59 protein-coding genes and 2 tRNA genes are annotated in these 54152 nt (G+C 49.1%); 32 read left to right on the top strand and 29 right to left on the bottom strand.

The window, feature by feature from the left end:
• A partial coding sequence (locus U9S71_RS18525; RefSeq protein ID WP_326329217.1) for a cold-shock protein occupies positions 1-139 on the bottom strand: 139 nt, incomplete at its 3' end.
• A 279-nt stretch (positions 140-418) separates the two neighbouring features.
• Complete coding sequence (locus tag U9S71_RS18520; protein WP_326329213.1) at positions 419-1396, bottom strand: GlxA family transcriptional regulator; 978 nt, start codon at positions 1394-1396, stop codon at positions 419-421.
• A 156-nt stretch (positions 1397-1552) separates the two neighbouring features.
• On the opposite strand from U9S71_RS18520, the gene U9S71_RS18515 reads away from it, so the two are divergent.
• The 4 genes from U9S71_RS18515 to U9S71_RS18500 are packed head-to-tail and all read left to right on the top strand — an operon-like array spanning position 1553 to position 3275.
• On the top strand, positions 1553-1972 hold the full coding sequence (locus U9S71_RS18515; protein WP_326329211.1) for an SRPBCC family protein: 420 nt from the start codon (positions 1553-1555) through the stop codon (positions 1970-1972).
• A gap of 26 nt (positions 1973-1998) precedes the next feature.
• Positions 1999-2373, top strand: coding sequence for a DoxX family protein (locus tag U9S71_RS18510; RefSeq protein ID WP_326329209.1), 375 nt, complete (start codon positions 1999-2001; stop codon positions 2371-2373).
• Positions 2374-2412: 39 nt separating this feature from the next.
• Positions 2413-2862 carry an SRPBCC family protein gene (locus tag U9S71_RS18505; RefSeq protein WP_326329207.1) on the top strand — a complete coding sequence of 150 codons (450 nt, stop codon included), beginning with the start codon at positions 2413-2415 and terminating at the stop codon, positions 2860-2862.
• Positions 2863-2873: 11 nt separating this feature from the next.
• The gene (locus tag U9S71_RS18500; protein WP_326329206.1) at positions 2874-3275 is read left to right on the top strand and encodes a VOC family protein; all 402 of its coding nucleotides are present in this window, start codon (positions 2874-2876) and stop codon (positions 3273-3275) included.
• Between the two features lie 13 nt (positions 3276-3288).
• On the opposite strand, the gene U9S71_RS18495 is transcribed toward U9S71_RS18500, so the two are convergent.
• Both U9S71_RS18495 and U9S71_RS18490 read right to left on the bottom strand, forming a co-directional pair.
• Positions 3289-4116, bottom strand: a complete 828-nt coding sequence (locus tag U9S71_RS18495) for a ferritin-like domain-containing protein (RefSeq protein ID WP_326329204.1) — start codon at positions 4114-4116, stop codon at positions 3289-3291.
• A gap of 11 nt (positions 4117-4127) precedes the next feature.
• The gene (locus U9S71_RS18490) at positions 4128-4844 is read right to left on the bottom strand and encodes a ferritin-like domain-containing protein (protein WP_326329203.1); all 717 of its coding nucleotides are present in this window, start codon (positions 4842-4844) and stop codon (positions 4128-4130) included.
• A gap of 238 nt (positions 4845-5082) precedes the next feature.
• Here U9S71_RS18490 and U9S71_RS18485 point away from each other — a divergent pair, with 238 nt between their 5' ends.
• From U9S71_RS18485 to U9S71_RS18475, 3 genes are read left to right on the top strand one after another with little or no spacing between them, the layout of a single operon-like run.
• Positions 5083-5628 carry an RNA polymerase sigma factor gene (locus U9S71_RS18485; RefSeq protein WP_326329202.1) on the top strand — a complete coding sequence of 182 codons (546 nt, stop codon included), beginning with the start codon at positions 5083-5085 and terminating at the stop codon, positions 5626-5628.
• A 2-nt stretch (positions 5629-5630) separates the two neighbouring features.
• The gene (locus tag U9S71_RS18480) at positions 5631-6455 is read left to right on the top strand and encodes an anti-sigma factor (RefSeq protein ID WP_326329201.1); all 825 of its coding nucleotides are present in this window, start codon (positions 5631-5633) and stop codon (positions 6453-6455) included.
• Between the two features lie 17 nt (positions 6456-6472).
• Positions 6473-7393, top strand: coding sequence for a FecR family protein (locus U9S71_RS18475; protein ID WP_326329200.1), 921 nt, complete (start codon positions 6473-6475; stop codon positions 7391-7393).
• Positions 7394-7498: 105 nt separating this feature from the next.
• On the opposite strand, the gene U9S71_RS18470 is transcribed toward U9S71_RS18475, so the two are convergent.
• Positions 7499-7771 carry a hypothetical protein gene (locus tag U9S71_RS18470; RefSeq protein WP_326329199.1) on the bottom strand — a complete coding sequence of 91 codons (273 nt, stop codon included), beginning with the start codon at positions 7769-7771 and terminating at the stop codon, positions 7499-7501.
• 152 nt (positions 7772-7923) lie between these two features.
• Between U9S71_RS18470 and U9S71_RS18465 the strand changes: the two genes are divergently transcribed.
• The gene (locus tag U9S71_RS18465; protein ID WP_326329198.1) at positions 7924-8952 is read left to right on the top strand and encodes a TQO small subunit DoxD; all 1029 of its coding nucleotides are present in this window, start codon (positions 7924-7926) and stop codon (positions 8950-8952) included.
• A 324-nt stretch (positions 8953-9276) separates the two neighbouring features.
• Here the strand turns inward: U9S71_RS18465 and U9S71_RS18460 are convergent, their stop codons facing one another.
• The 3 genes from U9S71_RS18460 to U9S71_RS18450 form a co-directional block, all read right to left on the bottom strand.
• Positions 9277-9573 (bottom strand): DNA cytosine methyltransferase, encoded by a 297-nt coding sequence (locus U9S71_RS18460; protein WP_326329197.1) that lies wholly within the window; start codon positions 9571-9573, stop codon positions 9277-9279.
• Between the two features lie 158 nt (positions 9574-9731).
• A complete protein-coding gene (locus U9S71_RS18455; protein ID WP_326329196.1) occupies positions 9732-11864 on the bottom strand; it encodes an ATP-binding protein in 2133 nt (710 codons plus the stop codon).
• 11 nt (positions 11865-11875) lie between these two features.
• Entirely contained in the window at positions 11876-13159 is a 1284-nt protein-coding gene (locus tag U9S71_RS18450) for an SIR2 family protein (RefSeq protein ID WP_326329195.1), read from the bottom strand.
• 503 nt (positions 13160-13662) lie between these two features.
• Between U9S71_RS18450 and U9S71_RS18445 the strand changes: the two genes are divergently transcribed.
• Positions 13663-14064 (top strand): hypothetical protein, encoded by a 402-nt coding sequence (locus U9S71_RS18445; RefSeq protein WP_326329194.1) that lies wholly within the window; start codon positions 13663-13665, stop codon positions 14062-14064.
• On the opposite strand, the gene U9S71_RS18440 is transcribed toward U9S71_RS18445, so the two are convergent.
• The 7 genes from U9S71_RS18440 to U9S71_RS18410 all read right to left on the bottom strand — a co-directional run bounded on the left by U9S71_RS18440 (position 14061) and on the right by U9S71_RS18410 (position 17818).
• Positions 14061-14357 carry a hypothetical protein gene (locus U9S71_RS18440; protein WP_326329193.1) on the bottom strand — a complete coding sequence of 99 codons (297 nt, stop codon included), beginning with the start codon at positions 14355-14357 and terminating at the stop codon, positions 14061-14063. The genes U9S71_RS18445 and U9S71_RS18440 overlap by 4 nt on opposite strands.
• An 83-nt stretch (positions 14358-14440) precedes the next feature.
• A complete protein-coding gene (locus tag U9S71_RS18435) occupies positions 14441-14977 on the bottom strand; it encodes a YfiT family bacillithiol transferase (RefSeq protein ID WP_326329192.1) in 537 nt (178 codons plus the stop codon).
• Positions 14978-15167: 190 nt separating this feature from the next.
• Positions 15168-15542 (bottom strand): hypothetical protein, encoded by a 375-nt coding sequence (locus tag U9S71_RS18430; protein WP_326329191.1) that lies wholly within the window; start codon positions 15540-15542, stop codon positions 15168-15170.
• Between the two features lie 170 nt (positions 15543-15712).
• Positions 15713-16096: a hypothetical protein gene (locus U9S71_RS18425; RefSeq protein ID WP_326329190.1), complete on the bottom strand. Its 384-nt coding sequence runs from the start codon at positions 16094-16096 to the stop codon at positions 15713-15715.
• A 157-nt stretch (positions 16097-16253) separates the two neighbouring features.
• Entirely contained in the window at positions 16254-16550 is a 297-nt protein-coding gene (locus U9S71_RS18420) for a hypothetical protein (RefSeq protein WP_326329189.1), read from the bottom strand.
• 25 nt (positions 16551-16575) lie between these two features.
• A complete protein-coding gene (locus U9S71_RS18415; RefSeq protein WP_326329188.1) occupies positions 16576-17061 on the bottom strand; it encodes a DUF4943 family protein in 486 nt (161 codons plus the stop codon).
• 190 nt (positions 17062-17251) lie between these two features.
• Positions 17252-17818: a hypothetical protein gene (locus tag U9S71_RS18410; protein WP_326329187.1), complete on the bottom strand. Its 567-nt coding sequence runs from the start codon at positions 17816-17818 to the stop codon at positions 17252-17254.
• 798 nt (positions 17819-18616) lie between these two features.
• Here U9S71_RS18410 and U9S71_RS18405 point away from each other — a divergent pair.
• From U9S71_RS18405 to U9S71_RS18395, 3 genes are read left to right on the top strand one after another with little or no spacing between them, the layout of a single operon-like run.
• Positions 18617-20050, top strand: coding sequence for a TlpA family protein disulfide reductase (locus U9S71_RS18405; RefSeq protein ID WP_326329186.1), 1434 nt, complete (start codon positions 18617-18619; stop codon positions 20048-20050).
• 16 nt (positions 20051-20066) lie between these two features.
• Positions 20067-23264 carry a SusC/RagA family TonB-linked outer membrane protein gene (locus U9S71_RS18400; protein WP_326329185.1) on the top strand — a complete coding sequence of 1066 codons (3198 nt, stop codon included), beginning with the start codon at positions 20067-20069 and terminating at the stop codon, positions 23262-23264.
• A 20-nt stretch (positions 23265-23284) separates the two neighbouring features.
• Positions 23285-24670, top strand: a complete 1386-nt coding sequence (locus U9S71_RS18395) for a RagB/SusD family nutrient uptake outer membrane protein (protein ID WP_326329184.1) — start codon at positions 23285-23287, stop codon at positions 24668-24670.
• A 77-nt stretch (positions 24671-24747) separates the two neighbouring features.
• Here the strand turns inward: U9S71_RS18395 and U9S71_RS18390 are convergent, their stop codons facing one another.
• From U9S71_RS18390 to U9S71_RS18380, 3 genes are read right to left on the bottom strand one after another with little or no spacing between them, the layout of a single operon-like run.
• Positions 24748-25083 (bottom strand): hypothetical protein, encoded by a 336-nt coding sequence (locus U9S71_RS18390; protein WP_326329183.1) that lies wholly within the window; start codon positions 25081-25083, stop codon positions 24748-24750.
• Between the two features lie 4 nt (positions 25084-25087).
• On the bottom strand, positions 25088-25618 hold the full coding sequence (locus tag U9S71_RS18385; protein ID WP_326329182.1) for a MauE/DoxX family redox-associated membrane protein: 531 nt from the start codon (positions 25616-25618) through the stop codon (positions 25088-25090).
• On the bottom strand, positions 25615-26532 hold the full coding sequence (locus tag U9S71_RS18380; protein WP_326329181.1) for a hypothetical protein: 918 nt from the start codon (positions 26530-26532) through the stop codon (positions 25615-25617). The genes U9S71_RS18385 and U9S71_RS18380 overlap by 4 nt, the downstream gene beginning before the upstream one ends.
• A 149-nt stretch (positions 26533-26681) precedes the next feature.
• Here U9S71_RS18380 and U9S71_RS18375 point away from each other — a divergent pair, with 149 nt between their 5' ends.
• On the top strand, positions 26682-26909 hold the full coding sequence (locus U9S71_RS18375; protein ID WP_326329180.1) for an addiction module protein: 228 nt from the start codon (positions 26682-26684) through the stop codon (positions 26907-26909).
• Positions 26910-27090: 181 nt separating this feature from the next.
• Here the strand turns inward: U9S71_RS18375 and U9S71_RS18370 are convergent, their stop codons facing one another.
• Both U9S71_RS18370 and U9S71_RS18365 read right to left on the bottom strand, forming a co-directional pair.
• Positions 27091-28074: a helix-turn-helix transcriptional regulator gene (locus U9S71_RS18370; RefSeq protein WP_326329179.1), complete on the bottom strand. Its 984-nt coding sequence runs from the start codon at positions 28072-28074 to the stop codon at positions 27091-27093.
• An 8-nt stretch (positions 28075-28082) separates the two neighbouring features.
• On the bottom strand, positions 28083-30251 hold the full coding sequence (locus tag U9S71_RS18365) for a peptidase domain-containing ABC transporter (RefSeq protein WP_326329178.1): 2169 nt from the start codon (positions 30249-30251) through the stop codon (positions 28083-28085).
• A 108-nt stretch (positions 30252-30359) separates the two neighbouring features.
• Here U9S71_RS18365 and U9S71_RS18360 point away from each other — a divergent pair, with 108 nt between their 5' ends.
• The 8 genes from U9S71_RS18360 (at position 30360) to U9S71_RS18325 (ending at position 36240) form a co-directional block, all read left to right on the top strand.
• The gene (locus U9S71_RS18360) at positions 30360-31139 is read left to right on the top strand and encodes a rhomboid family intramembrane serine protease (RefSeq protein WP_326329176.1); all 780 of its coding nucleotides are present in this window, start codon (positions 30360-30362) and stop codon (positions 31137-31139) included.
• A gap of 172 nt (positions 31140-31311) precedes the next feature.
• Positions 31312-31635, top strand: coding sequence for a helix-turn-helix transcriptional regulator (locus U9S71_RS18355; RefSeq protein WP_326329174.1), 324 nt, complete (start codon positions 31312-31314; stop codon positions 31633-31635).
• Positions 31636-31777: 142 nt separating this feature from the next.
• On the top strand, positions 31778-32221 hold the full coding sequence (locus U9S71_RS18350; protein ID WP_326329172.1) for a MerR family transcriptional regulator: 444 nt from the start codon (positions 31778-31780) through the stop codon (positions 32219-32221).
• Between the two features lie 777 nt (positions 32222-32998).
• On the top strand, positions 32999-33634 hold the full coding sequence (locus tag U9S71_RS18345) for a fibronectin type III domain-containing protein (protein ID WP_326329170.1): 636 nt from the start codon (positions 32999-33001) through the stop codon (positions 33632-33634).
• 12 nt (positions 33635-33646) lie between these two features.
• A complete protein-coding gene (locus U9S71_RS18340) occupies positions 33647-34138 on the top strand; it encodes a DUF5675 family protein (RefSeq protein ID WP_326329169.1) in 492 nt (163 codons plus the stop codon).
• Positions 34139-34255: 117 nt separating this feature from the next.
• Complete coding sequence (locus tag U9S71_RS18335) at positions 34256-34486, top strand: hypothetical protein (RefSeq protein WP_326329168.1); 231 nt, start codon at positions 34256-34258, stop codon at positions 34484-34486.
• Positions 34479-34643, top strand: coding sequence for a hypothetical protein (locus U9S71_RS18330; protein WP_326329167.1), 165 nt, complete (start codon positions 34479-34481; stop codon positions 34641-34643). The genes U9S71_RS18335 and U9S71_RS18330 overlap by 8 nt, the downstream gene beginning before the upstream one ends.
• A gap of 181 nt (positions 34644-34824) precedes the next feature.
• Positions 34825-36240 carry a sensor histidine kinase gene (locus tag U9S71_RS18325; protein WP_326329166.1) on the top strand — a complete coding sequence of 472 codons (1416 nt, stop codon included), beginning with the start codon at positions 34825-34827 and terminating at the stop codon, positions 36238-36240.
• Positions 36241-36391: 151 nt separating this feature from the next.
• Here U9S71_RS18325 and U9S71_RS18320 read toward each other — a convergent pair whose 3' ends face one another.
• Positions 36392-36982 (bottom strand): helix-turn-helix transcriptional regulator, encoded by a 591-nt coding sequence (locus U9S71_RS18320; RefSeq protein ID WP_326329165.1) that lies wholly within the window; start codon positions 36980-36982, stop codon positions 36392-36394.
• A 606-nt stretch (positions 36983-37588) separates the two neighbouring features.
• Here U9S71_RS18320 and U9S71_RS18315 point away from each other — a divergent pair.
• From U9S71_RS18315 to U9S71_RS18305, 3 genes are read left to right on the top strand one after another with little or no spacing between them, the layout of a single operon-like run.
• Positions 37589-38002: a hypothetical protein gene (locus U9S71_RS18315; RefSeq protein ID WP_326329164.1), complete on the top strand. Its 414-nt coding sequence runs from the start codon at positions 37589-37591 to the stop codon at positions 38000-38002.
• A 12-nt stretch (positions 38003-38014) separates the two neighbouring features.
• Positions 38015-38989: a Gfo/Idh/MocA family protein gene (locus tag U9S71_RS18310; RefSeq protein ID WP_326329163.1), complete on the top strand. Its 975-nt coding sequence runs from the start codon at positions 38015-38017 to the stop codon at positions 38987-38989.
• Positions 38982-40208 carry a Tm-1-like ATP-binding domain-containing protein gene (locus U9S71_RS18305; RefSeq protein ID WP_326329162.1) on the top strand — a complete coding sequence of 409 codons (1227 nt, stop codon included), beginning with the start codon at positions 38982-38984 and terminating at the stop codon, positions 40206-40208. Before U9S71_RS18310 ends, U9S71_RS18305 begins: the two co-directional genes overlap by 8 nt.
• 228 nt (positions 40209-40436) lie before the next feature.
• On the opposite strand, the gene U9S71_RS18300 is transcribed toward U9S71_RS18305, so the two are convergent.
• On the bottom strand, positions 40437-40631 hold the full coding sequence (locus U9S71_RS18300; protein WP_326329161.1) for a hypothetical protein: 195 nt from the start codon (positions 40629-40631) through the stop codon (positions 40437-40439).
• A 282-nt stretch (positions 40632-40913) separates the two neighbouring features.
• Here U9S71_RS18300 and U9S71_RS18295 point away from each other — a divergent pair, with 282 nt between their 5' ends.
• Together U9S71_RS18295 and U9S71_RS18290 are read left to right on the top strand one after the other, a co-directional pair.
• Positions 40914-41219 carry a hypothetical protein gene (locus tag U9S71_RS18295; RefSeq protein WP_326329160.1) on the top strand — a complete coding sequence of 102 codons (306 nt, stop codon included), beginning with the start codon at positions 40914-40916 and terminating at the stop codon, positions 41217-41219.
• Positions 41191-42051, top strand: coding sequence for a phosphoenolpyruvate hydrolase family protein (locus U9S71_RS18290; RefSeq protein WP_326329158.1), 861 nt, complete (start codon positions 41191-41193; stop codon positions 42049-42051). Before U9S71_RS18295 ends, U9S71_RS18290 begins: the two co-directional genes overlap by 29 nt.
• 12 nt (positions 42052-42063) lie before the next feature.
• Here the strand turns inward: U9S71_RS18290 and U9S71_RS18285 are convergent, their stop codons facing one another.
• From U9S71_RS18285 to U9S71_RS18275, 3 genes are all read right to left on the bottom strand, one after another.
• Positions 42064-43071: an ATP-binding protein gene (locus tag U9S71_RS18285; protein ID WP_326329156.1), complete on the bottom strand. Its 1008-nt coding sequence runs from the start codon at positions 43069-43071 to the stop codon at positions 42064-42066.
• A 20-nt stretch (positions 43072-43091) separates the two neighbouring features.
• Positions 43092-43433, bottom strand: a complete 342-nt coding sequence (locus U9S71_RS18280; RefSeq protein WP_326329154.1) for a hypothetical protein — start codon at positions 43431-43433, stop codon at positions 43092-43094.
• A gap of 167 nt (positions 43434-43600) precedes the next feature.
• Positions 43601-44683, bottom strand: a complete 1083-nt coding sequence (locus U9S71_RS18275; protein WP_326329152.1) for an SMP-30/gluconolactonase/LRE family protein — start codon at positions 44681-44683, stop codon at positions 43601-43603.
• Between the two features lie 289 nt (positions 44684-44972).
• Here U9S71_RS18275 and thrA point away from each other — a divergent pair, with 289 nt between their 5' ends.
• The 3 genes from thrA to thrC are packed head-to-tail and all read left to right on the top strand — an operon-like array spanning position 44973 to position 49699.
• The gene (thrA, locus tag U9S71_RS18270) at positions 44973-47420 is read left to right on the top strand and encodes a bifunctional aspartate kinase/homoserine dehydrogenase I (RefSeq protein ID WP_326329150.1); all 2448 of its coding nucleotides are present in this window, start codon (positions 44973-44975) and stop codon (positions 47418-47420) included.
• A gap of 13 nt (positions 47421-47433) precedes the next feature.
• The gene (locus U9S71_RS18265; protein ID WP_326329148.1) at positions 47434-48375 is read left to right on the top strand and encodes a homoserine kinase; all 942 of its coding nucleotides are present in this window, start codon (positions 47434-47436) and stop codon (positions 48373-48375) included.
• Between the two features lie 16 nt (positions 48376-48391).
• Complete coding sequence (gene thrC / locus U9S71_RS18260; RefSeq protein ID WP_326329215.1) at positions 48392-49699, top strand: threonine synthase; 1308 nt, start codon at positions 48392-48394, stop codon at positions 49697-49699.
• Between the two features lies 1 nt (position 49700).
• Here thrC and U9S71_RS18255 read toward each other — a convergent pair whose 3' ends face one another.
• Positions 49701-50339: an ABC transporter substrate-binding protein gene (locus tag U9S71_RS18255; RefSeq protein WP_326329146.1), complete on the bottom strand. Its 639-nt coding sequence runs from the start codon at positions 50337-50339 to the stop codon at positions 49701-49703.
• A 30-nt stretch (positions 50340-50369) separates the two neighbouring features.
• A complete protein-coding gene (locus tag U9S71_RS18250) occupies positions 50370-50546 on the bottom strand; it encodes a hypothetical protein (RefSeq protein ID WP_326329145.1) in 177 nt (58 codons plus the stop codon).
• Positions 50547-50769: 223 nt separating this feature from the next.
• Between U9S71_RS18250 and U9S71_RS18245 the strand changes: the two genes are divergently transcribed.
• Both U9S71_RS18245 and U9S71_RS18240 read left to right on the top strand, forming a co-directional pair.
• Positions 50770-51786, top strand: coding sequence for a sensor histidine kinase (locus U9S71_RS18245; RefSeq protein ID WP_326329144.1), 1017 nt, complete (start codon positions 50770-50772; stop codon positions 51784-51786).
• Positions 51787-51803: 17 nt separating this feature from the next.
• Positions 51804-52523: a LytR/AlgR family response regulator transcription factor gene (locus U9S71_RS18240; protein WP_326329143.1), complete on the top strand. Its 720-nt coding sequence runs from the start codon at positions 51804-51806 to the stop codon at positions 52521-52523.
• Between the two features lie 89 nt (positions 52524-52612).
• Here the strand turns inward: U9S71_RS18240 and U9S71_RS18235 are convergent.
• Positions 52613-52686 (bottom strand) — tRNA-Pro (locus tag U9S71_RS18235).
• A 151-nt stretch (positions 52687-52837) separates the two neighbouring features.
• On the opposite strand from U9S71_RS18235, the gene U9S71_RS18230 reads away from it, so the two are divergent.
• Positions 52838-52911, top strand: a tRNA-Pro gene (locus U9S71_RS18230).
• Positions 52912-53093: 182 nt separating this feature from the next.
• Here U9S71_RS18230 and U9S71_RS18225 read toward each other — a convergent pair.
• Positions 53094-53933: a phage lytic cycle repressor MrpR family protein gene (locus tag U9S71_RS18225; protein ID WP_026357444.1), complete on the bottom strand. Its 840-nt coding sequence runs from the start codon at positions 53931-53933 to the stop codon at positions 53094-53096.
• Positions 53934-54152 lie beyond the last annotated feature (219 nt).

Genomic DNA, 54152 nt, shown 5'->3' with positions numbered 1-54152 from the left:
CAAAGGAAACCTCATCGTTTTCACGGATACGGTCCTTCAACCCCGAAGTATGAACAAATACGTCGTTTCCGCCGTCATTGGGGGTGATGAAACCGAATCCTTTGGTTTCATTGAAAAATTTTACTTTGCCTTCTTGCATGGCACTTTGAATAAAAAATGAATAAAATAATTAATTGCCTGTAAAGGTATGTATAATTTATTGATATTCAGTAAATTTTAATTTCGCTAAAATACCTATTTATAGGTATTGCGCCGTTATGGCCAGCTCCGTACCTTAGCTCTCGGTAAATGTTTAGTAAAGTAGTCCCCGCCGCCTTGACGGGGGCTGCTTTTCCAAAAATGTCTTTTCATACATAAGGTTTATAATTGGTTAGTTTTCGAAAGCCCCGATTCTCCCCGTTTCGGGGTTTTCTCTGTGTTAGACTTCGGTGGCCACCCTTGCAAATCTATTCCGGTATTCAATGGGCGTAACCCCGGTTATCTTTTTGAAGATGTCCCTGAATGCTTTCGTATCCGTATAGCCCACATCAAACATAATTTCAGTTACGTTCTTCCTTGCGGCCTCAAAGAACTTTTTGGCGGCTTCTATCCGTACCCGTTGTATATACGCAATGGGCGTGTTGTTGGTGGCCTCTTTAAAGCGTCGTTCAAATGTCCTGCGACCGGTGTTGATCAGCGTGGCTAACGTTTCAATGGATATCTTTTCACTGTAATTTTCTTCGATATAATCCTGTACCTTTTGGATGTCATCATCACTATGGTTCCGTTGGCCTTTGAAGATGGCGAATTGGGATTGGCTATCCCGTCCAATATCCAGCGCAAAATATTTTGAAATCATGACGGCGGTTTCCCGGTCCGCATACTTTTCAACCAGATACAGTATTAAATTCCATAAACTACTTGCGCCGCCGCTACTGTAGATGTTATCGTGCTCAGTGATGATGGTTCCATCTTCCACCGCTACCTTCGGGTATCGTTCTTTGAACTCGTTGACGTATGCCCAATGTGTAGAACACTTCCTGCCATCCAACAACCCCGTTTCGGCCAGAAGAAAGGCACCGATGCAAAGGCTGGCCAGGCTAGCCCCCTTTTCGTGCAATTGCTTGAAGTACGGTATCGCTGCGGCGTTGGCGGCAATTCCGCGCGCCGTATCGCCCAACGTGGGCGGGATGATCAGCAGGTCCGTTTCCGTTACCTCGTTGAGCAATCTGTCGGTCCGTATCGTACATTCCCCGTTATTCGCCTGCACGTACGGGTTGAGCCCCACATACTCCACCTCGAAAACAGGCTTTTTGCCAAATGTGGTCAGAAATTCGTTTGCGGTATGGAACGTTCTATAGGGCGCCGTGATGGCATCGATTACCCCGTACTCGGGTACAAAAACAGCGATTTGCATATCAATCAATTGGTTATTGCCCTGCAAGGTAAAAATAGTTTGTCATAATTCACCCCTAAGATTGTCATTTTCACAACAGCCGCCATTGTAGATCCTATCGTAATTTTGAACCGTAGCATTTGATTAATGCATTTAACGAACAAAAATTGACTAAAAATGGCACGAGCAACAAGAATTACGGTAGAAGCAACCGCCGATGCTCCCGTAGCAAAAGTTTGGGAGGCATGGAACACGCCCGCTGACATAACCCAGTGGAATACGCCTGACCCCAGTTGGCATAGCCCGACTAGTGAAAACGATCTACGGGTGGGAGGCAGGTTCAAAAACCGGATGGAAGCCAAAGACGGTAGCTTTGGCTTTGATTTCGAAGGCGTTTACGATAGGGTGGACGAACATGCAGCGATTGCCTACACCATGCCCGATGGACGAAAGGCGACCACTTTGTTTGCTGCACGCGACGGAAAGACGGATATCACAACCACCTTCGATGCAGAAACAGAAAACGACCCTGAATTTCAGAAACAAGGGTGGCAAGCCATCTTGGATAACTTTGTGAAGTATGTTGAATCAAAATAATTTATAAACCATTAATCGTTAATGAAATGAAAAAGAACAGGATTATCTTTTGGGTGGCAACCACCATCATTATTCTCTGGGAAGGCGTTATGCCCCTCAGTACCTTGCTTTTTGCACGCGACCAAGCAACGGTGGGGACAGCACCCCTCGGCTATCCCGATTACTTTGCCTACACACTGATTATCTGTAAGGTACTTGGCGTTTTGGCGATTTCCTTTCCCAACGTACCCGCTAAGCTACGGGAATGGGCTTATGCAGGGCTTACATTCAATTTGATCTTTGCTTTTATCAGCCATGCATGTGTGGATAAAAATATCGGGTTTATGATCATGCCACTGGTGGTGCTGGGTATCTTGGCCATTTCATATGTGTATGGTAATAAGATTCGGCCGGCCAACTAAGGCCACCTATTCATTCGTTGTACATTAAATTTCAATAAAATGGAGAATCAAACGGTTTCATTACATCGCGTTATCAAGGCGAGCCCCGAAAAGGTATTCCGGGCATTCGCTGACCCCTTGGCACATGCCACCTGGTTGCCGCCCTATGGCTTCATTTGCACCGTTGGGCATATGGACTTCCAGGTAGGGGGCACATATCACATGACGTTTACCAACTTCACCACGGGTAATGGGCATTCGTTCGGCGGCAAGTACCTGGAAATAAAGCCCAATGAGTTGATCAAATACAGCGATGCCTTCGACGACCCCAATATGCCGGGAGAAATGACAACCACGGTGTGGCTGAAAGCCGTTTTGTGCGGCACCGAGCTGAAGGTCCGGCAGGAAGGCATTCCCGCGGCCATACCGGCCGAAATGTGCTATTTAGGTTGGCAGGAATCGCTGGAGAAATTGATCAAGTTGGTAGAACCCGAAATCCCCGATGCCTAGTACACGCTGATATGGTTGAGCCTACTCATGGTCAATCGGTGAGTGCGATCTTCATTACCTTTTCCGGTAATTGTAAGAAAGCACTCACCTATTACCAGACCTGTTTTGGTGGTGAGTTACAATTTGAGTTATTTGGAAAGACGTTACCCGGATACGCGGAAGTCCCCGTGGTGAACGGGTCGCTTATTTCCGATCGCATCATTATCCACGGTTCCGACTTGGTACATAGCGAAGGCCGGACCCTGGGCAATTACATGGCGATTTTCCTGCCTTGCAAAAATGCGGACGATCGGGAATCACTTATCGATAAACTGCGGTTTAACGAAAAGGGTACGGTTACCGCCGCTAAGGATGACCAAAAGTTGATCGAAATCACCGATGCGTTTGACGTACGATGGGTGTTGGGGGTGTAACCCCCCAACGGGGTTACTTAATGAATAAACCCGCAATACCCAATACCGCTTCTGCGGTTAGCGGTTCGTCAAAAGACTGGGTTGCCGCATCGGCAGAAAGTTTGCCGCCCTTTCCGTTTAACGAGGTAATATCCACACCAGCTTGCATTACATTGTCCTCGCCCGCATATATGGGGTCTACCACCGCACCTATGCCACTATCATTCGCCCCGGTTATCCACGGTTTTTGGCTGGCGGTCGCACCTCCGCGGGCGCGTCTCATCTGCCGAATGTGTGATGCGTGGCGAGCTTCAGCCGCATGGATTTGCAGGGCAGCGGTCAATACAACCTGGTTGCCCTTTAATAATCCCGCCTGGCCTTTGTACGCCCTTACGCCGGTGTCTTCAAACGCCTGCGCAAGCGCCAGAAAGGTGTCGTAATCGGTAAATACGTTGTTAAATGTCCCGCCTGCAGTAAAGTCAAAACTGGGTTTGGAAACTGCATTAGACCCCAGCACCTGTTTCAGAAACGCCACATGTGCGTTTTCATGGTCGCGTATGGTGGTAATGGCGCCCCTCGGTGCGCCCGAAGGCACCAGTCCGGATACAGCTACACCCATGGTATAGAATTCGGCCTCCAGGTATTCCAAGGTAAGTGCGTAGTTGAGCACGCCAGTTACATCGGTCGGCACTTGGCCGTAGGCCTTTTTAAACAATGACCCCAATAAGAAAGGCATGGCCGCAGCGGCCACTTTGGTACCCATTGAGGCCATATCTTTGATGGCCGTTCTACGTGGGCTTATGCGTTCGTGGAATTCAGGATCCACACTATTTATTTCGTCGAAAATGCTAAATAAGTTCATGGTATTGTTCGTTAGTAAGTGGGTAAATCTGTTACGTCTATCGGCGATTTGATAAAGGGTGCAGCCGCTTGCAAAACAACCGTAGGGCTGTTGGAAAGGTCCAGTCCGTTCATATCAATCACTTCGTCGTTGGCAAACGAGCCGTTTTCAATCAGATCGCGGACCAACGCGGCGTGCCTCGCTTCCACCGACACGATTTTGCCCGCCAATGCCAGGTAATTCACGTTGTCTATCAACCATCCGGCCCCATTGTAGGCCGATACGCCAAGGTCTTCAAACGTCTTGGCGGTCGTTAATACACTGCCTCTGCTTGAGAAATTGACCGCCGAGAAATCGAATATCAAGGATGCAATGGCCTGTTGACCAAGTGCGGCTTTAAAAAACTCGCGATGCGCAATTTCATGATCCCTTATATCTGTCATCAGCGTGCGCTCCCAATCCGATATACTGCCATAGAAATTGGATACTACTTCTGTATAGAATGCGGCCTCCAGCTGCTCAAGTGCATAGGCGTAGTTCAGAATGGCGATATCGCCACTGCCGAAATAGAATTCATCGCCGCCCATATCCGGACCGGGACCGTCCTTTTTGCATCCCAAAGCCACCAAGGCTGCTGCTGCGGCTCCCGCCCCGGCATATTGGAGAAATTGCCGCCGCTTAACCGATGTTTCGGCCACCCTGTCTACCGACAGTGGCTGGCCGCTTGTTTTTTCAATCGAATTTTTCATGGATGTATTATTTTTAGTTAAAAATGCCTGGCGTTACCCTGACGGTACGCTGCTGTATATACGAGACCGGCCGGATTTCGGATTTACCTCCCTGGAAAAATAAAAATCGCAAGCAATGAATCCACGGGAACGAACTTTCCGTATGTAGGTTCACCAAGGTGGCAGTTAAATTGGATTTATTTTCAGAAGCAAGAAAAAAAAGCTATCATTACCAAGAATTTACGACTATAGAAGCAATTTGTCCTCAAAGCTGCCATACACGGAATCCGAGCTGGTTGAGTTATTGAAACTCAAGAGCCAACGGGCATATAATTATTTGTATGACAATTATTCGGTAGCTATATATGGCGTGATTTGCAAAGTGATCAGTGATACAGATGAAGCGGCGGACGTGATGCAGGAAGCGTTTATTAAAATATGGAAAAATATCGATCAGTACGATACCAATAAAGGTCGGCTATTTACCTGGATGATCAATATCGCTAGAAACCTAGCCATCGACTATGTCCGATCCTCCCGGTCCAAGAACAATAACAAGACCGAAACGCTGACCGAGGCAACCCCGTTGATTATTGGGGATTATACCGACCATATCAAAACCGATCACCTTGGGTTGAATAAGGTTATCGATGAGCTTACGTTAGACCAGAGAGCAATCATTGATTTGGCTTATTTCCAAGGGTATACACAAGAAGAAATTGCAAAGGAACTGAATGTGCCTTTGGGAACGGTAAAAACGCGTGCAAGGGCAGCACTATTGAAATTGAAACATTTGTTTGTTTAGCGTTGAATATACAGGAATACATATCATCAGGGATCATTGAAAACCATGTGCTTGGTTTAACTTCTCCGGCCGAAGACGCCGAGGTGGTAAGGCTATCCGAGCAATATCCCGAAGTACGGCAAGCCCTGCGCGAGGCAGAAGATGCATTGATGAACTATGCCCTGTTGCATAGCAAAACGCCACCACCCGCCACCAAAGACAAGATTTTTCAGGCATTGGCTGACCAAGGCGAGGTGAACGGATCGCACGAAGCGGATGCTCCGCCTGGAATCATCGCCGGTGCGGGGGCAGCAAAAACCCATCGCATCACCCGTATCCTTGCTATCGCGGCTTCTTTGCTGTTTGTGGCCAGTGTTGCTTTCCATTTGTTCAAGATGGCCGATTTCCGACAGCAAATCCGTCAGTTGGAGCAGGAAAAAACCGATCTGATTGCCCAGAATGAAACATTCATGGCACAAATCCAAGAGGCTAATCAAGAGTTGGATGTGATTGGCGACCCTGCGTTCAAGACGGTCATACTGAGCGGGGTTCCCGGCCATGAGGATAACCGGGCATTGGTTTATTGGCATACGGCATCCCACGCCGTATACCTCAAGTCGGATAATTTACCGGCACTACCGGCAGACAAGCAATACCAATTATGGGGAATCGTAGCCGGCACGCCGGTCAGCGCAGGAACCTATGACTTGGCCGATACGCAGCAAACGCTACAGCAGATGGCTTCGCTGAAAGATGTAGAAATGTTCGCCATCACGATTGAGCCTGCAGGGGGCAGCGAACAACCCACGCTAGATCAAATGGTGGTAGCGGGCAAGCTTGAGATGTAACTTTGATGCCGGGTATTATGGCAAAACAACTTCGTGCTTTTATCCTTGCCGTGATTGCGGTCGGCGTTATGCTATTTTTGTTTTATCCTAATCTGAGTTTACTGAAAGACTCCACCAAGCACGTCGAAAAGATCGTTTCTGCAACATCCCGTGCAATTGTGGTACAAGATGATGGAAGCCAGATATTTATCGGCCAGACCATTCATCAAGAACTCTTGGACGAAGAAGGACAAGCATATGCGATGGTTGAAAACGGCAAAATTCGCCTATATGCCAGGCAGGCTAATGCGCTTGCTACGATATATAACACCATAAGAACACCAAAAGGAGGTTTTTTTGATGTTGAGTTTCCCGACGGTACACAGTTGACATTGAATCCCGGCAGCACACTGGCCTATACGTTGCCATTTGACCTCGACGAGCGTCGTGTTACGGTTGATGGGGAAGCGTATTTCGATGTCGCCCCAGACACTGCCCGCGCGTTTGTGGTAGAAATACCAAAGGGAGAAATCCGCTCGGAAAAAGCTGGGGGAAAATTGAATGTTAGAAATTACCGAACAGATTCGACGGCCCGGATCGTTTCCATCGATCGTTTAGTTACCATTGACCTCATCGCCAAAGACAGTCTGCTCACCCTTCACCCAGGCGAACAGCTCGTATCGCTGGGAGCCGTTCTCCAAGTAAATCAAGTATCCGTGGAAGACGCTATTGCTTGGCGAAATGGGTGGATCGTTTTCAATGCGATGCCTGTGGAAGAGATACTGAAACGATTAGGAAGATGGTACAATGTTGAAGTCGGCGGCGATAGTATTCCGGACTTCTCTGTATCCGGGCGGATCAAGGCGAATGCGCCCTTTAACGAATTTCTGGCCATTATAGGCGCCGCCGGAAACCTGGAATTCGAACTGCATGACCGACGGTTGGAGGTCAAAAGGTGAAGGCTTTTTCTGGAAGGTCCGAAGGGTAGTAGGGGGAAGTTAGGTTTACGAATATACAGTTTTTTGCGTCGTTGGCAATAGAAGCGTATCTTTGCGTGCGATGCGTTATTTCGACAGACAAACAGCCACGTTAAAGCGTATTAGTTTGACGCTGTTGGTGCTCTTCGCATTGGCACCGTGTACGGTCAAGGTTAGCTTGTTTGACGCCATCGAAATGACGTACATCCAGCCGCTGAATAAATCGCGGGCAATCGCTACGGTTTTCAGTGCCTGTAGTGCAGCTCCCCTAAATACGGCGCCCCAGAACCAATCGGACATAAAGAAGCCCATTCGGCCAGCGCCCGATTTTTGCCGCTGGCAGACCGATACGCCGGACATAACGGTGTTATCCCTACATTTGCACACAGCGGTACCATCTGGTGAATCCCCACCAAAGTATATTTTATTTAAACGGCTGAAGCTATACGCGGCTGCATAACACGCTGATCGCAGTACGTTTTTCAGTAATTCGTTTACATTAAAATATAATCATGAAACAGACAAGTTATGGCCAGCCGTCATCGGCCGGTCTTTTTACGTTGGCCATCCGCCTGGTTATCGGGTGGACCTATTTCTCCGCTTTTTGGCGGAGATTGATTCTCGAAAACAAACTCGACCCCGAGGGAGCCGGCTATATCGGGGAGAAATTCAACCATTTCCTGCCGAATGCATTGGGCATCCAGCCGATCATTGAATACCTCGTTACGCATCCCGACCACCTCCATACCGCTATGGTCGTTTTTACCATTGTTGAGGCCGTCGTAGGGCTATTTGTAATGTTGGGGCTTTTCACCCGGCTGATGGGAATCGGGGTATTTGGACTAGCTATGGGTATCCTGTTGGGATCCGGATGGCTAGGCACCACCTGCCTGGATGAATGGCAGATTGGCGTGCTTGGCGTGGCAGGTGGCTTTACGCTGTTTTTAAGCGGCAGCGCAAATTACTCGCTCGACCATTATTTCGTCGGGAAGAACCTATCGTTTACCAACGCCCCGTGGTTCCGGTGGCTGGGTTCTGGCCCGTTGCCTTTGGCTGCACCCCACCGGTTTGTGCTAATCGGTTCCCTGTCGATATTTGCACTCACCTTGTTCACCAACCAATACTTTCACGGCGGTGTATGGGGTACGTTGCACAATAAGTCCGTCAGGCCTAAGGTTGAACTCGCCGATGTGCAGCTCGCGGGCGATCGGTTGCGGTTCCAGGTGTACCGCACGGAAGGCGCGGATGTGTATGGTTCGTTCCTGATCGGCATCCGCGTGCTAACCGAAGAAGGCGAAACGGTTTTCGCCCTAGATGGGGATGACCTAGCGGAGTTCCCCGTGGAGGATATCCATAACCATTATGTGGCGAAGGTTCAAAGCGGTGCGTATAGCTTGGTGATGCCGCTCGGAGCGAAAGCGGACTTGTCGATCAGCTTGGCCGACCTCCGGCTGCCGATGGATAAGCGCTATGTCCTCGAGTTGGTTGATATCAGCGGGATGACCTGGCAAGCCGAGGTCGACTTTGCACCATTGTACTAGTTCACGGCATTGGTCAATTTCGTTTAGCCCCGATTCTCACCCTTTCGGGGCTTTATTGTTTATTCGGTTTGCAAAAGTTGGTCGGTCTGCACTTAAACCCCGCCCTCATTTTCCGCAAAAAAAATGGCAAACGGTAGATTTATATGATTAACTTCGTTATAGAAAACCATTTTTTATTAAAAACCAACGTTATGAAGAAGAGATTAAAACCTGCTTTTACTCCATTGGCGCATGAATGTGCGCGCATCCCAGCTAGTGAAATTTGAAGTATTTATAAGTGCCGCCACAATAGTGGATCGGTAATTCAGAAACCAGGTAATTTAACTAAATAGGGCCTGCTGAAATATTACGCCGATATGTGGCGCATGCATCCTGGTCAATGTCATTAGCAAAAATCGTTCGGAACCCCGCCTGTCTGAAGCCAAGATCAAAACCACCACATCCAGAAAAAAGACTCACATGCGTGAAATCGCTGCTTTTTTCGTCAGGCAATTGGTCGCCGAATACGCTCCATGGACGGTCTTCTAAGTTTCTTATTTCAAAATCGGACAGTATATCAATTTCCTCTAACATTTTTTCTGATAGCTTTAATATTTTAAGTTCTTTACCTAATGAAGGCAACACAATACCTCGTCGAATAAGTCTTCACAGATTTTGCGACAAAATAGACAATTCCCAGCATGTTGCGAAATATGTGTCACTATTTTTTTTAGTAAAAATAAAAACTCTGTATTGATGTATGCAAATCTTTCGGATCCCTACCGTTTGCCGAAGTAAGATTAATTTGAGGGCGGGATTGATATTGTTGACAAATTTTCTTTAACTCCTAACCACCGATTAACCACGTCATCATAGGGTATATTGGCATCTCCTAACCAGTTCTCTATATATTTTGGATTATGGCTATTAGGAGTTGGATAGACATCGTCAATTCTGGCTTGAATAGGTGCGCGTACACAGTCTCCTGTTATTATAGCATGTTGCTGTGGTATTACTGGTAGTTGTTCCAATATGTCGGCATTTGCGCTAGAAACTAATCCTCGTATATATTTCTGATCCTCTGGGTTTTGTAAACGATGAATGATAAAAGAATTACATTGTGATAAAACTGTTTTCGATAACTCAGACGGTCTCTGACTACTTACTATAAGTGATATTCCGTATTTTCTCCCTTCACGTGCTATTCTTTCGAATACAGTTTTAGCCACGGAGGGCTTATTTTCAGCGATATAGTTTTGAGCCTCTTCCAAAATGATAACTATGGGGTATCTACCCCGTTCACTCGGCACAAAATAAGACACAAATTCTAATATTATCCTACCCAATAATGCTGTAACAGTTTCTAAAACTTCAAATGGAAGTTGCGAGACATCCACCACACTTATTTGATGAGCCGCTTTTGCTTCTAAGGGGATCATTGTGTCATTATATTTTTTTACAAAATGCTCTTGGGTATCATCGGAAAACACCTTATTGTAATCCCCTAGAATAAAGGCTAAAAATTGAGGTAATACATTCTTGTTTACTTCTTCAGTATTTTTCAACATCAAAGGAATGGCCATTCTTCTATCGTTGAGGAAACTATTCATTCTTAAACGTAACGTAGAAATAAATTCATTTAGTCTTGTGTTTCCTGAACCTTCATTTTTTATCGCTGCGTCTAGAAATTTTTTGCAAAGTTCTTGATAACTAAAATATACTGGCAAGTCTATATTTTGTGCACTTGTAATCTGTATGTCGATGTTTTCTGTTAACAATAAATCTAATCGAGCTTGAATTTCTTCTCTAATTGGAGTTTGTAATGCTGGATTATTGAAATTATCCTGAGCACCCAAACTTGCTACCAAATCTGCCAGCGCTATATCAAATTGACGAATAGCTTCAGCAATATTTATAATATCGTTATCGGCTTTCCAACCCCACCCTCCAACTCCAGGATTCCAAGTTTTCTTTTTGAGCTCCTCTGTAGAGCAAGTTATCATATCCTCAATATCTGCTTTCAAATGTAAGGGTAGAACAGCAGAGGCGCTACTTTCTTCATCGTTTTTGGCAAGTCCTATGGCACTATTTAACAATGGAGCTTGGGTAGCATCGCTTGGCTTAAGAAGAGATCGGAAATCTGCCCAATTCATTAGCCAGTATGGAACTTGAACATTATCCTCGCCACCATAATAGTTGGCATTTATTAATTTCAATTCTTCCTTCGATGCAGGAGACATCTTTTCCAATGTTTCACCTTCTGGCAAAAAAGCATCCTTGTATTCACCGTTCGTATCGAAAATTACTATATGAGCATTTTTTAACATATTACCATTGTACTCATATTTGAAAAGATTTCTCAATATAGAAGTTAATGTACAAGATTTCCCAGAACCCGTATTACCAAGTATGGCTGCGTGCTTAACGAAAAACTGATCAGGTGATATTTTGACTTTGTAATCAGTAAAAGCAGGAGACATCCCTATTGGTAAATAAAAATCCTTTTCAAATTCAATTTGTTGCTCTATCGATTTATCATCAAAAATATGCCTTAAATCCTTTTCAGTAACATACCACACAGGATTATCCAAAGTTGGAAAATTATAGACACCCTGAATAAATTTCTCACTATCACCACTCTTTGCTATAGTACCTAACATAGTTGCGGAAATATATCGAGCTGATGTCGGTAAAGTAATTGAAGTTGAATTTTTTCCAAATTCGACTTCTTCCTTCATTGTAACTCGGGTTATTAAGGCTACTACGCGATCTGCACCTACAGGTATAATCAAATAAGAGTTAATTCGAGCAACTTCATAAATATCTAATACTCCGCTTTTATAAGCGCCTCTAAGTTCTTCTTCAACTTTGATGAAAACCCTAAAATTATCTACAGAGAGGACGCGTCCCACTAACCTGTTATTATTACTCATCAAAAATTGGATTAAAAGGGTAAATCATCACCAGTAGCTAAGTCTTTTCCAGAATCTGAATTGCTCTCTGTGTTTAAATCAGCTTTAACATATAACCCAGTATTAGTATTTAATCCGTCATTAGCATCTGAAGTAACATCCGTATCTGTATCTTTTTTCGACGGATAAAGCTTTCCTAAAGTTTCAGCAACATACACTAACTCGTCCTCTTCATACAAGTCGGGCATTACTTTATCTACAAAACTTACAAACGTTGATTGTTCAACATCCAACTGGTCTAAAACTATTATCCTTTTATCTCCTAATGCCTTTAAATTTTCGATTTCAGATTCGGGATCGATAGTTGGCGAATAATTTGCAATAATCAGCGTAAAAGACGGTATCGACAACGCTTGCCTAATAATATCATTTATGTGTTCATCATAAAAGGAATATCCAACACAAACCAAAACGGATTGAGGTTGGTTGATAGCTTGAGAAAATTGTCTAAATAATTCCGAATATGGAAGGTCTAGTGTAAACGATTTCTTACTTACACAGGGATAAATCATAATCTCATTATCTTCGTCAGGAGTGAAATCGCCGTTCAATGATATTTCCTTTATCCCATATGTATTTGAAACTGTTGATGGAGTAGAAACCCACGATAATGAGCCGTGCATTTTATAGTATCTCAAAACCTTTTCAGCTCGGTGTACTTTACCAATTACACTTTGCCCAGGATAATATAAGTCATAATCATACACTTCTGGCCGAAAACATCTATTATGGACTCCCATAAAGCCGTTTACATAATGTACACCTAAATTATCTAAGGCATAGTCAAAAGCCATATCATAATTAGTGGTGAAAAGATTTGCCCTTTTTAAGTGAGCAGGTCTTTGTAAAAGTTTCTTAACTAACACTTCGTGATAATGGTATCTATTACTTTCAAGTTTTTTATCACTTGAGTAAAGATTGTGAATTGTCGTTTTATTGGTATCACATTGGTCAAAAAGCCATTTTTGCATTTTCGCCATAGACGTATTCAAAGAAGATACGTCTTCCTTCTTCATTTCTTTAAGATACCGATCTGCTTGTAAACAGTTGAATAGATCTTCATAAGCCGGATCTGCACCCTCACCAAAATATTGTGTAATTTCCGGAAGACATTGATATTTTAATTCGGCAGGTATTGTGCGAATTATTGGTGCTCCAAGGTGAAAACTTGAACCAGCCCCAAACAAAAAGCTAACATTCTCTAGTTCAAGATATTTTTTTATTCTTAGTTTTATATTTTTAATGGATTCTGTCATAATTTAGGTAATAAACAATTGAAGATTGATTTAATATTTCACCCTCTCCTCACCACTCATCAACTCTGGTAATAAGGTGTCGCGAAATTGGGTTAAAGTTTGGATTTATTGTTGATTTTCATATGTTCAAATCTATTGGCTGGACATTTAAGCTTAAAAATGCGTTAGTCATGTAAAGTTACTAAAATCAGTTTGTAATTCAATGAGCGCGTTGAAATATGCGAATAAGCAAAAATAAAGCTGTTTGTTCTTTAGGCGTTACGGTTTTCCGTATTCGGCAGAGACCATCGTTTAGTAATCACAAGTTCTGGTCTACGCCTCTTTCCCAAAAAAGTATTGTTTAAAAAAGGAATTAACAAATCGCCAAATAGTAAAAAGCAACTAATAGGGGCAAAGATATTAAAATAGAAAGAGTATTCCCGATACAGGATTGGGTCTAACTATCTATAACAAAAACCCCGCCCACCTGTTACCTACCAAACACCAAATTCACTCACCCCGCCATGGCCAAACAGAAAATCGCTACGCAGACGCTCATGGACGAAGCACGTCAACTGGAAAAGGAAGGAAAGCATGCAAAGGCGCTCAAAATATATCGCGCATTGACCCGTCGTAAGCACCTGAATGCCGAAGCCTATAACCGGATGATGATTATCCTCCGCAAGCAAAAGAAATACAAGGCCGAACTGGAGGTCATCCAGCGCGCCATTGCCGCTATGGAAAATTCCATTGCTGCCAGCCAACGGGCCGTCAATGATCGGAACCCCGAATCGGCTGCCTTGAGCCGCCAACTTGCCGAGTCTCTGGGTTTATTGGATAAAGACGGTCGGCCGGTTTACGAAGAGCCACAATTGCGGAATTGGCGCAAGCGTGAGTCTGTGGTGGCGAAACGACTTGAAAGTTAACTTACTTTTGCATCAAATCTATAATTCTTGCCTCTATAATGCACATGTATATAGGAGTCGGTATGATAATCGTATAATCGGGTGAAGTCGTTCGGTCCGCTACTAGGAAAATGCAGCCGTCTATCTTGGAATTCCAGGTCGGCCAAGCGATGACACACTTCGTCCAGCACACCATCTATTTCTAAATTTTTTCTAATGGTAGGGTGGATTTTTCCCGAATGTTTGATATATAACTCCTGCCGCAACGCTTGGAGGTCTATTACCTCATTTTTGGATTTCCTGCCTCGTTTCATAGAAGCAAAAATAACTAAAAAAATTAGTTAATCAAGGCGTCCGTGTTCCTGCCCGAACCGATAGGGGGTTGATAGCAGTCAAACTATTTCCAATGCATTCTTCTCTTTATGGATTTAATGTGCGCCAAATGATGGCTACTATGCCAGGCATACATGCCGATAGCCACATCGAGGGCAAATTCCTGCCCGCGCTCGGGATGGATGTATTTCCTTTTAAGCGATGCTTCGTCCAGGCTTTTCAGGAGTTGGTACCACCGTTGATGGAGCCCTTTCAAAATAGATAAAGATGATGCAACCGGGAGCGACCTACTATCATATAGTTCAGCCCATAAGGCTTCCTTATAAGGTTTGATTACGGAATTTTCTTCCGTCAAGGCAAATTTAAAACGGGCGAATGCGTTCATATGGCTATCGGCACAATGATGAACCACCTGCCTAATGGTCCAACCTCCAGTCCGGTAAGGGGTGTCCAATTGCTCGTCGGTCAACATAACCACTTCAAGGCCCAGGAACCCTGGGAAGGAACCGATGGTTTCTATCCAGTTTTCGAGCACAGGAATTGTTATAACCGCGGGCTTGTCAAATTCTCCGATTGGATACCTTAAATTATAATCTTCCATTTATTTAGTTGTAGCCTTGGCGTGGTAAAATCGGGAAAGACGATTTCATCTTGTTACCATTGATTAATCTGCAAAAATAAGAAAGCCGGTTAAATTAAGCTGTTCTCCAGATTCAATTTTACCAAATCCTCAGATAGGCCCTTGTTTTTCCTTTGATGAGATCATGTATCCTTCAATATCTATTATGATATTATTCGCACACCATGGTGTCAAATTCAATATGTAACTGGGTTGATCCGAGGTGGTCAACAGTGTTCCAATTATAGTTTCTGAGCACATATGCGTTTCCGCCATCTAATTTAACCCATTCGTCAATGCCCTTTGCTCCATTCTTCAGGTCATTTTTAGTGGTTAAACCGATTGGCGCGGTATATTCTCTTCCTTTTACTAAATACTTGCATCCATTCCGTTTGATTTCACTATCTACTTCAGACTGCGGGATGAATTTTGATTTTGTCAAGATTGGCAGGGTGTTATTGACTTTGAGTGGAGACATGGATGTTGCACATGCCGAAAGAAAAAGGACCATTCCGATGTTGAGACCCAGTTTAGCTAATTTAATCATTTTTAACAGTTTGATTTTTGAAGTTGACATTCTATTTCATTGCTACTCATTCAAAAGCAGACGCAGGAACATCATACGTAGTGGTTTCAATTAATTCCTTAGTGCGTTTAAAAGCAGTAAAAACTGAGGGAAAGCCGGGTGATATTCGCGATGCAGAATAATTTTCTTCTCTATTCCTTCCTATATTTTGCACGGCAAGGCTCAATACAGGGGAAATTTAGGATCAAAGTCGTGCCTTTTTTTTCGAAGGTAATTTTATGGGGCGAATCTTTGCATTTTTCTCCTGCTATCGTCGAATCTGTCATTGAATATGTACCCGTGGTCGGCGTGTTGGATTCTTGATTCATAAAGCATATTTCCCCATTTGATTTTAAGGTGCCGTCCGAATAAAATTCAAGCACTTTTTTGCTAGAAACAGGCCGGAACTTACCGCTTCCATCTCCTGGATCTGCCAATAATTCCACCAATCTCCATTTGCCAACAAGTTCGCTGCTCGTTTTCGAGCAGGATAATGTTAATGCCGTGACTAGAATTGCCAATAATACCTTACTCATAAATTTATAATTTGTTCATCTGGGTAACGAGATTCCATGATGGTTCGCTACGGGTTGAGAATTAATTTCCGTTAGGAATTTGTATTTTTCAGCCCGTAATAAAATACTGATCCTTTGCCGGTTTTATCTTCTCTGTCAATCAGTCAAGTTACTTACCTTAATATCCCCTCAATTTGATTAGTTCGGCGAACCTTATCGGGCCAAATCCTCTGCAACCCTGGTCTACATCAGCAATGAGCGTGTCTTTGGGGAGTCTTTTGAGGGTAGCATTAAGTTCTATAGAGATTTTTCCCTTGGGTATTTTTTTTAGCCACATGCTAACCGTTATATTTTCGTCCCTGTCAAACATCGGGATATCTTTAGCAGCGTCGCTTTCAAACTCAGCGCTAAGTAATCTGTACATCGTTCGGCGCTCTTTCTCAGTCAATGCAGTCAAAAACTTTTCTAAATTCATATCACTATTTTAAACAATATAAACCCTATTCCCCAGTCGTATATATATGCCACGTCAGCCCGCTGCCGTCCAGCGGGTCGGCCTCCATAAGTTCCGCGGCACTTTTACCTTTGTTCTCGGTCCACCATTTTTTATAATAGGGAAGCACTTCGCTGAGGGGCACCTCCCGGCTAAGGTCCTGCTGGTCAAATACGCGGACGGTAGAAGACGGCCATTCAACCTGCAGCCTTACTGCCTCAATGGTGTAGAGCATTACCAAGCCTACCGCTACGGGGCCGCCGTAATAAGATGAATAGGAGGGGTGAGGGTAGATTGCGACCATCTGGTTATCCGAAGCATGCCGCATCAACTCATCGATATGGGATGCATCAAATTCCGGGAGCATAATTTCTTCATACCGCTCTGCCTTCACTTCCTTCACAAATCGTTCAACGAGTTCAGGACCCGCCGTGTTGCTTTTCTTGCACGAACTTGCTGTGAGCAGTAGTAGTACGATGTAAATATATTTCATGATTTCATTATTTTCGGTTTTGGCCATTGGCTCGTGTTATATTGGAGGTCACAAATTGTGACCTCAAACCTTTCTTCTTTTATTTAGGTCTCACATTTTGTGATACCATCAATTTTCTGATTCGCTTCCACCATTTTCCGTCAGTTTTATGTATTATTTCCCATAATATTCTTTGAATACGAGCAACCACTTATTCATTATCTTTAAGAGATATAACTCGATAATACTCTTCGGGGCGCCCCGCTTGACCTTTTTGTAAACTGTTATTCGTCTTTTCAACATTTTTCTTCAGTTCATTGGAAAATAGTCCTGTTACGCGTATTGGAGACTTTAGTTTCGATTTTAACTCCTCAGGAAGGACCTCATAAACGTCGGAGGGTAAAAATTCCTTTCTATCCTTGAAATCTACTAGTGCATTAATAATAAAGTGTTTTAGATTAAGAGAATTGTATGAACCTCGAGATTCGGGAGGGCCATTTTCGTTCCTATCATCTATTGCAGTGATTGTAGCAGCTGGCAATTCCTCTTTTGGCAATGGAGAAACTTCCGGGTCGACAAACTGATAATATCTAAGGCCAAAAATTTGAGATATGCTTTCCGCCTTCGTTATGGTTGGCCCGTTCTTACCGTTTTTGAGATCTTTGACGATGTCTGTCGTCGCTTTAAGTAGTTTTTTAATGTCGACCCCATATAGCCCATAGTAATCCATATAGTATTCCAGTGCTAATACAAATTCTTCGACTATCTTCGGGTTCATTATTTATTGAAAATATTTTTATATTTTGTATTTATTTGTTTATCTTTGTTTTGTATTAGTAAAGCGACAACAAGGGCAGGGGAGTATGTCCTCTGTCATTTACGATGTCACTCGTTCGAAATCCGCCAGATTTACCCACGAGTTGACCTTGGAGTCGCCCATATTGCTGGATTTATATAACTTTGTATATCCAGTAGGGCGTCTTCCAGTCAGACTTTTGTGGGGAACTCTTAACTTCGAGTAAGTTGAGGGAAGGCTTCTGGCGGAGCCACGAGCAAAAGCATGGGAGGCGCCCTATTGGCTTGTATGCCAATTCACGCAACATCTCGAGCTTTTTGAGTTGACGTCGTTTACATAACCGAAAGATTATGGAAACGAGTGCCAAAAACCTTCAAACCCATTATCACGGCAACACCATTGCCGGAGCCAGTCGGTTGCACACTACCTCACGGCTGCGCAGGCCCGCGTTCTATGCATTAACAAAGAACATAATATGCGCCCCTGAATAGGGCCGACCGAAAGATATATCGGGCATAAAAAGCATTGGGATAAACCCACGCTAGCCAAATGGCACAAAAAAAGCCGTTGGCATTTGCCCGGTAGTACCGACCCTGCGCCATGAGAAAACTGCATAGTTTGCTTAGGTGGGGAGCGGTTGTTTACCTTCGGTTATTATAATTTGCACACTAAAGGTAGATGCTTGACCCCACAATCCCAAATTTTTGCTGAAATTTTCTCTTGGTGTAGGTGTTGGTTTGTGAATGAATAATTCTTAAACCACTAATAACCAATTGGTAAATGAAACGAAATTTACGCGTAGGGGAGGGGTATGCCCTAACCCAATATAACTTAAAAAAACGATATATACGATACATCAGTCTGTTGGCTGTATTAACGAGCATGTGTTTGTATGCCGTGAAGCAGGTCTCCGCCCAAGGGGCGGAGCCTGCGGCTACGGCAGTTACAAACATCAAACCTTTGCAAATAGGTGATACGGTTCCCGAATTCTTATGGCATTTGCCATTGCTGGTGGTGAACCATCCCGGAGAAAAAAAAGCGATTACACTCAATGACTATCGAGGTAAACTCATCATCCTTGATTTCTGGGCTACATGGTGTGTCCCCTGTGTCAAATCCCTTGGCAAGCTCGATAGCCTACAAGGGCGATTTATAGATGACATAGCCGTCGTTCCAATCACCGATGAAGATTCTCAAAAAGCAGCATCTTTTTTCGAGAAAAGGGAATGGTCACTGCCAACGGCTACCGATGGGTCGATACTGAAACAGTATTTCCCTCACAAAAGCATTCCCCACCAGGTTTGGCTGAAAGATGGCTGTGTCTTTGCCATTCCGTTGCCGGAATATGCCAATGGCGAGGTGATCGCTAGTGTGATCAATAGCGAGCCGGTCCGCATACCGATGAACGAATACGTGCCGCTGGATAAAAGTAAGCCGCTTTTTCTTGGAGGCAATGGCGGGGATGGGAGTGAGATGCTGTACTACTCTGCGGTCTCAAAGCGGATCAAACCAAGGATCGGTGGCGGCGGCTTCAAGAACGAAACCAGCGATAATAAAGTTCTTTTTATCAATGTATCCGCCGATTACCTGTTGTTTGCTGCCTTCAGTAAGGAAATCGATATGGACAGAAGAAGGGTGGTTTGGGAAGTAGACTCTTCACTTTACAACAAGATCCAAGGCACTGGCTTGAGTGATCCAATTGGGAATTATAAGGCCGATTCAGCATACTACCGGTGGTTAGATGAAAATTTATTTTGCTACAACCTGTTCGCCGTACGGAAGTTGGGCGCTTCGCAGGTCCGTGAAATCATGAAAAATGACCTCAACAACCATTTCGGAGCTTACTATGGCATTGAGGCTGATGTGGAGCGCAGAAATGTACCCTGCTTGGTACTCCGCCAGACGGGTCAGTCTTCACTCCTTGAAAGTGAAGGAGGCGATCTGGTCATCGAGCTTAACGATCCGCGCCGCTACCATTGCACAAATGCACCGTTTGAAACCGTGATTACCCAAATGCTTTCGGGCGTAGAACCAAACCGTCTTTTCGTGGATTACACCGGCATGGGTTCCAAACGGGTGGATATCTCGTTGCCAACGTCGATAAACGGAAACCTGATTCAAGCCCAGCGGGAACTTTCCCGGTATGGATTGCAACTCTCCAAGGAAGATATCCTATTGGATATGCTCGTTATTAAAGAGCACAACTCAAAATAAACTCAATAAATGAACTATGAAACTACTGATAACCTACCTTCTTTTCTTTTTCTTAGTCTCCACCTCGCATGCCCAGCAGATTTTGCGGGGCAAGGTTATATCCGCTGATGACAAACTGCCGGTCGAAGGTGTTACCGTGCGTCTGATAAAGAGCGACGCCGTCGGTTTTGCCGATGCTAAAGGAACCTTCGCGCTCAATGCTGTGATACTGCCGGATACCCTGGCCGTAGCCATGATGGGATTTGAAAGTCAATTGCTGCCCATAAGTTCTGCTCAGGAGGACATCCTGATTGAACTAGTAGCCAATGAACGCCTGCTGGAAGTGGTAAATGTGAATACGGGATACTACACGGTACCCAAGGAACGTGCGACCGGATCATTCACGCTGATTGATAACGAACTGCTCAATCGGAGCGTCAGTACGGATATCATCAGTCGCCTGGAGGGCGTAACCAATGGGCTCCAGTTTGAACGCAGCGGCACATATGGCGAAAACGGTGAGCCGTCAAAATTGAGGGTACGCGGCATAAACACAATCCATTCGGACGCCAGCCCGCTCATTGTGGTGGATAACTTTCCCTATGAGGGAAATATTGATGAGATTAATCCGAACGATGTGGAGTCTATCACCATCCTGAAAGACGCAGCAGCCGCCTCCATCTGGGGAGCACGTGCCGGAAACGGGGTAATCGTTATCACGACAAAAGGCGGAAGATATGGCCAGCCCGTCAGGGTGTCCCTGAATACCAATGTGAATATCCTTGAGCGGCCGAACCTGTATTACAGCCCCAATTGGATACCCTCAGGTGAGTGGCTGGCGGTAGAACGGTTCTTATTTGAAGGCGGCTTCTATGAAGAGGATGACGACCGCGTAGCCCTGCCGCCTTTCGTGGAACTGCTGATCGCACAGCGCGAGGGCTTCATCAGCGATACGGAATTCGGTGAACGTAAAAACCTCCTGGAGCGCAGCGATGTGCGGGATGACGCATTTCATCACCTCTATCGCAACGCCGTTAACCAGCAATATGCACTGAATGTGAGCGGTGGTACTGACAAAAACAGATTCTACATCGCTGGGGGGTACGACCGAAACTTGACAAACGTTATCGGTGATTCCTACAGGCGGATCAATCTGTCGATAAGCAATTCGGTCAAACTGCGTAAGGATATCGAACTGACGCTAGGGGCATACTATACCGGCACAGGGAACGTAAATAATGGCCTGACCTTGCAGGGTATACGACCTACGGGGATGAATACGCCACCGTATACCCGCCTTATAGACAGTGAAGGCAATCACCTTGCGACGATTTCGAATCTGAGATTTCCATACGCGGAAAGCGCCGGGGCGAGGGGTCTGCTCGATTGGACTTACCGGCCGCTGGATGAACACCAGTTGTCAGATAACACAAGAAGTCAAAGCCGGACCCGGTTTGATGGCAGCCTGAAGTATGCCATCCTGCCTTCGTTGACCGCCGAAGCCAGGTACCAATACCAAGGCTATAACGATGAGCGAAGGAACTTAAGCGGCAAAGATAGTTACGAAGTGCGCGATTTGGTAAACCGCTTTACCCAGGACGATGGCACGCTCGTCATTCCCAATGGCGATATCCTGAGCGGAAGCACCGCAAGGCAGGCCGTGCACTATGGCAGGATGCAACTGGGTTATGGCAAGACATTTGGTAGCATGCATGAGCTGACGGCGCTGGCCGGTGCGGAAGTGAGAAACGACCGGTATACCAGTGATCGCGGCTACTTGGTGTATGGTTATGACGATGATGTACTGACTTTTACCGATGCGTTCGATTATACAACGTATTACCCCACCAATCCGCGTGGCTCTTCCCGAATCCCGGGAAACAGTTCCGTTTTCGCTCACACAACGGAGCGCAACATCTCTTATTTCGGCAACGCTTCGTATGGATATCTTGGGAGATACATGGTGTCGCTCAGCAGCCGGTGGGACGGTTCAAACCTCTTCGGGGTAAAGACCAACCAGAAAGGCGTCCCTTTGTGGTCGGCCGGCCTGAGTTGGGAGATCAGCAGAGAACGTTTTTGGAACAATGCGCTCATTCCGTACCTGCGCATCCGCACTACCTACGGGGTCAACGGAAATGTCAACCGCAGCATCAGCGCATTGCCTTCCATCCGAATGTCGACCAATTCAATTACCCAGTTGCCCTCGGCAACCCTGACGAGTGCCGGCAATCCGAGCCTTCGGTGGGAAAAGGTAAAGTCGTACAACGCCGCGATTGATTTCGGTTTGAAAGACAAAACGGTGGAGGGAAGTGTGGATTTTTATGTGAAACATGCCACCGACCTTGTAGGCGAACGGTTTATGGATCCGACTACCGGCGTGGGAAGCCTCAACCTGAGAAATATGATCAATTATGCCAACATGCAGACCACCGGCTTTGACGTGGAACTGAACTTCAGAAACCTGACCGGCCGGTTCAGTTGGACCAGTAGCGCATTGTTCAATTATTCGGCAAATACCATTACCCATTATGATGCCGAGGACCAGTTTCTGTATGGCAGTTACCTGGATGCCATACCGCCACCGCACGTAGGCAGGTCCAGAGATGTCCTGTACGCATTACCCTGGTTTGGGCTCGACGGGCAAACGGGATACCCTTTGGTAATGACAGATGGGGGGTTGACCTTGGACTACACAGGGTATTTGAATAGCCTCACCTACGAAGACCTTATCGTTTCGGGAATTACGGTGCCTCCATTCTATGGATCGCTAAGAAACACTTTCGGTTGGAGGAATCTGTCTCTGAGCGTAAACATCACCTGGAAAGCCGGATACGTGTTTCGTAGAAGCTCAGTTAATTACGGTCAGTTATTCAATGCGGGGTTGATGCATGAAGACTTCCTTGCCCGATGGAAAAGCCTAGGAGACGAGAACCGGACGAATGTGCCCGCGATGCCAACGGACGTAGTCAACAACCGCGATTACGTGTTCTTAAATGCCGAACACCTGGTAGAAAGTGGAAATCATATACGGCTGCAGGACATACAGCTCAGCTACAGTTTTAACGAAGGGATGTTTTCCAAAGGGTTCCCGGTCCGGTCGCTCAGGCTGTCGGCTTATGCGAACAACATCGGGATGATCTGGCAGCAGGGCAAAACCGGGCTCGACCCGGATTATCCGAACGCTTCTTACCCGGCATCCCGAAGTATTGCAATGGGTATCCAAGCCAATTTTTAATCGTTAAAAACAGAAATACCATGAATAAAAAATTTCAAATACTCATCTTTATGTCATTGGCGGCATGCTTGCTTGCCGCAGGTTGTGATCAAGGGTTTCTCGACCTCAAACGGGATAAGACACAGGTGGTGCCGCATTCATTGGGCGACTATCAGGCATTGTTGGACAATGTGTCGATTTTCAACCTCCGTGCTGGTTACCACATGAACGTAATCGGTAGCGACGAATACACGGTGGAAGACGATGTTTGGGATCTGTTATCTTCCACCATGCAAAAGAACGCCTATATCTGGGCAAGCGATATTTTTGAAGGGAGTCAAAGTGACGTGTGGAATTTCGGGTATGAACGTATTTTGTATGCAAACACCGTGCTCGACGGCCTAAAAGATACCGAACCAGATACTGGTGAGCGGAAATTATGGCGCCATGTAGAAGGAAGTGCACTTTTTATGCGCGCCTATACCTACTACCAAATGGCCCAGACTTTTGCCCCCGTGTACCGTTCAGATGAATCGCATGCTACGCTTGGGCTGCCATTAAGATTGGAAATGGATATCACTATGCCGGTTCAGCGGGCGTCCTTGGAAGACACTTACAACCAGATGATCGGTGACCTGCAGAATGCCATCCCGATGCTGCCCGAGCATGCCGATTCGAAATTCCGGCCGACCCGCCCGGCGGCGTACGCACTGCTGTCAAAAATCTTCCTGCTTAAAGATGACTATCAATCTGCCTTAGCTTACGCAGATAGCTGTTTGCAGATACGCAGTGTGCTTTTGGACTACAATGGCCTGGATTTGTCACTTCGGTACACTTTTTCTGAGTTTCCGTATGGCGAAAGTAATCCCGAAGTACTTTACATGGAATTGATACCGGGTCAGACCATTGTGAACAGCTCGCGTTTCTGTATCGATATGGAATTGTATAATCTTTATGAGGAGGGAGATATCAGAAAAGAAGCGTTTTTTTTTCCGACGCGGGAGACTTACACCTTCAAAGGGTCATATACCGGCTCCTATAGTTTCTTCGGCGGTCTTGCAGTAGACGAAGTATTCTTGATACGATCTGAATGTTATACCCGGTTGGGAAATCTGGGCAGAGCACTGGAAGATATCAACCATTTTCTCAGAAATCGGTATGAAGCTGATTCTTTTGTGCCCTTCACCGCACAGAACGAACAGGGGATGTTGGTGAGGTTGCTGGAAGAACGTCGGAAGCAGCTGCTTTGCCGGGGAATACGGTGGGAAGATCTGCGTAGGTTCAACAAAGAAGACGCGTTTCAGATTGTATTAACCCGGAAGCTGAAAGGGGAGACCTACACCCTGCCGCCGGATGATGTACGGTATACTTGGCCGATTCCAGATCAGGTGATCAGGCTGAGCGGCATTCCACAAAACCCACGATAGTCGCGGCGGCAAAATATGTTAATGAAAACCCCGGTGGTTCGTACGTGTTTACGTCGAGCCGCCGGGGTTTAGTGGGCTTACTCTTCCCTGAAAGCTGTTTCCTCCAAGGACGCCTCACCTTCCGTCAATATAGTATTGACGGTTTTGTTTTCGGGGTTGTATTCCTCGGGATCGTAGAATAACTGAACCGCACAGCGGTATTCATCCATGGAAAGTTCGCAATTCTCGTCTTCATCGCCAGGCGTATCGATCGGTTGCCCCACCAGATCCTGTCCCTGATTTGCACCATTGCTTTGGATTTCATGCCACTGCAGACCTGGATCGCGATGGCTTAACAGATTGAACGACATCAGCCCGAAAGAAAATACCGCCGCAAGGACGGCTACCAGATTAATTTTAATTACCTTTTTCATTGTTTTACTTTTTTAAGTTCATGAAATGTTGGATTGTATAGTGTCTTTTGGCCGACCCGCCCTCGGCAGTACCGGCCCGGCCGGTACTACTTTGCATTTTGTTCGATAAAACAAGTCCCCAGCCGCTAAGGGCAAGGAAGAATAGGTTGAACAGGAAGTGCTGCTTCCAGGAAAATTCGCTGAGGACTTTCATGCAGCCGCAGGGAATCTTTACCCAATCGGATGCGAGGGCAAGACCGACATAGCCGGTGAACGCCAGCATCAGTACGGATGAGGCCCACATGCCGATTAGGTTTGTTTTGGGATTTGCCAGTAGGATTATCACCGCTGCCTCCGCAATGGGGATGAATCCGATTAGAAAATGCCGGAACCAAAGCGGAAAGTACTGGCGAAGCATAGCGGTTCTGAAAAACTCAAAATCTTCCGCTTTTCCATACAACACGGGTATCCACAATGCCAGCAATATAAGTGTAATGATGAATCGCCGAAGGTTGATGCCGCTGATCGGCCCGCCGTATGTAAGCTGAATTTTCATGAGCGTTTAGGATTTACACCGGGTGTATGAATACTGTTGAACCGGGCTTCGATGGCCATCGGCCCATATGTGGTTGTCAGCGCTGCCCAGTCCCTGGGCGCCAGCGGCATCAATATGCCGTCCTTGCCCAATTCAGGGTCTGTGAAGCGGCGCAGCTCATAGTCCGGCTGCAAGACGCGGTTCAGCATGTTGGCTAGGTAAAGGATAGGTTGTTTTTTATTTTCTGGAAAAGCCTTGACCTCTCGTTTGCGGAAGCGGAGCAGATAGAACGCAGTGTCTTCGCCGCCTTCGCAACAAACGGCGTAGCAGAAATGCTTTTCGTCTTTATACAGCCCATCGGAGATCCAGCAAAGAAAGGCCTCCAACCGCCTCGTCCAGTTGAGGTCATACACCCATAGGTCTATTTCCGCCGAAAGTGTTTCCTCGGGGCGGCCGCCCTCAAAGAGGTTGGTCTGCACCCAACGGACACGGTCCCACGGACCGAGCATTTCAAGTGCGCCGTTTAGTGATTCGGGGAGTTCGGCTTGGAGGTAAAAGGAAGCAAACAGTCCATCCAGCCATTGCATCAGCACCGGGTCGCTTACAATCGGGCAGTGCGCGCAGGGTGCCGCTATGCGTGTGTGCCGCCATTCGACGGTGCCATTTGCCAGTGTGAGGTACGCCACGTGTCCCTCAGTGTGGATGGGGTTGGAAAACCGGATGATAAAAGAATCTGCATGGGAGTCGACTGTAAGACGGGGGCCGAGCATGGCGAACCCGGCTCCGACCAGCAGGTCCTTATTGCTATGGTTCAGTTGCAGATACCGCCGGTAGTGAGCTATCATGGCTGGCGTGGTGGCCGGAACAGGCCGGATTGCTTCCACGTTAGCGATGGTATCTTTTGACTTGATGGTGATGTCTTTTGCTTTATTCATAAAAGCAAAAGTAGGGCAGGCCGAAGGGGTACCTTTGACTTTTCTGATCTGGAAAGTATTGATTTATTTGATACTTTTGAAGAAGCAATTGGCAGTTTGTATATACGTGGCTATTTGTTTAAATTTGTGATATCATTGAGATTATTATTATGGTTCAACTTACAGAAATATTGGGTTTGAGCGTCGCTGAGCGGATTGCTGTGGCTGAAGCCATATGGGATAGTATCAAAAAAGATGAAGTTTCGTTATCTTCGGCTCAGTTAGATGAATTGGATCATCGGATGGCGCTTCACGACAGTGGAGAAATGCCCTATGTCAGTTGGGATGATGTGAAGGCCGAATTAAAGAGGGGCAGCTGCCCGACTGGATATCATTGAAGTCTTCGATTGGTACAATGAAATAGACAGTCACTTGGCTGGTTCTTTGGAAATGTATATTGAAGCCGGTTTAACCACCATACAGCACAACCCGAACTTATTTCAAAAGCAGTATAAGAAAATTAGGATTCATTTCATCAAAAAACGGCACCGGTCCGAATCCGGCGCTGCTGAATAGTTTTTATTTGTTGTACGTACTCGGCGAGACCCCGAACCGTGCCTTATACGTCCTGCTGAAATGTGCGTGGGTCCAACCCACGTAACGTGCCACCATCGCCGGCGAATCGCCTTCTTCCAGTAGTTGTACGGCCAGCTGTAATTTCTGCTCCGTAATATAGGTGCCTAGGGTCTCGCCCCGGTGTACTTTGAAGAGCCTGCGAGCGTAAACGGCCGATAGGTTGAGGGCTTTGGCCACCGTGTCGGCATCTACCGGCTTGCCCGTGCGTATGCAGCGCTTGATGCATTGTTCCATATCGCCAACCCATTCGGCACCGGCAGCCCGGTTACCCGCTTGCTGGCCTAACGATTCGTGCGCGTGGAAAATAAGGTCGAGCGATAGGTGCTGCAACGCCTGCTTGCGCTTGAGGAAGGTGGTGCCGGGTGCCCGCAGGAACCGCTGGATGGATTCGGCCGCACCGTCTCGCATGGAGAGGGCAGAAGTGGTGACGTGCGTGGCCAACTGTGCTTGCAGCGCGGCAATCACATCAGATTGGACGAGAAGCTCCGGGCTTTCTTCGCGGAATAATGCCTTCGGCTTGTGCACCACATAAAAAATCCGATGTGTGCCTTTGCGGAAGCTGCACGCATACCGGCCTGCCGGAAGGTAGCTTACCCGGTATTGGTTTTCCGTTGTTTCTACCAGGGTTTTCTTTGCATCTGGTGTGGTAATGGTTAGGGCGCCCCGCAGCAGGTACAACCAATAGAGATCATATCGGGGGCATTTGATGGGGATGGTGGTTTCCGCAGCGTAAGCCCCAATCTCGATGTAACTCACGTAAACGTCCGGCAGGTCGTAAGCCTGCTCCGAAACCTGCCAATGCGCCTGCCGCCATACGCCGGTGCTTGCACCGGGTAATTGGTGCCGGCACGCCGATAACGCGTCGGCTACGGCTTGCGTATCATGCACCCGTACATTTTCATCAGCAATCTGGATAGCCGAAACCATGTGTTACATCAGTATGATGGATAATTATTCCGGGCTGGTGCCGCCCCGCCATGGTCCGGTATGGCGGTGGCGGCTGCACCCGTTGATATGGAGCGGTCGGTGAAAGGAGTGAGTATGCCGTTGTCCAATTGGTATACGGCATCGGCCAGTGGAAGGCTGTTGTCGCCGTGGCTTACCCACAGGATGGCCATGCCGGTGGCTTTGCGGCGCAGCAGCAGGCGGTGCACACGGGCCTCGGTAGCGGCATCAAGGGCAGAAGTTGCCTCATCCAGTAGGAGTAGTCGGGGCTGGCGGTACAGCGCCCTCGCCAAAGCCACGAGCTGACGCTGGCCGCCACTGAGTAGGCAACCATCGGGGCCGAGGCGAGTATCCAGTTGCTGCGGTAGCGACTGGATGAATGGCAGCAGGCCCAGTTCATTGCAGAGCATTTCCAAGCGTGCAGGGTCGGGCGCCTCGCCCAGGCAGATGTTGGCCGCTAGGGTATCGTCAAATAATTGGACACGCTGGGGCACCGCCGCGATGTGGCGGTGCAGGATGTCGGGGTCTACCATTTCCAGGGGATAGACACCCAATAGGATACCACCGGCGGTAGGGCGGTATTGCTGAAGTAACATAGCGAGCAACGTGCTCTTGCCCGAGCCAGAGGCACCGCGGATGAGCGTAAGGGTGCCCGAAGCCAGCGTTAGGGATAGGCCGCTTAGTGTTTCATGGCCCCGCCGGTAAGCGAAACACACGTCGACCAGCGCCACGGGGAAGATATCATCAGGCGCAAACTGCGTGGCACCGGGTGGATGGTCGGGCGCCATGTCCAGCAGGCCGAAAAGGCGCTCCGCGGCTACGCGGGCTTCCTGCACATGCTGGGCGAGCGGCAGCAATTGGGCCGCCGCCGCACTGAAATAGCCGCTGATGGTGTAAAATGCCACGAGCTCACCGAGGGAAAGCTCACCGCCCAGTACCCGGGCCGCCCCGCCCCAGAGCAACGCCAGCGAAAAACCCTGGGCACAGAGGGCCGTGATTTCTTCGGCCCAGAGCCGTGCCCGCCCGGTGGCGTGGGCAGCGATAACAAAACCGTGTATGTGCGCAGCGAGCTGGAGGCCATGCTGACGCTCCGCCCCGAGTTGCTTGATGGTGCCCATGGCACCGAAGGTTTCCGTAAACCGCGCATCTAGCGCGGCATCGGCAACCAGCAACCGCCGCTGCAAAACGCGGTGTAGGGCGTTGCTCACCACATAGATGCCGGCATAGGCAACGATGCTGAGCAATAGCCACCACGCCAGTGCCGGGTGGTGGGCCAGGGCAACGGATAAGACCAGCAACAAGGATAACGCGGGCACGCCCGACTGGATAAGGTGGTCGTTGACCAAGCGCCGGATGAGGACCACATCGCCCATACGCGAGAGCAGTTCGCCGGCCGACATGCTGTCAAATACGGATTGGGGCAGCTGCAACAAGTGCTTGCTGTAGGCGCGCAGTAGCCGGTCGTCGATGAGGCGGGCGGTGCGCAGCGTGATGGATTTGCGTAGGCCGCTGGCTGCCACCTGCAGCAGGAGGATGAGCGCGAAGAGCAGACCCATATAGTGCAACATGGCGGCTTGCCCCGCCGGGATGATACGGTCGGTGAGGAGACCGATGAATAGCGCGCCGCCCAGGGCCAACCCTGTCGCGCACAATGCCAGGGCAAAGGCCCGCACCAGGTACCGCCGATAGGGCAGTAGCAATTGGTACATGCGCCGCCAGAAACCGGGGGCAGGCTCATTTGCATTTCGCAGGAAGGCCGGCCCGGGGAGGAGCAGGAGGGCGGCACCGGTCCAGTAGCTCTCGAATCGGGCCAACGGCCATCGGCGCTGCCGACCATCGGCCGGATCCAGTATGGTCACCTTACGGTGGCCGGCGTGGGTAATCACCACGAAATGCGCACCCGTATCGACATGGTTGAGGTGCACCACCGCGGGCAGCGGCGCCTGCGCCAGCCCGCTGTAATCGCCCTGCACCGCCTCGGCCTGGAAGCCCAGTTGCTGGGCGGTATGTTGCAGATCGGCCAGGGTGCTGCCCGTGGCGTCGGTGCCAGCGACGACCCGGATGTGGGCCACCGAAAGAGGCTTGCCGTAGTGCGTGGCGATACCCGCTAGGCAGGCCGCACCGCAATCACTTGGGTCGTGTTGCCGTATATTTGTCATGTGTTTGTTACAGTTGAAATTTGTTGTGCTCCGGCATAAAAGGTTACTTTTGGTCGTACTAACACGTTTAAGCAATCCTTTTGTCCCGTCGGACCTAATTGATTATTGATGCTTGCTCCCTTACATGAAGCGCCGTTGGCTTACTTTTTTATTGCTACACTCGTGGCCGTTAGCCTCGCGGCGTTGCGGAAGCGGCGGTTGTTTGAAACGTTGCGGATGCATCCGTATTCCTTATATCGTGGTAAGCGGATGTTCACCGTTTTTACCTCGGTTTTCGTGCATGTGGATGAGAAGCATCTGCTGATCAATGGTGGCTTGCTTTGCCTCACGTTACCCGAAGTGGAGTACATGCTGGTAGACGATTTCGGCGTTTGGGCAGGGCATGGGTTGGAGTTGCTGTTTATTGCATTTACGGCGGTTTTCGTTGGTGTGCTGGCGGCCATCCAACACCGGTACCATCCGGCGCACCGGTCGGCCGGCGCTTCGGCATTGGTTTTGGCAGCTGCCTTGTTTTTCCTGATGTATTTCCCAGTGGAGCCGATTGGCGTGATGCCCGGTTTTATGGCTGGGCTACTGCCCATCTGGATAGCGTTTATCATGTTGTTTGTATTGGTTGTGCAGGTGTGGTTGAGGGAACCCGCTGGCGCCGTTCATTTGTACGGCGCGCTTGCGGGTGTATTGCTGGCCTGTTCGATCCGGCCGATTTCCCTCATCGAAATTGCTGCCTTCGTATCAGAAGAAAGCGATGATAAATCCGCCCGGTACAATCATGCCACCGATCATGCCGATGACGACACGGCCGAGGAGCGACCCTTCCCGGCGTTTGCCGCCTGTGATGGTTTCCGACTGATCGGTGTGCAGGCGATCCATTCCCGTTGGAACGATTAAGGTTGATGGATGTGTGGTGTTAGTATACATGGTATTTTGATATTTAGCGCCTCCCGACATTGGAAGACGGTGGCTAAACTCTGTCTTTATTTTTTAAATACCTAATAGACAATTGATTATATAAACTACACTTATATTTTTCTCATTAATGACCAGTTAATTAAGTAGCGGTATGAAGTTTGATAATTACAAATCTGAGGTGGGTATCCGGATTATGAAAGCCCGTCTGGAGCGAGACATGACCCAGCACCAATTGGCGAAAGCCATTGGACGGACCCAGCCCTCGATCACCCAAATTGAAAGCGGCAAAGTGCTGCCTGGAACAGCCATATTATTTGAATTGGGTAAAGTGCTAGACAAGCCCGTGAACCATTTTTTTCCGGACACGGTACCAAACCGCATGTTCGGATCATCCGTTGTAGGTTTGGTTTGGATGCGCATCCGCTACTGGTGGTATCGTCGTACGCGTAACAAAACCGGCCAAAGCCCGTCTTAATTACGAATTATTAACTGTATTATTTACCAAGCCATCCCCATTCTTGGCGAAGTGGGTTATCGGTGGGCAGGAGCGGTCCTAGGCTACCAAATCCGTTTTCGCGGTCCGGCGGATAGGCGTTGGCTTTAACACCCATTCTACGATGTTAAAGCATTTGGAAAACACAGATGGACGTCCCGCGTCCGTCGAAGGCAGCCTAGCTGCGATTGCACACATTTTTATGAAGGTTGATGAGAGCGGTCTGTTGGACCGGCTATTGGCCGATTATGGTTGTCCATCAGGCAGCTCGGGACCACAGGCTATGCCCGTAGCCAATGCAATGCTAACCGAGCCGCCGTCAAGTACGCCGTTTGTCGCAACCGACGAAGACATCGATTCGGGTCGCTGGATGTCGCGCAAGGAAGCATGGCTCCGCCTTGGCGTGGTTAAATCCACGTTGGAGGAAATGATCAAGTCGGGCGAACTGGCCGCATATCATAAAAGCGGCGACCAACACAAAAAAAAGCCCCGCATTTGGTTGAAACAGACCGACGTGGAGCAGATGTACAAGAGGTATACGCTCCGTAAGGGTAAGGAGAAAAAATGATGCCGCCCAGCGGTATTACCCGAAGGGTTGGTTGCCGACCGGTATCGTTGGCGGATTAAACAATATAGGTTACTCGCTGGCCGGTACGGGAAAGCTATGCTCCGATATGGGGCGGGAGCTACCCCGTACCGTTAAACGGATAAACCGTATGGGACGACTTTTCCCCGATACCGGTAAACAACGTCCCCACACCGGTTAGCCGTTTCCCGGTGTCGGTCAACGGCTCAACTGTACCGGTGCCCGGCTACAGGATATCGGCGGAATCGCCACCGGTACCGGGGAACTTATGCCCTATACCCGTCAACGTTTAAACCCTACCGTTCTTCGTTCAACCCGTATCGGTGAGCTATTTCCCAATACCGTGCAACCCACCACCCATACAGGGTAGCTATTTCCCGGTAGGGGATGACATTCCCACGGTACCGGGCAGCGTCTTCCCCGTACCGGTCAGTATTGTCCCGATACCGGTCAACTTTTTTCCGGTACCGGAAAGCCGGGCATGTTTCCCAATATGCCCGATAAATACCCCTTTAAATGCCCGAATTGTAGCCTAACATGTCCGATAGTGCCCGATAATGCCCGATTTTTCGTTGGCCCGTATTGCCTTTTCCAGTTTTGCTGCATGGAAATAAAAAGAAAGGAGGCCGCCATGTAATTCGCCTACCGCAACGAGGCGGGAAACCGATAGTCGGCAACCCGCGCAGAAAAACAACTGGAACAAGTTAACATCCCGACAGCATGGTGCATCGGGAAAATCGACAACGTAAAAAGCATAAAATGCATACACCAAGAGTATATACGAGTTACAAAGATGCCAGCGACGCCCTGGTAGCGACGTTGGCGGGTAAGACACTGACCGACATGACGGGCAATGCCAACTACCCCAGTCCGATACCGACAATCGAAGACTATGCGGTAGTGGTGGCCGATTACCGCACCAAACATGAGGCGGCGGCCGAAACGGGTGGCAAGTTCGCTAATACCGCAAAAGACCTCGCCAAGCAAGCGCTGCTGGAGCAGATGAAACGGTTGGCCACTTATGTGAATTTCACCGCGGCTGGCGACGCCAACAAACTGGTGAGCTCGGGCTTCATGCTCATACCGCCTCCCGAAGCCCGGAAGGCACCGGAAGTGCCCCTTTGGGTACGTGTACTGCGCGGACCGCAGCGCGGGCAACTGCTGATGAAGATTGCCAAAGTGAAGCACGTGTGGCAGTATGAATACCAGATCGGTACGCGGCTCAACGACGACGACCCCATCGTATGGGGGGATGAGATTTTCACCACGACGGACTCGCGGAGCAATGTCATTACCGGACTGCAGCGCGTAAAGGAATACTGGGTGCGCGTGCGCGGCATGAATGGCCATGGCGTGGGCGACTGGTCCGACGCGGTATCGGGTGTAACGGAGTAAACGGCAAAGGTAATGGACAACGCGGCAATTAAAATCATCCGCGTGGCTGAGGGGAAGCAAAGTACCCTCAGCCACCTTTACATCGACGGCCTCTTCTGCTGCTACCTGCTGGAAGATCGTATCCGTGAGGATAAAATTGCGGGTAAAACCTGCATCCCACCCGGCGACTACGGCCTCTCCCTCAACCATTCCGCTGGCATGCACGCCAAGTATGCAAAGCGCTTTCCCCTGCTACATGAGGGCATGGTGGAGATCATCGAGATCCCCAACTACCAGCTGGTGTTCTTCCACATCGGAAACTACCATCACGAAACGCGGGGCTGCCCGCTCACGGGCTCCTACTGGCAATGGCTAGACGGGGACTACCAGGTGATGGGGTCGCGCACGGCCTATGAATTTGTCTACCCCATGCTGATGGCAGCGATTGAAAGGGGGAATGATAGGTTGGTGGTGGAGAATAGGGAGAATAGATTACCCCATGACGACTGGGTGCAAGCACCCTAGGCCGTCTCTGTGGTAATCTATTAGAGGGTGTTTTAGGTTATCGCATAAGCGACCTAGGGTGCTTGCACCCAGACGCGTTGCGATAACCTAAACACTTAACGTAAAAAATCAAAAAACATGAAAGAAACAACGAAAACCGTCGAACTTCCCGAAGCGGGGAAGGCGACACTTTATGACAGGATCAAGGAAATGTTGGCGGTGGCCAGCCAACTCATCATTGCTTCGCCGGTGAAACTGCCCCCCAAGGTGGTGGTAGCAGCGCGGTACCTCGCTCTGGCACTGGGCGTGCTGGAGGCGATTGAAAGCGGCGTGCGAAAGGAGGAAGGAGAAACCGATGAAAATGGCTAACACTCAGCTCGGCATCTGCACGGGCGGCGGTACATTACTCAGCGTGATCGCCCAGTTGGGCGTGCACGACATGGTCAAAACCGCCGTGCTGGCCGCCGTCGGCGCGGCGGTGAGCTTCGCGGTAACGTGGGTGTTGCAACGGTGGCGACGCCGATAGCTCAACGCTTTCAATCGAACAAAAAGGGGTGTCTGCGATAACGTGGGCATCCCTTTTTATTAATACGTCCGGTCTTCCTTGGTGGGTTTTCGGGCTTTACTACCTGTTAATTTGTTGTCAGGTGTTTAAAAATTGATGCTTTTAGGTTATATTTGTGTTTCGTTGTAAGCTAGGTGTTTTGTTGAGAAATAAATTATTGGATTCGATTAACGCTGTACGCTGGCGATACTGGAATAGCCTGGTGGGTAAACCTGATGAAACACCGCGCCAGAACCGTGGGTTCAACGTGGTATCGATATTCGTATTCCTATTGTTGGCTATCTTGATACCGCTCGACTGGTATTTGGGGCTGACCGAAATTGCCACAGTACTCCTCGTTACCGAAGGGATGCTCCTTGTGATGTATTTCCTCTCGCGATATCGCGGATGGTACCAAACAGGCCTGCTGGTGTACATGGCTTGGAGTTACCTGCTGATCACGTTCGTTTTCCTGTATAACGGTGGGAGCGATGGACCGGCACTTTATTTTTTCCTGCTGTCTTACCAGCTTGTCATCGTTTTTGCGAGCGAACGCCTGCAGCCGGTAGGCATGGTATTGCATCTTATTTTTCCTGTCGGCCTATTGGTGCTCGAATATGTCAATCCAACAATCGTAATGGCTGGCTACGAATCCGAAAGCAACCGTTATATTGATCTTATCACATCGCTGCCCATCATCGTCATCTCTATTTTTCTAACCACCCGATACCTCCGGAGGGCGTACGACCGTGAACGGACGGCCGCCGAAGCACGGGCCCAACTGATAGAACGCCAGAGTGAACGCATCAGGAACCAAAACCGGTTGCTGCAAGACGCAAATCATGAAAAGCTGGAGCTGATCTCTATTTTGGGCCACGACCTGCGGAACCCCTTGAGCGCGATTACAGGCACACTTGAAATCCTGTCGCAGGCGGAACTCCCGCCTAGGGAGGAGCGGAAACTGAAGGAGGACTTATTGATTGCGGCACGAAACACGTCCGACCTATTGAATAACGTGCTCTCCTGGGTGCTCGCACAGGTAAAAGGAATTCATCCAGTATTTACCGTGGTGGAACCGATGGTCGTCATCGATCGTATATTGGACGTACAGCGATTTGTCGCCGAAAAAAAAGACATCGCCATTCGCGTGGATGCGGCTGATGACGCCTTGGTGGCTGCCGATATGGAGATGCTGGAACTGATTATCCGCAACCTGGTTAGCAACGCCATTAAGTTTACCGGGCAGGGCGGACAGGTAACGGTGGGCGTAACCGCAAATACAGAACAAGAAGAATGTACCATCTTTGTACGCGATAACGGCGTTGGCATGACCGATGAACACATCAAGGCGATTTTCAACGGGCAGATCCAATCGACATACGGAACCGAAAGCGAGAAAGGAATCGGTTTGGGCTTATTCTTGTGCCGCGAACTGACGCACCGGCTGAACGGTAGGATAAACGTGAAAAGTGAGCCGGGCGCCGGTTCCACATTCTACCTCACACTGCCGATTGCTCACACGGCTATGGCCGATGAAAGGGTGGCCGCCGCCCTGCCCAATGGTGAAGCCTATGCCTAGATTGGGAAAAATTTCCTTTTTGAATATACTTAAGGGATGGTCAGCAAGTGATGACTCACCTGAATCAATGAAATAACTATACATCTGCCAATTTATGCAGGTAACACGACGTCAAAGTTGTCAGGAAAGATGCTCAAAATCATCGTTGATGTTACCTTTGCAAATCCGAAGGTAGCACATGATGGTATTTCTTAAAGGCGGCAGAAAACTTACTGGTATTTTCATAGCCAAGACGGTATGATACCTCTTTGATCAGTAAATGGTTGTCGATGAGCAGTTCTTTGGCCAGCTGCATCTGCTGCTCCTGGAAATACTGGTATACCGGCTTGCCGAAGAGCTGTTTGAATTCCGCTTTGAGTTTACTCTCTGAAACCCCGAACCGGGAGGCCAGAAACTCGATGCCCGGAAATTTACCGAGCAGGTGCTGGGCTAGGTAGTGTTCAACCCGGTGGATATTGAACTTGTCTTGATAATCTACCGGTACGTTGTTGGCAATGACCTGCTGTTCCTTACACAGGTTAAAGAAGTCAAAAATGAGATTCAAGGTATCGTGTTTCAGGCGCAGGAAATCAATCTGTAAGCGGTTGCCGTTTACATTCATAGCCTCGTCAAAACGCTCAAAATTTGCTAAGACCTCCTGATCGCCCGTTACGGGCCAGACAATAAACTCTTGGTCGGAGTCGACAAACGCTTTCAGGTCACCTTCCACAAACAGGCTATTCCAGGTCAGGTTGTGCTGCAACCAAAACTGTCCACCAGCGATTGGGGCGATTTCCCGTTATAGGGTAAATGGTAAAAACCTTTACTGTAGGTGAAGAAATACTGCTTGAATTGACTTAACCAGCTTTTTAATTTTAAAGTGGGCATTGGTAAGTTTAAATGATCCGCACAATTATCTAGACAAACCTACACAAAAATAACTTATCGGGCTGTTTTTTCTCGCGTTTTATACCTTATCGGGCTACCTGCCCTTGCAGCAGATACGGTAATATTGCACCGTATTAAAAAGTAAACAATGTCTATGTTCTCCATCATACCCCTCAAGCACATTGTCACGCTGGTAGGTGGCAGCTTCGCGTACGATGGCACAGCTAAATCATAGGCTATCACCGAAACCTTACCAGTCGGTACCACGTCCTATACTGGCAACAGCCTGACGGACGTGGGTACCCGGCAGGTGCGTGTGGATAACAGCCGCATCAGCACACCACCCATGAAATCGGGCTCAACTACCGGCTCGGTGGGAGGCAAGAATTGTTGTAGGAGAACACGTACCGTCTCTGTTATTTTGAGTCACACCCAAGCCATGGCACGTTTTTGGTGGCCATTTTGGCCTATGAAAGGAAGAATGAATACCTATTTTGCATGGATGAGCATCGTGCTGTTGATCGGCGCGGGCGCTTGTGAGGAGAAAACGCAACTCCTTACCGGTACGAGGGAAAGCGATGAAGAAAAGCTGCGGGAGCTACGCGAGAAAATCGATTCGCTCTCGCTGATGTATCCCTGCGGCGACGCTTCCGAATGGCGATTTACCGCCATCGGTGCGAAGGCTTGCGGCGGCCCCACGGGCTACGTGCCCTATTCAATCAAGTTGGATACAACGGCTTTCCTGAAAATGGTGGGAAGCTACACCGCGCTTCAAGATGCGTACAACCGCGAATACGGCATCGCCTCGGATTGCGCCTATGTAATGCCGCCCAACCAGGTAGTCTGCGAAGCGGGCAAACCGAAGCTGGTGTGGGAAGATCTGTCCGTACGATAAATAAAGCAAACCATGGAAGTAAAATGGGGGATAATCGGTGCCGGCGACGTAACCGAAGTGAAAAGCGGCCCGGCATTCCAACAGGTGGAACATTCGCACTTGGTAGCAGTGATGCGTCGGGATGGGGCGAAAGCAAAAAGCTATGCCGAGCGCCACGGCGTGCCACGGTGGTGCACCGATGCGCAACAGCTTATGGACGACCCCGAGGTGAATGCGATTTATGTAGCCACGCCGCCCGATACGCATCTGCACTATGCCACCGCCGCATTGCGGGCGGGAAAGCCGGTGTACCTCGAAAAACCCATGACATTGAACCGTGAAGAGGCGAAGGCGTTGGTAGAGGCACAGCAGGCATCCGGCGTAAAGCTATCTGTAGCCCATTACCGTCGCGAACAGCCCTACTTCAAGAAAGTGAAGGAATTGATTGATGGCCACATCGGCACACCGCGCATTGCCAACCTGCGATATTACCAGCAGCCGCTCGCCGCGGACATACTGCAGTCGCCCGGAATGCAATGGCGGCTCAATCCGGAGCAATCCGGCGGGGGGTTGTTCCACGATTTGGCTCCCCACCAGATCGACCTGATGCATTATTTTTTCGGAGATATAGCGGAAAGCGGCGGTATGGCCCGCAACCAGGCAAAGTTATATGGAGCCGCTGATGTGGTATCGGGCCAGGTCTGGTTTGAAAATGGGGTGCTTTTCAACGGGCAGTGGGCCTTTAACGTGGCGGAAAAGCGTGATGTGTGTGAAGTGATCGGCTCGGAGGGGAAGGTTTCGTTCTCGGTATTCGATTACCAGCCCATTAAATTAGTGAACGGACGAGGTGTGCAACAGTTCAACTTTGACCCGTTACCGCACGTGCAGCAACCCATGATTGCGGCGGTGGTTTCGTATATCCGGGGTGTGGGACCTAATCCGTGCAGCGTGCAGGAAGGGTGCGACGTGATGAAGGTGTTGGATCATTTCGTGGAGGACTATGGCTAGCGTTCAAAAATCCATTGTACTACTGGGTTGCTTTGATACCAAAGGGCCCGACTTTTCGTTTCTACGCGCCTGTATATTGGGGCATGGCGAGTCGGTGATGACCATCAATACGGGTACGTATGGGAGTACGGGCGATTTCCCGGTCGACTTTGAAGCCAATCGGGTGGCTTCGGCAGCAGGACATACCCTCGCCGAACTGCAGGAACGTGCCGACCGCGGCTATGCGGTAGATGTGATGGGGCGTGGCGCTGCTAGCATCCTGAAGCGACTCCACGAGGAGGGTAAGCTGAAAGCGGTGATGGGTATGGGCGGTGGCGGTGGCACCTACATCGCCCTGGCCGCCATGCAAGCGGTTCCACTAGGCATTCCGAAATTGTGCGTCAGCACGGTGGCATCGAAAGACCTTTCACGCCAGGTGGGCAGCAAAGATATTGCGTTGATGCCGTCGGTGGTCGATATTGCCGGACTGAACAGTATCAGCCGGATGCTGATCAAGCAGGCAGCTGCGGCCCTCTGCGGAATGGCCAATGTGCAGGGTGAAAGCGAGACATCCGACACCAAGGGACGGATTGCGATTTCGATGTTTGGCAACACGACTGCCTGCGTAACGGCCTGTACCGAATTGTTGCAAGCGCGCGGATATGAAGTGTTTGTATTCCATGCCAACGGGGTGGGCGGGCAGACCATGGAATCGCTTATCGATGAGGGATGTTTTGATGGAGTGCTAGACCTTACGACCACCGAGCTGGCCGACGAGCTGTGCGGTGGTATCTGCAGTGCGGGTCCGGCGCGTATGGAGGCGGCGACCCGTTGCGGTGTGCCGCAGGTGGTGGCCCCAGGGTGCTTGGATATGGTCAATTTTGCCCACCCGGATACCGTACCCCCGCGGTACCGCCAGCGCCAATTTTACCATTGGGCACCCGACGTGACGCTGATGCGCACCGACGCGGAGGAAAACCGGCAACTGGCCGGGCTGCTTACGGGTAAGCTTAATCGTGCACAGGCACCTGTCGCTATCCTTTTACCCACCTACGGGCTTTCGCAGATTGACGCCGAGGGGGGTGTTTTTTCGGCACCGGAGACGAACCGCGCACTGTTCGATACGATACGCGCAACGGCAAGTGAGCACATAGCCGTAACGGAGATTGCTGCGCACATCAACGAGGAGGTTTTTGCCCGGCAGGCTGTGGAGACGTTGCTCCAACTTATGGGGCGTTAGTTGTGGTAAGGTTTTTTGTTTTCCGCTCTATGCCGCGGGGCATGGCACTTGGAATGCACCCAAGTGCCCAAGGTGCTTCGGCTTGCCTGCTCCGTTGCAACCCGTTGCCGCATGCACCGCAGCGAACCGAAGCCACCCCCATGCATTAGCCCATCCCTTCGTTCGTCGGTTCGCTATCGGGCATGCCTGGCTGCCGGTTGCTGCCTCCGCAGGCTAGGCCGTCTGCGTTCAACTGTTATCTTCGGATGGTTTCGCTCCAAAGGCATCCAGCGCCCGCGCATGCTCGCCATGAAGGCGACTTCTCTTTTTCCGCTCTATGCCGCGGGGCATGGCACTTGGAATGCACCCAAGTGCCCAAGGTGCTTCGGCTTGCCTGCTCCGTTGCAACCCGTTGCCGCATGCACCGCAGCGAACCGAAGCCACCCCCATGCATTAGCCCATCCCTTCGTTCGTCGGTTCGCTATCGGGCATGCCTGGCTGCCGGTTGCTGCCTCCGCAGGCTAGGCCGTCTGCGTTCAACTGTTATCTTCGGATGGTTTCGCTCCAAAGGCATCCAGCGCCCGCGCATGCTCGCCATGAAGGAATGACGCTGCGGATTGGAACGTAGATAGGTCTGTGATAGCTGCGTCTGGGTGCTGTCAGTAACGCCCGTTCGGAGGCAGGACCGGCCTTGGCGCAGTTGGATGTGTAGGCCGTGGTGGTGCGTTGCAGCAACGATGGGGTACCTACCTCACCAAGTGGAACCCCGCCATGGGGTGGGCCATGGGTGCAGGCGGCCTAGGGTTCGCGCCGTTGCACCAGCGCGCAGCCGGAACAACAACTGCGGCACAGCCTTGCGTTTTGGTTCTTTGGGGCAAGCCAAAGAACAAAGCCCTGTCGCGGCCAGCGACGGAAAGCCTCGCAGGCAGGCATAGCCAAGCAGATTTGCGTATATTATTAAACTTGCCGACCTTCGTGCCACAGACAAAAAACGATTTTAACTATGCCAAATCCATGGACCGGGGTAGGTAACCCCTATACGAAACAGGAAGTAAGGGAACGCTTGCAGCAGACGCTAGCCGATAAGAAGGCCATCATTGCGGCGGGTGCAGGCACCGGTATCAGTGCCAAATTCATCGAGCGCGGCGGTGCCGACCTCATCATCATCTACAATTCGGGGCGTTTCCGCATGGCCGGGCACGGGTCGACAGCCGGGCTGATGGCTTACGGCGATGCGAATGCGGAGGCACTGGAAATTGGTGAATTTGAGGTGCTGCCGGTGGTGAATGAGGTGCCCGTGATCTGTGGCGTACATGGATCCGATCCGAGGCGCCGCATGTGGCACCACCTGCTGAAAGTAAAAGACATGGGTTTTTCGGGTGTTAATAATTTCCCTACCCACTCCATCGTAGACGGGCATTTTAGGAATGTGCTGGAAGAGACAGGGATGGGCTTTGCCAAGGAGGTGGAGATGATTAGGTTAGCCACGAAGATGGACCTGTTTTCGATTGTATATGTAGCCACGCCTGAAGAAGCCAAACAAATGGCCGATGCGGGTGCCGATGCCATCATTTCGCACGTCGGTACCACGGTGGGTGGATCCATCGGTGTGGTGAACGCGTCGCGTAGCATGGATTTTGCGGTGGAGCGCACGCAGGAAATCATTGAAGCGGGTCGGTCGGTTAACCCCGATGTTTTCTTCCTTGCCCACGGTGGGCCCATCAATACACCGGAGGACGTCCGTTGGGTGCTTGACCACACCGATGTACAGGGTTTTGTGGGGGCTTCTTCGTTGGAGCGGATGGGAGTGGAAGAGTCGCTCACCGCGTTGACGCGCTCCTTTAAAGCGTTGACGTTGAAATAGTACGATCACCGATTAGGCCGGCAGCGAAACAATAAAGCTGGTGCCTGTTTCGCCATCGCTTTCCATCTCGATGGTGCCACCATGAGATTCGATGATGGTTTTGGTAAGGTACAACCCTAAGCCGGTAGTTGGTTCGCCGGCCGTACCGGGGCGTCGGGCTTTCGTGAATTTGTCGAATATCCGATCGCGCATATCCTTGGGGATGCCGATGCCGGTATCGCGCACCACCAGAAATACCCGGTCGCCGGGGGCTGCGCGGGTGGATAGCGTAATGGTACCGCCGGGGTGCGAGAACTTAATGCTGTTTGAAAGCATGTTATTAATGGCCCTTTTTAGCTTGTGGCGGTCTACCTTGATGTTAAGATTGCTGTATAACTGTTTGGATAAGTTCAACTGTTTATTATCCAACTGCTCGCTCAACGAGGTGGTGCATTCATCAACCAATTCGTCGATATTTTCCATTTCTAACGATAGTGTTTCGGTGGGCGACTGTTCCGTGTTTAGGATATCCTGTATCAGTACCTGCGCATAGTCGCAGCTTTCGCTCAATTTGTCAATCAGTTCCTGGTGTTGACCCAGTGCGGGGTCGGCCCGCAGGATGGTGCCCAGCATGGTAATGGAGGCAATGGGGCTACGGAGGTCGTGTGCCGCAGCCAGCAGCGCAGCGCGTTGTTTTTCATGGTCGATATGCAAGTGCGTAAGTAAGTCGATTTGTTTGATGATACCATAGAAGCTTCCCTTGAAGGTAACGGGAAGTGCCGTGGCACCCGTGGCTTTCATTCGGGTCAGTACCGAGCTGACCGACGCGTTGGAGGTGACCGATGGCCATTGGCCCAAACAGTCAACCACCACCTGATGCCGTTTCATGGCCAGGTCTGACGCGGTGAGGATACCGATGGGATGCTCGTTGTCAACGACAACCAACACATCGGCGGTGTGCAAGAGCTGGGTGGCATAAACGGTTCCGGCATAGGCATCGATCGTGGTGTATTGTTTGGTTATCAGCGATTGTATGTTCATTGCCCCGTTTGTGTTTCGTGTTAACTATTTAGGTTACTCAACGATATCCGCACATGCATATCAACCTGGATCAGTTCACCTTCACCGACATGTTCGAAAACATGCTGTTGCAACACATTCATAATTCGTTCTACCGGGATTTTGGTGAGGACGCGCCGATGGATGAAGACCGCTTCGATACCTTCGTGCCCCACCTCCGAATCGACGGGCTGAAAGGTTCCCGGTGCCAAAAGCTCCAGTGACTTACCCAGGCCGCGCTTGCCCTGGGTCGCATTTCTTGCCAAGATCAACACATCGTGCTGCAGGGGCAGCTGGAGTGTTTCGAAGCTGATATCGATGCCATATGTCTTTCCGGTATGCATTTTAGTTTGCCCATTGGTGGGACGTCATGTATAGACCTTCCCGCTGTACTAAAGTGACGGCAAAGGTAAAAATGCCGGCTTTTTTAACAAGGATAAACCGGTTGATAATCAGATATTGTAGTGGATTGCCGACAAGGGTACAACCTCACGGAATACGGCCGTAGGATTTACCTGTTGATCTTTACGCGTAATACTTGCTGATGGTTGGTGATGTAGATGGTTTTCTCGTCGGCCGATAAGGCCACATTGGATGCAGCCTTGTTCAGTTCGATTTTACCGAGCACGCGGCCTGCGCGGTTGAATATCCACACGCCGCCGGGTCCGCTGGCGAAGACCGTACCGTTTTTTGTGATTTTCAGGCCATCGGGTAGGCCGGGCAGGCTATCGCGCTCGGCGGTGGCGCTGTAAAACAACGTGGGGGTGGTTGGTGCTTCACGGACATCGAGCGTGTACCAGTTGGCCGCATTTGGGTCGGAACTGGCCACCAATAAGGTGTGCCCATCGGGGAAGAAAGCAATACCATTGGGCCGGGTGATACGGTCTGTTAACAAAATGACGTCGCCTTCCGGCGTTAATTTATACACGCCGTTGAATGGGATTTCCTTTGCCGGGTCGTCATCATTTTGCGCCGGTAGCCCATAGGGAGGGTCGGTAAAAAACAATGTGCCGGACGTGTTGTAGACGGCATCGTTGGGGCTACTGAAACGCATGCCTTCATATTGGCTGGCCAGGGCAGAAAAGGTGGCTGCCGGTTTATCCAGGGGTGCCTCCATCCGCGCTACCTGCCGGTTGCCATGTTGGCAGAGCACGAGATTTCCGCTATGATCCAGCAACAAGCCGTTGCTGCCGGGCTCTTTGCTTTGGGTAGGTGCTGCACCGGTGTAACCACTTGGTTGTAGATACACCTCGGTACCGCTTTCTTCGGTCCATTTATAAATCGTGTTTGAAGGTACGTCCGAGAATAGTAACATCTGTGTCGTTTCTACCCACAGTGGTCCCTCGCTCCATTTAAAACCTTCGGCAATGATCTCAATCGTGGCATTGGTGTCTATGATGGCATCCAGCGCCGCGTCGAGGCGCTGGATACTGCCGGTGGTCTTGTAGTTGGACTGCTGAGGTTGTTGGTTTTGGCAAGCGATGGTTATGCCGAGCATCAATGGGATGGCCAGAAAGCGGAGGTATTTCGCTTTCCGGGGGTGCTGTTGGTCGGCAAATTCAGGGGATGCGGCACTAGTTGGTGTGGTAAGCATGGGTTCTGTTCTCTCTGTTTCTTGGCTAAAGGTATTAAATTTTAAGGAGTAGTCGTAAATGATAAAAAAAGGATATTTTCCTTGCAAATTTCGAAATAAAGGGTTTCCTTTGTCGCGGAAATAGCAATCACAGTGAAAAAAAACACGACCATTACAACAACGATTACCACCGGGTATAATACACGGAGGAAGTAATTTTATGTTGTAGTCGTAACGATAAAAACCATAAAGCGCCTTCCTCGAGTAGAGGAGGGCGTTTTTAGTTTCAACAGGTGGTATAGGAGATAACATGAAGATACTCAAATTTGGCGGTACATCCGTAGGTACCGTAGAAAGCATCGGGGCGGTGCTCGAAATCGTAAGGAAGTCGCACGAGGCCGGCGAGCGGCCAATCATTGTGCTCTCGGCAATGGCCGGTATGACCAACCTGCTCACCCGGCTTGCCACGGAGGCGGCGGAAGGGAAAGATTTTGTCGACGGATTGAAAGAAATGGAATTGCGCCATTTCTCGGTAGTAAAGCAACTGATTGCTGTAAAACGGCAAAATCCCGTATTTACCAAGTTGAGGATTTACCTGAATGAATTGGAAGACCTGCTGCAGGGTGTGTATAACCTCCGCGAACTGAGCTTGCAGAGCAAGGATCTGATTGTGAGTTACGGCGAACGGTGTTCGGTACTGCTGGTGAGCAAAATTGCCGAGCAATATTTCCCAGCGGTAGATTTCGTGGATACCACGCAGCTCATCCAAACCGACAGCCATTTCGGTAGCGCACATGTGAACCAGTCCCTTTCGGAGCAAGCGATTAGGGCACATGTGGCCGAAAGCGGATCGAAGCTATTGTTCTTTACGGGATTTATCGCCGCCAATGAACAAGGGCGGGTAACTACCCTAGGGCGGGGTGGGAGCGACTATACCGCAGCCATCATCGGCTCGGCACTCGGGGCTGATGCGATCGAGATCTGGACCGATGTAGATGGGATGCTAACTGCAGACCCCCGTATGGTGAAGAAAGCGTTTTCACTGCCTGTTCTTTCCTATACAGAAGCCATGGAGCTGTCTTACTTCGGGGCGAAGGTCATCTATCCTCCAACGATGATTCCGGCATTTCTCAAGAAAATTCCCATTCTGATCCGCAATACGTTTAATCCGGAGTTTGCCGGCACCATGATTCAGTACGATAGTGGCAAGACCGCATTGCCGATCAAAGGCATCTCGTCCATTCCAGCCATCAGCATCATCAATGTGATGGGTGGGGGCATGGTGGGCCGTACGGGTTTCAGCGGCCGCTTATTTACGTTGCTGGCCCGCGAAGAGATCAACGTGGTATTGATTACCCAGTCGTCCTCCGAGCATAGCATCACCTTTGCCGTGCACCCTGCCGATGCGCAGCGGGCAAAGGCGCTGATCGAAGCCGAGTTTGAGCTGGAATTGCAGGCCAATAAGCTATCGGAACCCGAAATTGAAGGAAACCTTTCGGTACTCGCCATTGTGGGCGAAAACATGAAGCAAACGCCGGGTATGTCGGGCAAGTTATTCCACGCCCTGGGCCGTAACGGGATTAATGTGCGGGCCATTGCCCAAGGCTCATCGGAATATAACATTTCGGTCATCATCAGCCATGACGATTTGGCAAAAGCGTTGAATGCGGTGCACGATGCGTTCTTTGCTAAGCTGAATAAAACATTGCATGTGTTTAACGTGGGTACCGGCAACATCGGGTCGACCCTTTTCCGGCAGATACGCGAACAGCACGGCTTCCTGCTCGATAACAACGACATTGAAATTAAAGTCGTCGGCATTAGCAATTCGCGGAAGATGCTCTTCCATGGCGAAGGCATCGCGCTGGATGATTGGAAAGCGCAGTTGGAGGCCTCGGACGAACCAGCCGATTTGGATGTATTTGTATCGCGGATGAAGCAGATGAACCTACCCAACTGTGTGTTTATCGATAATACTGCAAGCGAGTTGCCCATCAAGCATTACGAAGGATTGTTCCAATCGAACATCTCGGTGGTGACTTGCAACAAAATAGCCAATTCGGGCCGCTATAAACAATACCGGATGCTCCGGGATACCGCCCGCCGGCATGGCGTGGATTTCTTTTATGAAACCAACGTGGGTGCGGGGCTGCCGATTGTTCGGGTACTTCGCGACCTGATGATGAGTGGCGACCGGATTGTCCGTATCGAGGCCATCCTTTCGGGTACGATTTCTTATATCTTCAACAACTTTACGGGCGACGCGTCGTTTTACGATGTGGTGAAAACTGCGCAGGAGCTCGGCTATACGGAGCCCGATCCGCGCGACGACCTGAAAGGTACGGATTTCATGCGTAAGATGCTGATCCTGGCCCGCGATGCGGGGTACCCGCTCGAACCCGAAGCGGTGCAGCTTGGGGGCATCTTGCCCGATGCCTGCATCAATGCGGCTTCGGTGGATGATTTTTACCGTGAACTGAAAGCCGCCGATGCCCATTTCGATGCCTTGAAGAAAAAGGCGCAGGCGGAAAACAAGGTGCTCCGCTATATCGGTACACTGGCCGATGGCCAGGTAAACATTGCACTGGAAATGGTGGATGGCAACCATCCGTTTTTCGCCCTGTCGGGCAGCGATAACATCATTTCGTTTACGACCGAACGGTACAAGGAACGGCCGTTGGTGGTTAAAGGACCGGGTGCCGGAGCGGAGGTGACCGCAGCGGGGGTATTTGCGGATTTGGTCAATGTAGGGGCATAATTAAATGGAAGCTATGGAAAAGGAACAAGTACATGTGTTTGCGCCCGCTACGGTGGCCAATATGGTTTGTGGGTTTGACGTGCTGGGGTTTGCCCTCGATGAGCCGGGTGACGAAGTGCGTATGCGGAAGGTGGAAGAGCCGGGTGTCCACTTGGTAGACGTAACCGGAGACGATGGGCGACTGCCCCGCGAAGCCGCAAAGAATACCGTGAGTGCCAGTGTGCTGACCTACCTGCGGCATATCGGGCGGACCGACCTGGGTGTAGCCATCGAATTGCATAAGCAGATGCCTATCGGCAGCGGCTTGGGGTCGAGCGCAGCAAGCACCGTGGCCGGACTATTCGCCATCAATACGTTACTCGGCAACCCGCTGTCGCGCGAGGAACTGCTCCTCTTTGCGGTAGCGGGCGAAGAGTTGGCCTGCGGCCACGGCCATGCCGATAACGTGGCACCCGCATTGATGGGTGGAATTACCTTGATACGGGGTTACGATCCCCTAGACGTGGTGAAGCTGCCCGCCCCACCGTCGCTATTCGCATCGGTGGTGTTTCCGCACGTGGATGTGCCTACGCGCGATGCGCGCCAGATGATCCGCAAGAAAGTGGCGCTTCAGGATGCCGTAACACAGTGGGGCAACATCGCCGGATTGGTGGCTGGGCTTTATAGCAACGATTACGAACTCATCGGGCGGAGCATGCACGATGTACTCATTGAACCCACCCGGGCTATCCTTATTCCCGAATTTTATGAGATGCGCCGCGTGGCCATGGAATCCGGCGCACTCAGCTTCGGTATTTCAGGATCGGGACCATCGGTCTTCGCTTTCGCGCAAAGCAAAGACGTGGCCACCCGCATTACCGCTGCCGTGCAGGAGCTCTTGAATGGGCAGGGCATCGATAGCAACGGCTACGTATCGGGCATCAACAACACAGGGCCAAGAGAAATAGGGGACTAAATTGAATCAGACAACCATGCAACTGTATAGTACAAACAATAAAGATTTACGTGTACCGTTCAAGGAAGCGGTATTTAATAGCTTGCCGGCAGATAAAGGCTTATACATGCCGGAAACCATCCCGACACTGGATGCACATTTCATCCAGCACCTCTCTCGGTTTAGCTTCCAGGATATCGCATTTAAGGTTGCTTCGGCATTGATCGGCGATGCCATCCCTGCGGCGGATTTGCGCCGTATCATCGATGACGCCATTGATTTCGATGCGCCGGTGCGCCCGCTGGATAGCGGTATGGCCGTGTTGGAGCTGTTTCACGGCCCTTCACTGGCGTTCAAGGATTTCGGTGCCCGTTTTATGAGCCGTGTGATGGCGGCGCTTTCGCAAGCGGACGACCGGGTGCTCGATGTACTGGTGGCAACCTCCGGCGACACCGGCGGAGCTGTAGCGTTGGGTTTCCTTGGGGTGCCGGGCACGCGGGTGACCATACTTTACCCCAAGGGGAAGGTGAGCCCCATACAGGAATTGCAACTCACGACCAACGGTCAGAACATCCATGCCATCGAAGTGGATGGCACCTTTGACGACTGCCAGGCACTGGTGAAAGAAGCGTTCAACGATCCGGAATTGAAAGCAGCGTTGCGGCTCACCTCGGCCAACTCGATCAACATTGCCCGGCTCATACCGCAGACCTTCTACTACTTTTATGCCTATGCCCAGTTGCAGGCACAAGGGATACGTGACGTTGTCTTTTCGGTGCCCAGCGGCAATTTCGGTAATATCGGAGCAGGCCTACTGGCCTATAAAATGGGGCTGCCCGTGAAACATTTCATCGCCGCCACCAATGTGAACGATACCGTACCACGCTTTTTGCACGACGGCCGGTATGAACCGCGCCCTTCGGTACAGACATTGGCCAATGCCATGGACGTTGGCAATCCGAGCAATTGGGTACGCATCATGGATATGTTCGATAACGACCGGGAAGCATTGAAACGGTTAGTGTCATCTTATACCGTTACCGATGCGGAAACGAGGGGCGCGATCCAGACGCTATTCGATCGTTATGGTTACGTTGCTTGTCCGCATACTGCAATTGCGTGGCTGGCTGCGGAGCACTATCGCCAAGAGCATCCGGGTACGTATGCATCGGTTTTCCTGTCGACTGCCCACCCGTGTAAATTCCCTGAGGTATTTACCGAGGAACTGACGGCGAAAATAGCCCTCCCCGTACAGGTAGACGGGTTGAAAGACCGGAAAAAAGAAGCGATGGCCCTGGATGTGGACTTTGGTGCTTTTAAACGCTACCTGCTGGGTGGGCGGTAGGTTATTGCACCTCGAATTTCATCCATGCATCTTCATCGCGGCCGAAAATAAATTGTTTCGGATGGAGGATTTCCGCCAGGATTTCGATGTCATCGCCAATGAGTGCCCCCGGCTGCCGCAGGTGGTCGGGGTGGTGGATGATAAACACATTACCTTGTTTTACCGCTGTTGTTTGGGCCCATTCGGGCGCGGCGAGCAGTGCCGGTAGCGCAGCCAGCAGTTGGGGCATGGGCGTTTCACTGATAACCACAATTACATCGGCAGATATGCCCTCGGTAAGTAAGCTGATGGGGATGCCGCCCGCGGTACGCGCGGCGGTTTCAAGATACGCATCGCTGATGAGTTGAACTGGTGAAAGGTCAGCCAAAAACAATACGCGCGGTTTGTTTTCATCAGCAATGAACTTTAATTTATGCGTAATGATATTGATGCGCTCTTCGAGGTCTTCGACCAACTGGTCGGCTTTTGATGCTGCATGAAGTGTATTACCGATATCGTGGATGGCGGTGTATACAGCATCAGGCGTGTGCGCACGCAGAAGTGCTTCGTGATGGGGCGCCTGCTCCAGTAGCGGGAGACAGGCCGTATCGAGGTCGAGGGCAGTCAGTATGCTTTGGAGAGATAGGGGTGTACTTCGCATGGAGGCAAAGGTACGCAAGTGCCCCCATTATCACCAAAGCAATACATTAAAAACATGGATATCTGGAAGCGAAATGAACGACGCGTTTAACTGGATGCGTTCTTGGGTGACGTCACTTTGGGGTTGTTTTGCTACCAGTATCAGGGCCACGAAAAATGGAATGACAAGCAGCATGAAGGGCGAAATGTTACTGAGAAACTTTTTCATCTTTTGTATGTTTCAGGGTTAGCTAATCGCATCAATTCTTTTTGCACACTACAAATAAACCAATTACAACCTAGCTGTGAAAAATTTTTAGACCAACGGTAGGATTTTCTAGACCAACGGGATCTGGCCGTTTGTCTGTTGAAATAGGGAATTGGCCGATGGAACGCGGGCGTTTGTCGATAAACGTAACTGATATTGGCAGCCTAGTCCTATATTTGCAATTATGCTTAAAAATAAGGAGATTTTGACGCATGGTTTGGTCTGGCTGGCCCTCATGACCATATTGTTCCTCGTAAACCTGAGGGAACACCTGGCCCATGCCGTTATCCTTATTCTGCTGTATGGTGCATTGAATATCATCATCTTCTATCTGCACTATTTTATCATCAATCCGCTGCTGATTGGCACTGGGCGGTATGGCCGCGCCCTGGGTTATATGGCTATTATTTTGGTGATATCTATCGTGGTGAAATACGGAATTGCCCTATTTTACGACGACATCATTTTGCAGTACCGCGATAGCGACGGCCAACAGAAAGTGCTAACGACTATACAGTATATGATGGCAGCGCTGATTTCGGGGCTGTTTTTTATGTTGCTAAGCACCGCCGTCTACGTGATTTCAATGAATTTCAAAACCCGGGAGGATCATAAGAACCTGGAAACTGAAAAACTCAATGCCGAACTGGCTTTCCTGCGGTCGCAGATCAACCCTCATTTTCTCTTTAACTCGCTGAACAACATTTACGCATTGGCCCTTAAAAAATCGGAGAAGGCTCCCGAGGCCATTCTTAAACTGTCTGAAATTATGCGTTATATGCTGTATGACAGCAATGTGAAAGCGGTGCTGCTGGAGCAAGAGATAAATTACCTGGAAAATTACATCGAGTTGCAGAAATTGCGTTTTAAAGAGGAGGTATATGTAGACCTGCATGTCCACATCGAAGACGCGCCGTACCGCATCATGCCGTTGCTATTGATTTCGTTTCTCGAAAATGCATTTAAGCATGGCGTGTCGACCGACGAAAACCGACCCATCCGTATCGATATTGGCGTTGAAAACGGCCGGTTACATTTTAAAGCTGAAAATGCAAAGCATCAGGTGAACAAAGATCAAACGAAAGGCATTGGGTTGACGAATCTTAAGCGGAGGCTGCAATTGGGGTATCCAGACCGGCACACCATCAACGTCGTTGAATCGGAAAATTATTACAGTAGCGAACTTTTCATATATTTATAACCCCAAAAGATTGGCCCATGGTACGATGTATTGCTGTAGACGACGAGCCGCTGGCATTAGACATCATCGCTGACTACGTAGAAAAGGTTCCCGAACTGACGTTGGTGGCTAGCACGACCAATGCCATAGAGGCGCTGGCGGTGGTACAAAATGGTGAGGTGGATCTGGTGTTTTTAGATGTGCAGATGCCCGAACTGACCGGTATACAATTCCTTAAAATCATCAATGGCAAATGCGATGTGATTCTCACCACGGCCTACCCGCAGTATGCGTTGGACGGCTATGAACTCAACGTGGTGGATTATTTATTGAAGCCCATTGCGTTTGATCGGTTTTACCGCTCGGTGCAGAAAGTGTTGAATAGTCGCTCGCCGCAGCAAGCGCCGCAGCCTGCTTCGCTGCCGCTTCCAAGTGATGCCGTGGATTTTATTTTCGTCAAGACCGAGCATAAAATTCAGCGGGTGGATTTGGAAGACATCCTGTACATCGAGGGGCTCAAAGATTACATTTCGATCTATACGACAGCCGAACGGATTGTCACCCTGCAGAACATGAAAAAGATGGAGAATATCCTGCCCACCAATCGGTTTGTACGGGTGCATCGCTCATATATCGTCGCTTTAGATAAAATAGCGAGCATTGAACGGGGGCGTATTTTTATCGAAGATAAGATTATTCCGGTAGGTGATACCTATCGCGATGCATTCTATAAATACATTGGCGACAGGAACGGTTGAGCCGGGATAGTGAAGTAGGTTAAATGTGCCGAAGGAACAAACAAAAAAAGCCGCGCTTACATTCCGTAAAGGCGGCTTTTTTTGTTAAGTCGGGTTGGCGGGATTCGAACCCACGACCTCCAGCACCCCATGCTGGCGCGATACCTGGCTACGCTACAACCCGATTGGGAGTGCAAAGATAAAAAAAAATTCAATCCAAGTCGGATAAAAAACGGGGTGCGTTTTTTTCACAAAATAAAAATTAGAATATCCATGAGAAGGACTGAATTTTTTCGTGAGAAAGTAATACTTTTGCACACCAACTCAACCAAAAGCGGGATGTAGCGCAGCCCGGTAGCGTGCTTCGTTCGGGACGAAGAGGCCGCAGGTTCGAATCCTGCCACCCCGACAAAAGCCACTGATTATCAGTGGCTTTTTCTTTTTTCGGACACATTTCGGACAAATTATATCTGAATATTGATTATTCAATAACCTAAGCAAAGTTAAGTTAAGCTAGAAGAATAACCCTTCTTAAAGAATGATTGGAACATAATGCTTGTTTCTATAGAGCGTGAAAAGTTCATCTTATTCTTATAAAAAATCAAGAGGGCTAGGAGTCTTTTGCTTGTCTATGTCAGTGATATGAGTGTAGATCATAGTCGTTTTTATATTTTCATGACCCAATAACTCTTTTACAATTCGGATATCGATACCTGATTGGATTAAATGTGTGGCATAAGAATGTCGCAATGTATGTACAGAGCCTTCCGACTGAACATTTGCTTTGATCAATGCTTTTTTCAGAATCAACTGTACACTTCGTTCGCTATACTTGCCACCCTTCTCACCTTCGAAGAGGTACTCCTTTGGCTTGAATGCTTGATAATAATGTCTCAAAGTCGCCAGCAATTTGTCTGGTAATGATACAATCCGATCTTTATTACCTTTGCTTTGATGGATTCTGATAATTCCATCGGAAGATTTTATGTCTTTGATTTTGAGATTCAACAGTTCGCTAAGACGTAGTCCACAACTATAGATTGTCATCAGAATAGCCTTGTGTTTTAGATTTTGAGTGTTATCGAGAATATTTCTTACTTCTTCTTTTGAAAAGAATTTAGGTAATTTAGAAAATGAGCGTTTCGGGTATAAGTAATCCAGTTGGATTTTTTTGTCCAATATCAGTTCGTACATCTTCTTGATTGCGCCCACTAATCCTTTTTGATAGGAAACACTAATTTTCCCATTTTGAACTTTTTCGTTTATAAACGCCTCAATATCTGACAGTGGAATTTCTTCAAGGGAGGGATATTTGCTAACATGTTTAAGAAATATACTAGCGTAATCCTTGTACGATCTAATGGTATTGCCAGCATATCTCTGCATCAGCAATCTCTTTTCGAAGGTTTCAAGTATGATTTCGCTATTCATATCAGGGAAATAGTATTTTATAATATTTTGTTTCGCTATTTGTGCGGTTTTATTTTTTAAATACAAATATATCAATATCTTATGTAGAAAGAAAAGTCAAATAACGAAACACGTATATAGGGTTGGTTAAGCGAAATTTTCCGTATATTCGTTTCGTTAAAACAGATGTTATGGGCCATTTTTGAATGACAATGCGAATAGATACAGACAAACAAATGA

This window comes from Parapedobacter flavus (assembly GCF_035818675.1).
Taxonomy (GTDB): Bacteria; Bacteroidota; Bacteroidia; order Sphingobacteriales; family Sphingobacteriaceae; genus Parapedobacter; species Parapedobacter flavus.
Note: the sequence above shows the minus strand (reverse complement) of the source record. Positions and strands in the feature narration are given on the sequence as shown.

Coding starts and splice junctions, on each gene's coding strand:
- U9S71_RS18520 (WP_326329213.1), bottom strand. CDS start 1,396: ATGCAAATCGCTGTTTTTGTACCCGAGTACGGGGTAATCGATGCCATC.
- U9S71_RS18515 (WP_326329211.1), top strand. CDS start 1,553: ATGGCACGAGCAACAAGAATTACGGTAGAAGCAACCGCCGATGCTCCC.
- U9S71_RS18510 (WP_326329209.1), top strand. CDS start 1,999: ATGAAAAAGAACAGGATTATCTTTTGGGTGGCAACCACCATCATTATT.
- U9S71_RS18505 (WP_326329207.1), top strand. CDS start 2,413: ATGGAGAATCAAACGGTTTCATTACATCGCGTTATCAAGGCGAGCCCC.
- U9S71_RS18500 (WP_326329206.1), top strand. CDS start 2,874: ATGGTTGAGCCTACTCATGGTCAATCGGTGAGTGCGATCTTCATTACC.
- U9S71_RS18495 (WP_326329204.1), bottom strand. CDS start 4,116: ATGAACTTATTTAGCATTTTCGACGAAATAAATAGTGTGGATCCTGAA.
- U9S71_RS18490 (WP_326329203.1), bottom strand. CDS start 4,844: ATGAAAAATTCGATTGAAAAAACAAGCGGCCAGCCACTGTCGGTAGAC.
- U9S71_RS18475 (WP_326329200.1), top strand. CDS start 6,473: ATGGCAAAACAACTTCGTGCTTTTATCCTTGCCGTGATTGCGGTCGGC.
- U9S71_RS18470 (WP_326329199.1), bottom strand. CDS start 7,771: ATGTCCGGCGTATCGGTCTGCCAGCGGCAAAAATCGGGCGCTGGCCGA.
- U9S71_RS18465 (WP_326329198.1), top strand. CDS start 7,924: ATGAAACAGACAAGTTATGGCCAGCCGTCATCGGCCGGTCTTTTTACG.
- U9S71_RS18455 (WP_326329196.1), bottom strand. CDS start 11,864: ATGAGTAATAATAACAGGTTAGTGGGACGCGTCCTCTCTGTAGATAAT.
- U9S71_RS18450 (WP_326329195.1), bottom strand. CDS start 13,159: ATGACAGAATCCATTAAAAATATAAAACTAAGAATAAAAAAATATCTT.
- U9S71_RS18445 (WP_326329194.1), top strand. CDS start 13,663: ATGGCCAAACAGAAAATCGCTACGCAGACGCTCATGGACGAAGCACGT.
- U9S71_RS18440 (WP_326329193.1), bottom strand. CDS start 14,357: ATGAAACGAGGCAGGAAATCCAAAAATGAGGTAATAGACCTCCAAGCG.
- U9S71_RS18435 (WP_326329192.1), bottom strand. CDS start 14,977: ATGGAAGATTATAATTTAAGGTATCCAATCGGAGAATTTGACAAGCCC.
- U9S71_RS18430 (WP_326329191.1), bottom strand. CDS start 15,542: ATGATTAAATTAGCTAAACTGGGTCTCAACATCGGAATGGTCCTTTTT.
- U9S71_RS18425 (WP_326329190.1), bottom strand. CDS start 16,096: ATGAGTAAGGTATTATTGGCAATTCTAGTCACGGCATTAACATTATCC.
- U9S71_RS18420 (WP_326329189.1), bottom strand. CDS start 16,550: ATGAATTTAGAAAAGTTTTTGACTGCATTGACTGAGAAAGAGCGCCGA.
- U9S71_RS18415 (WP_326329188.1), bottom strand. CDS start 17,061: ATGAAATATATTTACATCGTACTACTACTGCTCACAGCAAGTTCGTGC.
- U9S71_RS18410 (WP_326329187.1), bottom strand. CDS start 17,818: ATGAACCCGAAGATAGTCGAAGAATTTGTATTAGCACTGGAATACTAT.
- U9S71_RS18405 (WP_326329186.1), top strand. CDS start 18,617: ATGAAACGAAATTTACGCGTAGGGGAGGGGTATGCCCTAACCCAATAT.
- U9S71_RS18400 (WP_326329185.1), top strand. CDS start 20,067: ATGAAACTACTGATAACCTACCTTCTTTTCTTTTTCTTAGTCTCCACC.
- U9S71_RS18395 (WP_326329184.1), top strand. CDS start 23,285: ATGAATAAAAAATTTCAAATACTCATCTTTATGTCATTGGCGGCATGC.
- U9S71_RS18390 (WP_326329183.1), bottom strand. CDS start 25,083: ATGAAAAAGGTAATTAAAATTAATCTGGTAGCCGTCCTTGCGGCGGTA.
- U9S71_RS18385 (WP_326329182.1), bottom strand. CDS start 25,618: ATGAAAATTCAGCTTACATACGGCGGGCCGATCAGCGGCATCAACCTT.
- U9S71_RS18380 (WP_326329181.1), bottom strand. CDS start 26,532: ATGAATAAAGCAAAAGACATCACCATCAAGTCAAAAGATACCATCGCT.
- U9S71_RS18375 (WP_326329180.1), top strand. CDS start 26,682: ATGGTTCAACTTACAGAAATATTGGGTTTGAGCGTCGCTGAGCGGATT.
- U9S71_RS18370 (WP_326329179.1), bottom strand. CDS start 28,074: ATGGTTTCGGCTATCCAGATTGCTGATGAAAATGTACGGGTGCATGAT.
- U9S71_RS18365 (WP_326329178.1), bottom strand. CDS start 30,251: ATGACAAATATACGGCAACACGACCCAAGTGATTGCGGTGCGGCCTGC.
- U9S71_RS18360 (WP_326329176.1), top strand. CDS start 30,360: ATGCTTGCTCCCTTACATGAAGCGCCGTTGGCTTACTTTTTTATTGCT.
- U9S71_RS18355 (WP_326329174.1), top strand. CDS start 31,312: ATGAAGTTTGATAATTACAAATCTGAGGTGGGTATCCGGATTATGAAA.
- U9S71_RS18350 (WP_326329172.1), top strand. CDS start 31,778: ATGTTAAAGCATTTGGAAAACACAGATGGACGTCCCGCGTCCGTCGAA.
- U9S71_RS18345 (WP_326329170.1), top strand. CDS start 32,999: ATGCATACACCAAGAGTATATACGAGTTACAAAGATGCCAGCGACGCC.
- U9S71_RS18340 (WP_326329169.1), top strand. CDS start 33,647: ATGGACAACGCGGCAATTAAAATCATCCGCGTGGCTGAGGGGAAGCAA.
- U9S71_RS18335 (WP_326329168.1), top strand. CDS start 34,256: ATGAAAGAAACAACGAAAACCGTCGAACTTCCCGAAGCGGGGAAGGCG.
- U9S71_RS18330 (WP_326329167.1), top strand. CDS start 34,479: ATGGCTAACACTCAGCTCGGCATCTGCACGGGCGGCGGTACATTACTC.
- U9S71_RS18315 (WP_326329164.1), top strand. CDS start 37,589: ATGAATACCTATTTTGCATGGATGAGCATCGTGCTGTTGATCGGCGCG.
- U9S71_RS18310 (WP_326329163.1), top strand. CDS start 38,015: ATGGAAGTAAAATGGGGGATAATCGGTGCCGGCGACGTAACCGAAGTG.
- U9S71_RS18305 (WP_326329162.1), top strand. CDS start 38,982: ATGGCTAGCGTTCAAAAATCCATTGTACTACTGGGTTGCTTTGATACC.
- U9S71_RS18290 (WP_326329158.1), top strand. CDS start 41,191: ATGCCAAATCCATGGACCGGGGTAGGTAACCCCTATACGAAACAGGAA.
- U9S71_RS18285 (WP_326329156.1), bottom strand. CDS start 43,071: ATGAACATACAATCGCTGATAACCAAACAATACACCACGATCGATGCC.
- U9S71_RS18280 (WP_326329154.1), bottom strand. CDS start 43,433: ATGCATACCGGAAAGACATATGGCATCGATATCAGCTTCGAAACACTC.
- U9S71_RS18275 (WP_326329152.1), bottom strand. CDS start 44,683: ATGCTTACCACACCAACTAGTGCCGCATCCCCTGAATTTGCCGACCAA.
- thrA (WP_326329150.1), top strand. CDS start 44,973: ATGAAGATACTCAAATTTGGCGGTACATCCGTAGGTACCGTAGAAAGC.
- U9S71_RS18265 (WP_326329148.1), top strand. CDS start 47,434: ATGGAAAAGGAACAAGTACATGTGTTTGCGCCCGCTACGGTGGCCAAT.
- thrC (WP_326329215.1), top strand. CDS start 48,392: ATGCAACTGTATAGTACAAACAATAAAGATTTACGTGTACCGTTCAAG.
- U9S71_RS18255 (WP_326329146.1), bottom strand. CDS start 50,339: ATGCGAAGTACACCCCTATCTCTCCAAAGCATACTGACTGCCCTCGAC.
- U9S71_RS18250 (WP_326329145.1), bottom strand. CDS start 50,546: ATGAAAAAGTTTCTCAGTAACATTTCGCCCTTCATGCTGCTTGTCATT.
- U9S71_RS18245 (WP_326329144.1), top strand. CDS start 50,770: ATGCTTAAAAATAAGGAGATTTTGACGCATGGTTTGGTCTGGCTGGCC.
- U9S71_RS18240 (WP_326329143.1), top strand. CDS start 51,804: ATGGTACGATGTATTGCTGTAGACGACGAGCCGCTGGCATTAGACATC.
- U9S71_RS18225 (WP_026357444.1), bottom strand. CDS start 53,933: ATGAATAGCGAAATCATACTTGAAACCTTCGAAAAGAGATTGCTGATG.